The following is a 57671-nucleotide window of genomic DNA, read 5'->3' as shown; positions in this document are numbered from 1 at the left end:
CGCTGGGTGCCCTCGGAACGGCTGTGGTTGTAGGACGCCTGGCCGTCCGGCGGGATCGCGATCGGGTTGGAGAACTGCGCGACATAGGGAACGGTGTACACATCCAGCCTGTTCGAAGGGAACTGCTGGGACACCGGTCCGGAGATGTTGAGCATCAACGAGATCGGGTTGGCCGTCGGATTGTGCGGGTCGTCGTTGCTATTGGATTCCCAGGTGCCCGGCACCGAGATCATCTGGACGTCCGGGCAGCTGGCCGGCTGCGAGGTCGGTCGCTCCGGCGGCTTCGGTCCCGGTGCCGGCGGTCGCAACCGGCCCGCGAGCAGGTACCACAGCAGCACGACGACAACGATGATCAGCGCGACGATCGCGAGGAGCACCAGGCATCCCGCCGGTCGCGACCGGCGGGATGTCGAGCCTCGGCGCGCGCTCACTGGCAGTACGTCTGCTTAGCGGTATCGATGTAGATCTTCCCGGCCTTCTCGACCGGCATCTTGGCCGGATCGAAGGACGGGTCGGACCCGGCCATCGCGTTGACGAAGGTGGTCAGGTCGGACTCGGACGCGCCGGCCGCGATCCCCTGGCAGACATAGTTGCCGATGTTCAGCGCGATATCCGGGGTGGAGGTGCTGATGCCCTGGGCCTTCAGCGCGTCGAGGAACTTCTTGTCCTTGTCGGTGAGCTTGGAGCTGTCGGCGGGGGGCGCGGCATCGGTGGGAACCGGCTGCGGGCGCTCAGGCGCCACCGTCGATCCGGGCTCCTGCTGGGTCGACTCGGGGGCGGGCGCCTGCTGTCCGGTGTCGCCACCGGCGCTGCTCGATACGGGCGGCTGTGCTGCCGTCGTGGTGTGGGTCAGCGTCGGCGTGCTCGATGCCGTCGAATCATTGCCGCCGCAGGCGGCGAGCAATCCGGTGGCGGCGATCGCCACAGCCACGCCGAGTACCTTTCCACGGGTCCGATGCATGAATTCGTGTCCTCGATCTGTCGCAAAAGGGGGCGGGTCGCCAACCAGGCTAGCCGTGTCGGATTTGCAGCGTTTGCGGCGCTGCTTGTTCGCGGCCCCCTGATGGCTTGCGTCCGAGCGGCCGAGTCTCGCACGAGGTGGTCACCTGTGCGGCGAACCGCAGCGATCAACTGGTGGGCCGATCGGAATCAGAGGCTGTGGACCTCGGGTTTGCCGTCGCGAACCACGATGAATCCGGCCTGGAAATTCTGCTGCACGCCACCCGGCACGGTGAACTCGTCACTGATCGGATACCCGAGCTTGCCGTTCTCGTAACCGGCGTCCTTCCAGGTATCCATGATCGGGCCCGAGCGCACCGCCCACGCCCCCGACAGCGGGCTCCAGTAGATGTTGCCGCCCTCGAACCTGCTGAATCGGCCAAGGTCCTTCAGCGGCAGTTCCTCGGCCGCCGGGAAACCCAGCCAGCTGTTCTCGTAACCCATCTGGGCGTATTTGCCCATGATCAGGCCCTGCAGCCGGTGCACGCCGGTCTTCTGGCTGTAGTAGAACGGGCCGTTATCGAAGGCCTGCACGACGCCGTCCCTGTTCGGAGACTTGACCTCCGGCGCGATCGGATAACCCGCCGGACCGCGCTCGAAGCCCTGCTTGCCCCACTCGTCGAGAATCGCGCCACGCACCACCTGGGCGCCGGTCTGCGGGGTCCAGTAGAGCGTGCCGTTCTGGAAGGTCTGGAAGCGGCCGCGGCCGTCGGGTAGCCCGCGCTCGTCGCCGGTCGGCAGTCCGACCGCACCGAGCGCCGCCTGGTAGCCGCCACCCATCATGCCGCCAACCGGATGCGCGCCGGTCGCCTGCGAATAGAACACCCGGCCGGACCGGAAGTCCTGGGCCACACCGCCGTTCACCTGGTATTCGGCGGTGACGCAGTCACCGAGCCAGCCGTTGGCATTGGCCACCGCGGCGATCGCGGCGCCCGCCTGACAGGACGCCTTACCCGCGTCGACCCCGAGTGCGGCGGCGGCCTGCGTCCAGGACTGGCGCATCTCGAAATCCCAGTACGGCCACGAGTGGGTGCCGGAGGGACGGTAGTTCACCTGGGCCGGAATGGTCAGATTGCCCAGTTTGGTCACAAAGTTCTGCGAGGTCAGCCTGGACAGGAGCTCCAGGCCCATGCCCGGGAAGTTGGTGCTCACCCCGGGAATGCCTGCGGCCTGGTCGAATGGCCCGATCGCGCCGCTACCGCTGGAGACGTAGAGGCTGATCCCCTTCAGCTTGTCCGCCAACGCGTACGGATCGTGCCCCTCCCACTCGGGACTGGTCGGCGGACCCCACATGGCGGCCGAATCGAACCCGCCCGCATCACGCATGGCGAACTGGATGGCCTGCGGCATGCCGAGGGTGGTCGTGGTGAGGAAGCCGGAGTACGACGCGGCATACCTGATGAAGTTCGGGTTGCGCGCGGCCAGGAACATCGCGGCCGTGCCGCCCATCGAAAGCCCTTCCATGCCACGGACATCCGTGGCCCGCCACTGGTTCTCCAGCAGCGGCGGAAGCTCCTTGGTCAGGAAGGTTTCCCACTTGTAGTTGTGGCCGTTGTTCGGCTGTAACCAGTCGGAATAGAAGCTGGACTGGCCGCCGATCGGCAGCACGACGGTGACGTTCTTGTCGGCGTAGAAGTCGGCCGCACCCGCGTCCTTCGTCCAGCCGCTCTCGTCATCGGTGGCACGCAGGCCATCGAGCATGAACAGCAGCGGAAACTTGGCGTCCGGTTGGGCGTTCCAATCCCTGGCGAGCAACAGCTGCACCTGAACAGGCGCCTGCATCGACGGCGAATTGATCCACAGCGCGACTCGACGGTCGGTGAACCACACCACCTTCTGCACGGTCGCCCCGGCCGGCAGGGTGGCGGCGGGCTGTGCCGTGGCGGGCGCGGTCAGCGGCGAGAGTCCGGCGGCCAGTGGCAGCGCTAGGGCGGTGGCGAGCAGCGCCAGTCGCCCGCGAGCGGTGCGAGTGCCCTGCCGCCCGCCTCTCCCCCATCTGCCGCGCATATTCCCTGCCACAAGAGTTTTCTACCCTGAATGGGCGGTGTTCCTGGGAGGACGCGCGGGAGTAAACGACTTGGTCGGCACGGTATTACGACAAATGTCGCCGAACGGACCCGAAAACGCGTCCGGCGCTATCCGCTTCCGAATGGGGAAGCAAACAGCGCCGGGCTGGGTAAAGCTACTGATTCACCAGCCGCCGGTGGCGTCCAGGATCGCGTTGCGGGACTTGAAGAGCTCGCCCTCCCAGTACTTCCAGGAGTGCGTGCCGGTGGCCGGGAAGTCGAACGCGGCCGGGATCTTCAGCGAGGCCAGGCGGGCCTGGAACGCGCGGGTGTTCACCAGCGACAGCGCCTCGAGCGCCATGGCGTTACCGGTGTTGAACACGCCGACCGCCGAGTTCGGCCGGTCGTACTGACCGGGCAGGCCACTGGACGCCGAGATGTACATCGGCAGGCCCTTGAGCTGCGGCGCGAACACGAACGGGTCCATCCGCAGCCACTGCGGGCTCCACGGCGCTGCCATCGAGTCGACGTTGTAGCGGCCGGCGTCGAGCATCGCGATGCGGATGGCCTCACGCATCCCCGGCGCGGAGATGTTCAGGTAGCCGGAGTAGGAGGCGGCGAACTTGAACTGGTTGCGGTGGTAGGCGGCCAGGGCCAGCGCGGCACTACCACCCATCGAAAGACCAACGACCGCGTTGTTGGTGCGGGAGACGCCGTAGCCCGCGAGGAAGTCGGGAAGCTCCTTGGTCAGGAAGGTTTCCCACTTGTAGGTGGTCTTCTGGCCGTTGGTGTTACTCGGCGAATACCAGTCGGTATAGAAGCTCGACTGGCCGCCGACCGGCATCACCAGGGTGATGTTGTCATTGCCGAACTGATCCTGCGCGTTCGTCTCGAACGACCACGCATTGCGGTCGTCGCGAGCCCGCAGACCGTCGAGCAGGTACAGCGCCGCGTCACCGCCGCGCGCCGCCCACTGCACCTGGACCTTGATCGGACCCATCACCGACGGGACCATGAGGTCCTCCCGGCCGCCCGCCGGCGCGCGCAGCATGGGGCTGTGCGCCGGGGTGGCCATGGCGACGGTCGGGGCCGCTACTCCGGCGGCGATCGGTAGCGCTAGAACAGCGGCACCGACAGCCAGAATTCGATTACGCCAACCGCGAGGGGTGACTCGCCGTCCCGTGCTTCTCTTCGGGCCGGCCGCCCTGCCGAAACGCATGAATCCTGCTCTCTTTCTGCTGTTGTGGTGCGGCCCGCAGCCCATGAGGGCCGGGCAGCACCCGTGCTGCAAACGAGACGCACGTCACAATCGAGCCGGATCCCGACATTCCGGCGCAACCGACGGCGCTACAACGATCTGGTCACACTTGCGCTCGCTGGACGATATTCGACGCTCGAAGCCTTTGCAAGGCCGGGGCATTCGAGTGGCCGAAATCCGCCCGTGCACAACCTGTGATCGTGCGGTGACCCTATCGCGTTCGTTCGAAAATGTCGTCTCAGAACGGGAATGTCAGCCGAAATTGGTGACCCGAGCCGATCGCGCATGGCCCAACGCAGGTTCTCGGTCAGGAATGTTTCCCAGGCATAGATGGTCCGCTGACCGTTGGTGTTGCTCGGCGCGATCCAGTCCGAATAGAAGATGGACTGCCCGCCGACCGGCATCACCACATTGATGTTGCACCTGGCAGCACCCGCGAGATCTCGGTGCGACTTCCCAGCCACTGAGAGCCGTGTCGGCGCGCCGCATGTCGCATGGCAACCCGGCCGCTGTTGTATGAGCAAATATCCAAAGACTTTCCCGAAAACGCACTGCGAGACCGGATCGTGATGAGAACCAGAGATTTGCCGACACGATGAGCCACCACTGAGCACGCCTGTCCCGCGGCACCGAAATCTTCCGACAGCGATCAATCAGCAAACAGTCGGACATAAGGCAACAGACCGGGCGGAGACAATCGAACCGCCCAGTGCCGTAGTGGCGCCGGGCGGTTCGTCGCGGAAGGTCAGCCGATGTTGGCGGACATATCCGGGATCATTCGGTACGCCTCGTTCTGCCAGTTGTTCCACGCATGGACGCCGAAGTCCGGGAAGTCGTAGACGGCATTGCCGCCACCCAGCGTGGCCATGCGCACCTGGAACGCTCGCGTATTCGCCAGCGCCAACGCCTCCAGGCCCATGCCGTTGAGCGTGTTGAAGCTCGGGGCATCACCCGAGCCCGGCCTGCCGCTGCCCGCAGCGATCCAGAGCCGGGTGCCGTTGCGAACCAGGTTCGGCGCGAACACGAACGGATCCATCCGCAGCCACTGCGGGCCCCACGGCGGCGCCATCGAGTCCACGTTGTAGCCGCCGGCGTCCATCATGGCCACCCGGATGGCCTCACGCATACCGGGCGCCGAGATGTTCAGGTAGCCGGAGTACGCACCGGCGAAGCTGAACTGATCCGGGTGGTAGGCCGCCAGGGTCAGTGCCGCGCTGGCGCCCATGGACAGGCCGAAGACGCCGTTGCGGTTCGGGTTGAAGCCGAGCCGGTCGCGCAGCGCCCAGCGCAGGTTGTTGGTCAGGAAGGTCTCCCACTGGTACCGGTAGCTCTTACCCGGACCACCGGCGAACGAACTCAACGCGCCCGAGCCCGAGTTCGAACCGGTTCCCGCCGGGATACCCAGGTAAACGCTCGGGGTGTTCCAGTCGGCGTAGAAGCTCGACATGCCGCCAACGGGCATCACTACGTTGATGTTCCAACTCGCCAGGGTCTCGGCGATATTGGTTTCGATCTCCCAGCCGTTCAGGTTCTCCGGCGCCCGCATGCCGTCGAGGGCGTAGACCACGCGGTTGGTGTTGCCGTCCGCGGCACGTAGCACGCGCGTCTTGATCGGACCCATGCCTGAGTCGACCCAGAAGTCGAAGGCGGCCGGGTTGAACGCCGCCGATGCGGTCGCGCCACTGCCCGCGATCGAGATCCCCAGCGGTAACAGCAGAGAAAGAGCCGCGCCGAGCGCCCACTTCCGTCCCCATGAGCCGGAGGTTGCTGAGCTACCGGGCCTACGTTTCCAGCGCGAACTTCGCATTCGACTCGACCTTTCGTTCGGACGACCAGTCAGCAAATATTAAGCAATCTCGACCGGCTTCCTCATCGGACACGGAGGCGGGACGTCCGCCAGGAAGCAGACCTTTCCACCTGTGTGCATGTTCTCCGCGTATCAACCGCCAACGAATGCCTCCATGTTGCTGGAAAGTGATCCAAGCCACAAGAACTGAAGGTTTCGTCGCAGCACATTCGTTGTCGACCACGGTTACGGACGGGGGTGAAAACGAAAGACCGCCCGGTGCACAGGGCACCGGGCGGTTTGTTCGCGACTGGTCGGACTAGCCGATGTTCGCGGAGAGGTCCGGGATCATCCGGTAGACCTCTGACTCCCAGTTGCGCCAGTTGTGGATGCCGACGGGCGGGAAGCTGTACGTGACATTCTTAGCGCCCAGCGTCATCATCCGGACTTGGAAGGCCCGGGTGTTAGCCAGCGCCAACGCCTCCAGCGGCATGCCCTGGATGATGTCGAGCGGTGAGGTCGCGTCCGCCGGTCCGGGCAGGGCGCTACCGGCAGCGACCCAGAGCCTGGTGTTGTTCGCGATCAGTCGCGGCGCGAAGACGAACGGGTCCATCCGCAGCCACTGCGGGCCCCACGGCGGCGCCATCGCGTCGATGTTGTAGCCGCCCGCGCTGATCATGGCCACGCGCAAGGCCTCGCGCATACCCGGCGCCGAGATGTTCAGGTAGCCGGAGAACGAACCGGCGAAGCTGAACTGATCCGGGTGGTAGGCCGACAACGTAAGCGCCGCACTGCCACCCATGGACAGGCCGAAGACGCCGTTGCGGTTCGGGCTGAAGCCGAGTCGATCCCGCAACGCCGAGCGCAGGTTGTCGGTGAGGAAGGTTTCCCACTTGTAGGTGTTGTTCTTACCCAGCGTCTCGTTCCAGCCGGACGAACCCGTCATCGCGGACCCGGACGACGAACCGTTGGCCGAGCCCGACGAGCCCGTGCTCACGCCGAGGAAGTTGCCGGGCGCGTTCCAGTCCGCGTAGAAGCTGGACGGGCCGCCGACCGGCATGACGACGTTGATGTTCCACTTGGTGAGCTCGCGGGCGACTTCGGTCTCGCTCTCCCAGCCGCTGATGTCACTGCGGGCCCGCATGCCGTCCAGCGCGTACACGACGCGTCCGGTGTTGCCGTCCGCGGCGCGGAAGATCCGCGACTTGATCGGCCCCATCGAGGAGTCCACCCAGAAATCGAACCCGTCCGGGTTGAACGCGGCCGACGCGATGGCGGCGGGTCCTGCAACCGACACCCCGAGCGGCAGCAAAATAGCCAGCCACAGCAGCACCGACCGCTTGAACCAGGAGCCGGGTCTCCGGGTTCTCGGACGTCCATTCTGCGGCTTTCGCCTGATCACGCCTCGCATCTATTTCGGCCTTTCCTCATCGGGCCGGCTTTCGGCCATGTCGATCGGTGACCGTCCGTCGCGCCCATGTCCAAATGGACGCCACCGACGGCATGCCTCCGCACCCTATCGCGTCATCGATACAGGGGCGTTATCAAAACGACATAAAGCGGCGTACGCCACTTTGCTCATGCAGTTCAGCGCAACTACTGGCCCACGGTGATTCGTGAGCCCAGTGTGACTGGATCCCGGCCCGCGCCGGGACGTCGTGGCAGCCCTCAACGTGGCGGCTGTGGGAAGGGATCGACCAGATTGCAGCGCTCGATCTCGTACTTCGGCACTCGGTCGATTCGGTACTTGGCGAACGTCAGGGCGTGGCGCAGGTTGTGCTTGAAGCGGTTCCAGGTGAGCGGGTCGCGATAGGAGATCATCAGCGCCTGGGTGTCCGGGCACGACAACGCGGTGCGGGCCTGGGTGACCCACTTCTCGTCCATGTACCACGGCAGCCACGGCTTCCGGTCCACCATGCCGGTGTCGACGACCACCCAGTCCGGGTACAGGTTCTTGTCATGGCCGATGCGGCCGTCGGTGAGCCGATCGGTGTGCGCGGCCAGCGGATAGGCCAGGCCCATCTGGTCGATCACCCGCACGTCCAGCGGGACGTTCATGCTCGTCATACCGAGGTTCAGGAAGTACACGGTGTGCCCGGCGCCGCCCTCGGGAATCGGCTGCGGCGGCGGCGCGATGTACCAGAACATGAACGACGGCGAGTTCATCAGCAGGCCGCCGTTGGGGGTCTCGGCGATGTTGTCGACCATAGCCCGGATGCGCGGGTAGTCCAGGTAGTCCTCGGCCAGGATGGGATGGTCGTGGCCGGTGTTGAGCACGTAGTAGATGCGCTCGTCGACGATGCCCGTCGAACTGATCTTGGTCCCGGTCTTGATGGCCGTTGTGTTCGCGGCGAACAAGGCCCAGCCCGCGGTGCCGACCAGCGCGAACAGGATCACCGCGAAGGACCAGTCCGCGGCCGACATCGACCGAAGACCACGCTCCGGCAATCGGATCGGCACCACCGCGACCGGCAGCAGCAGGCAGAACAGCTGCGGCAGCAGCATTCGGCCGTGCATGAAGTCGCCGCCGACGCGCAGCGTGTAGACAGTGAGGATGAACCCGCTGCCGAGCATGAGCGCGACCACCGCGCCCGGCGAGCGCAGCCATTTACGCACCCGGCGCACGCTCCAGCGGGGCTGCTCCTCGGGCGCGGCATGCCGACCGGCGGGCGCCGGCGCAGCGGGGTTCGCGGCGCGCGCCGCGACGACGCCCGCGGCAAGCAGCACCAGCAGCGGCACCCACAGGTAGTACGGACCGACCAGGTCCCACAGGTACTTGAAGCCCTGGCCCCATTTGGCGCCGCCCGCGTCCTTGGCGACGGCGGTGTTCGGGTAGGGCAGGCCGTAGTAACCCATCCGCCAGATCTGATAGCCGAGCGGGACGATCCCGGCGACCGCGACGATCAACGCGCGCAGCACAATCGGGCGCAATCGGGTCTGTGGCATCGGGGCGCAGAAGATCATCGCCAGTGCCAGCGCCCCGACCAGTGTCATCTCGGGGCGGATCAGCGGCGCGAGACCGGCGAGGAAAACCAACCCGAACTGGGCGGGCAGCCGCACCCGATCGGCCTGACTCCAGCGCATCAGTAGCCACCACAGCAGGCCGAGCCAGCAGATCACCAGACCGTTCTCCAGGCCGGAGGAGGCGTAATCGCGGGCCGGCGGAATCGCGATATAGACCAGCACACCGGCGGGCAGCAGCAGCGCCGACTTGGCGCCGCCCCACAGCCGGGCCGAACCCAGCATGGCGAAAACCACCGCGGCCATCGACACCGTCAGCGCGACCCCGAGGACCACGTACTCGAGCCGGGCCTGGGTGAGCCAGCTGAAGAACCAGACCAGGTAGGTCCAGGCCGTGCTGGTGTTGGTTTCGACGCGCTCGCCCTTGTTGAAGACCGGCCCGTTGCCCGCCAACAGGTTTCGCACCGTTCGCAATACGATGAGGCCGTCATCGGCGATCCAGCGCCGGTTCCAGGCGCCCGTCGCGAAGAGGACGACGGTGAGCGCGATCCCACCGACGAAGGTGGCTCGGGATAGCTTCGCGTGCCGCAACGCCGAGCGAGCCGGCCCTTCGGCCGGCTCGTGGTTGGCGTATTCCGGTCGCTCCACTCCCTTTACCAACGTCTCGTCAGGTGAGATAGACAGCGACACCCACCGCTCCGATCCAGGCGACTGCGAGGAACTGGAGGATGCGGTCCCCCAGCGCGATCTCTTCGGGTTCACCGGCCTCGCCGCCATCGACGTCCACCGCATAGCGCAGGATTGCGATGGTAAACGGAATCATCGAGAGTGCGAACCAGTTGGTGTGCTTCAGGTTGTCCTGTTGGAACGCCCAGAGCCCGTAGAACACCACCACCGCCGTCGCCGCGAGCGTCCAGATGAAACGCAGGTAGGTGGGCGTGTAGTACTCGAGCGACTTGCGGATCTTGGCGCCGGTCCCCAACGCGATCTGCAGTTCGGCGTAGCGCTTGCCCGCCGCCATGAACAGCGAACCGAAGGCCATGATCAGCAGGAACCACTGCGACAGATCAATATTCGCGGCCGCGCCACCGGCGACGGCGCGCAGCAGGAAGCCCGAGGACACGATGCAGATGTCCAGCACCGCCTGATGCTTGAGTCCGAGGCAGTAGGCCAGCTGGATGCCGATGTACACCGCCATCACGACGGCAAGATGCCAGGACGCGAGGAACGATCCGGCGATCGACGCGACCAGCAGCACCGCGGCCAGCATGTAGGCCAGGTTCACCTGGACGACGCCCGCGGCGATCGGCCGGAACCGCTTGGTCGGGTGCGCCCGGTCGGCTTCCACGTCGAGCGCGTCGTTGACGAGGTAGATGCCAGAGGCCGCCGTGCAGAACACCACGAAGGCGATCCCGACATGAGCGAGCACGTCCATCTCGGTGGCCGAACCCGCCGCCAGCGGCGCGGCAAGCACCAGGACGTTCTTGACCCACTGTCGCGGCCGAACGGCCTTGATCAACCCACCGGCCAACGTCTTGGGCGGCCCCTTGACGACGGCGTCGGCTAGGTCGGCGCCGGTCGGCTCTTCACTCATGTCAACCAAGGCTCTTTCTTGTGCGGTCACTATCGAGTCTCTTTTCGGCGGCAAGCACTATAGCGGCGGACGCGGCACCGAGCGCGGATCCGGCGAGCACGTCGGAGGGATAGTGCACCCCGAGCACGACTCGGGACAGCAACATCGGTGGAACGAGCACCGCAGGCAAGGGTAGCCCGGTCAGTTTCCCGAGCAACACCGCCGCCGCCGTGGTGGAGGTGGCGTGTGAGGACGGAAAGCTCAATTTGCTCGGTGTCGAGACATTGACCTGCACCGATGGATCGTTCGGGCGGGGACGCCGGACGATCCGCTTGATCACGATGGAGGCGGCGTGCGCACCGACGGCGCCGACCGCGACACCGGCCCACTGTCTGCGACGCGGCTTGTCGGCAACCCAGCCGACGGCGGCGATGCCGACCCAGCCGAGCGCGTGCTCACCGAAGTGCGACATGGCGCGGGCGGCCTTGACCACCTCGGGCTTGGCGCCGAGGGTGGCCTGCACCGCATTGATGATCGCGACCTCGGGCGGCGCGGGCCGGCTCGGCGTCGCCGAAACCGGGCCGCCGTGTCCGTTCGCGCTCTGCAATGGCGGGTTCACAGCGGTGCTGTCATCCGCCGCGGCGCCGGTTCCGAGACTCACTGCTGCTCACCTTTCGCGTCATTGCCGATGCCGAAGACCTTCTCCCAGGCCGCGGTGCTGGTCAGCTGCGGGTGGGCGGCGCGGTAGCGCTGCTGCATCTCCGGGAAGCGGGCGGCCAGCTCTTTGCGCAGGCGCATGGCCTCCTTGAACAGGCCGAGGGCTTGGCGTGGATCGCGCTTGCGGTAGACGACGCCGCGACCGTCGGCGGTGGTGACAGTGACGCCGTCGATTTGCGAGAGCAGGAACCAACGGGCGTCCAGCGTCGGCACATTCAACTGCGGACGCTCGTGGTGCTCGCTGTGTGCCGGGCGGAAGTTGTGCACGACGCCCTTGGCGAGGCGGACCACCTTGGCGATCGGGTTGGCCGGTTCGCCGACCGCGCCGACGCCGATGTGGCTGGCCAGCGGCAGCTCGGTGGACGAGGGCAGGATCACCGCGTCCGGGTACTGCTTGCGCAGTTCGTGCACCGCGCCGAGCGCGCTCGGCAGCAGCTGGAACAGTCGCTCCGGACCCGCGAGGAAGTCGCGGATGGCCAGATTCTGGATGGCGACCGTCGAATACTCCAGGCAGAGCAGGTGTTTCAGGGTCGCCTTGACCGTGTTCACCACCATGCCGCGGCCGTTGCCCGGCATGTGCAGCGAGGCGACGACCAAGCGGTTGCGCAGATGGAAGTACGCCTGCCAGTCGATGGCGTCGTCCTTGTCGCTCCACGCCATGTGCCACACCGCCGCGCCAGGCAGCGTCACCGTCGAGTATCCGTGATCGCGAGCGCGCAGACCGTATTCGACGTCGTCCCACTTTAGGAACAGCGGCAGCGGCTGGCCGATCTCCTCGGCGACCTGGCGCGGGATCACACAGGTCCACCAGCCGTTGAAGTCGACGTCTATGCGCCGGTGCAGCAGCTTGGAGTTGTCCCGATCCTTGAGCGGGTACTTCGAGAAGTCGTGGTCGTATTCGACATTCGGCGCGGAGGTCCACATGAAGATGCCGCGGTCGACGACCTCACCCATGCTGTGCAGGTGCGAGCGCTCCTGCAGGTTGAGCATCTGCCCGCCGACCAGCATGGGCGACTTGGCGAACCGGGCAAAGGCCAACGCGCGCAAAATCGAGTCGGGCTCGATCTCGATGTCATCGTCCATATAGACGATGTACTGGGCGTCGGTGGTATCGAGCGCCTCGTACATCACCCGGCTGTAGCCGCCGGAGCCGCCCAGGTTGGGCTGGTTGTGGATGGCGAGCCGGTCACCGAGCACGGCGGCGGCCTCGGCGAAGCCCGGTTCGTCGATCACCTTGCGGTTGCCCTGGTCCGGGATGATGACGGCCTTGATCTTCTCCAGCACCAGCGGGTCGGAGCCAAGGGCGCCAAGGGTTTTCACCGCATCGGTGGGCCGGTTGAAGGTGGGCATGCCGATCGCGAGGCTGCCGTCGCCGGGCGCCTCGATCGGGGCGTACCAACCGCCGGCCAGCAGCGTGACCGCCGTGTCGGTGGTGATGTCGAACCAGATCCAGCCGCCGTCCTCGAACGGGCCGAGATCGGTCTCGAACTCGACGTGCTCGGATTCGGCGCCAGGCGCGACTGCGAACTCCTTGCCCTGCACGTGGATTCGCGAACCGTCCGCCTTCGAGCGGTACACGTCGACGCGGCCGTGGCCGGCCAACTCCAGCCGCAGCACCACCGAGGGCAGGATGCTCCAGCGGCGCCAGTAGCTCGCGGGCAGCGCGTTGAAGTAGGTGCAGAACGACACCTCCGACTCCGCGCCCACCGCCAGCGAGGTGCGGGTGGTGGCGTGCGCGCGCCGGGCGTTGGTCGGCGACTCCTCGACGTAGAGGGTGCGCACGTCCAGCGGCTCACCCGGCCGGGGCAGGATGATGCGCTGCAGCAGCGACTTCGCGCGGGTTTCGGTGGTCATGTCTTCCAGGATCGATTGGGAGGTCATTCGTTGCTTTCATCCGAGAGCGGCTCGCCCGACTCCAAGTGCGGCCGCAGCACATTGTCGAACATGCTGAGCGCGCTTCCGATTGCCATGTGCATGTCAAGGTACTGGTACGTGCCGAGGCGACCGCCGAAAAGGACCTTCTCCGTTGCGGTTTCCTTCTTGGCCAGCGCGCGGTAGGCGGCGAGCTTGGCGCGGTCCTCCGGCGTATTGATCGGGTAGTACGGCTCGTCGCCGGTCTGCGCGAAGCGGGAGTACTCGCGCATGATCACGGTCTTGTCGTTCGGGTAGCCGTCGCGCTCCGGGTGGAAGTGGCGCGGCTCGATGATGCGGGTGTAGGGCACGTCCGCGTCGTTGTAGTTCATCACCGAGGTGCCCTGGTAGTCGCCGGTCGGCAGCACTTCGGTCTCGAAATCGATGGTGCGCCAGCCGAGTTCGCCCTCGCTGTAGTCGAAGTAGCGGTCCACCGGGCCGGTGTAGACGACCGGCGCGTCCGGGTTCTCGGCGCGGATCTGCTCGCACACGTCGAACCAGTCGGTGTTCAGCCGGACCTCGATGAGGTCGGAGCTGGCCATGTTCTCCAGCCACTTCGTGTAGCCCTGGGCGGGCAACCCCTCGTAGGTGTCGTTGAAGTAGCGGTTATCGAAGGTGTAGCGCACCGGCAGGCGGGTGATGTTGCCCGCGGGCAGTTCCTTGGGGTCGGTCTGCCACTGCTTGGCGGTGTAGTCGCGCACGAACGCCTCGTAGAGCGGGCGGCCGATCAGCGAGATCGCCTTCTCCTCGAGGTTCTGCGCGTCCTTGGTCTCGACCTCGGCGGCCTGCTCGGCGATCAGCGTGCGCGCCTCCTCCGGCGTGAAGTAGCGGCCGAAGAACTGGGAGATCAAACCGAGCCCCATCGGGAACTGGTATGCCTGCCCCTTGTGCATCGCGAAGACCCGGTGCTGGTAGCCGGTGAACTCGGTGAACTGGGTGACGTAATCCCACACCCGCTTGTTCGAGGTGTGAAACAGGTGCGCCCCGTACTTGTGCACCTCGATTCCGGTTTCCGGCTCCGGCTCTGAATAGGCGTTGCCGCCGAGGTGGTAGCGGCGATCGATCACCAGTACCCGTTTGCCAAGCAATTTGGCGGCGCGTTCGGCGACGGTCAGCCCGAAGAATCCGGAGCCGACGACGATCAGATCGAACTGTGAGGCGGAATTGGCGGAGTTACCCGGGGACGATGCGACGGTCACGGGAGCCCAGAGTATCGGAAGTCGTCGCGGTGTCCGGGTGGAGTGCGGTGCCAAGCCGTCGGAGGGCCGAGACGTCCTGTTCAGGCAGGTGATTTCGCGCCGGGGCCATCCGAATTTCGCCGCAAGTTTGCCGAAACGGCAACGCAGTCGCGATTACATGAGCACTTGAGCTGAGCGTCCGTCCGGTTTGTTGTCATCGTTTGATCCGCCAGCTGTGGCTCGTCGGCCGCGCGGTTTAATGGGTGGGAGCGTCCAGCAGGATGGTTCGGCGGCGAGGGCGGGTGGTTGCCCAGCGGGCGGCGTGGCGCGATGCGGCGGAGGCGAAGGTGGCCAGCGGGAGCACGGTGGCTATCAGGCTGTCGATCCAGTCTTGGTGGACGAGGGCGGTGAGGGTGCCGACCAGGCCGAAGGTCGACTTGGTGGCGTCGGCGGTGCGCGCGCCCTCGGTGAACCAGTGGATGCCGTAGCTGGATTCGTAGCCGGTGAGCGCACAGACCAGGGCCATGAGACCGAGGACGACCATCGAACCCGCGGCGACGATCACGGTGTAGCGACCCGTTTCGTCGCGGCGGAACAGCTGGATCGCGCCGTAGATCAACGCGAAGGCCAGCACCAGCGCGCCAAGGGTCGCGAAGATGGTGAGCGATCTGTCGTATTGGGCCGAGTTGCCGCGGAATGCGTTCAGCAGCACGCCAGCGCCGATCAGGTTGCTCGCTCCCGCGAGGAGGGCCAGTAGCCCGGCCGTCGTCGCCATCGCCGCGCTCGGTTCCGACGACGGGGCCACTCCCGGATTCACGTAGGCATCCACAGTGTTCGACCGTAGCCGGTGATCGGGTTCGGGACGAAGGCGCCCGCGTGTCACGTGACACGCGGGCGCCGAGCCTGTTTTCGACCGAGCCTGTTCCGGTTACTGGAGCCGGGTCTCGGCGTAGACCTTCATCGCGTCGCGCACGAATTCGGCCGTGCCCTTGCCGTGTACGTCGTAGTTCTTCGCAAAACGCGGGTCGGCGACGTACATTTCGCCGAGGCCTATCAGAGCTTCGGCCGTGACGGGGCGGCCCTGCCACCCCAGACCGATCCACTCCCGGTGGCGCTGGACGATGGCCTGGACCTCGTCGTCGTCCGGGGCAAGCCCGGCGGCATGTGCTCGACCGTAATCGGCCGCGACGTCGAGGTGCGTCTGGAAGTGCGCCTTCTTGTCGGCGTCGCTCATCGAACGCCACCAGCGGTCACCGCTTTCGTAGGCGTCCTTGCCCCAGCGTTCGATCACCTCATCCTTGTACTGAGTGTGGTCGAACCCGTCGAAAACTTCTGCTGCCATGAGTTGTTCACCTCGTTCCGTCTTGTGCAGCGTGGTGGTCACCGATTCGATCTGGCGCCGGATCCGATCCTGTTCCTGCCGAAGCAGTTCCAGGTGGGTGCGCAGCGCGGCGGCGGGGTCCTGTTCTCCGGCAAGAACTTCGGCGATGACCGGGAGGCCGAGGCCGAGTTCTCGCAGCAACAGGATGCGTTGCAGCCGCACCAGGGAGTTCTGGTCGTAATAGCGGTACCCGTTGGCGCCCATCCGGCTGGGCGGCAGCAGTCCTAGCTGCCCGTAGTAGCGCAGTGTTCGGCTGGTAGTGCCTGCCGCCTTGGCCAGATCCTGGATGGACCATTCGCCGTTGCGGGTTGTCGCTGTCATGATCTGTTCTCCCTTCTTTCTCGTCGGTGTTACCAGTTTGCAAGTTGACGCAACGTCAAGGTCAACACTTTTCTACGACAGTTTCTAGCAGAGGTAGCCACCGATGGCGCGGCCGTCGAACGCGGGCGGAGCACCCTCGATCAGGAAGGCCAACAGCGCGATGAACAGGCCGCCCGCGGTGAGCTGCCATCCGGTGATGGCGAGCGGACCGACACCTTCGGGGCGGCCCCAACGCTGAGTGAGCACGGTGCCCGCGGCCATGGTCCCGGCGCCGAGAAGTCCGGCGATGACGCCGACGGTATCGAGCTGCGCATTGGCGCGCAGTACCACCAGCGCCACCCCGAAGACGCCGACGAGGCCCGCGATCACCTTGCGCCCGTTCGGCTTCTCGGCGAGCACCACGGTAGCGAAGGCCAGCGCGAACATCGGCGCGACCGCGCCGAGTACACCGGCAACGCCGCCGGGCAGGCGGTAGGCGGCCAGGAACAGCAGCGGGAAGAACGCGCCGATATGGGGATCTGACACCGCACGACACGCTGCAGCGGCGTCGACATTCGGGCCCGCTAGCAGCAACCCTCAGGCAACGCCTCCCGATCGATCAGAGACGACCCCGGGTTGAGCCCGCCGGACGCGATTGCCGCGCCGGGGGTCGGTCGCGGGGTGGGAGTCGATGTCGTATTCGGTGCGACGGTGCCCGTGGTCGAGACGGCGCCAGCCGGCGGCGGGGTGCTGCCGGGCGTGGACTCATGGCTGGTCGTCTCCGGCACCAGCTCCATCAGCCTGCTGAAGTCGACGACCTGGGCTCCGAGGGTGGGCGTCGAGATGATGACACCGTTGGTGAACAGGCGATAGGTCCCAGCGTGTTGCGGCAGCGCCATCTCCGGCCCCATCGGCTGGCCGACCGAGCTGTTCGCGCCGCCGAGCCGCCGATATTCGACGTCGATCGGTGATTCGCCGACCATGGTCCTGGTGCGATCGGGTGCACCAGTCGACGGCGGCCCGGCACCCGGCGCCGGATCGCCGACGCCGAGTTCGCTTGGTGCGGAACCCAATTCGTTAGGTACCGGCCCCAAATCGCTCGGCGCCGGACCGACCGCGAAGGTGTAGATATCGGCGGGCTCGTCGCCATCGGGCGCGGCGGAATACTCCGAACGCAGGATCCGGCCATCACGAAGCAGCACAGTGCCCGCAGTGGCCATGACAGCGGCGGCGGCGCGTGGATCTTCCTTGGCGGTACCGGGATACACCTGGCAGTCGGCGGTGTCGCAGGTCTGCGTGTATGGATAACGGTGCTCGGCGAGCGCATACGAGCGCGCCGCGATCGCTTGGGCGCGAAGGGCTTCCGTCGCACCCTTGTCCGCCCAGTTGGCCTGCACCTCGGCCGGGACGACGCCGAGCAGATAATCCTCCACGTCGACGCGGTTGACGGTGCGGGCCGCCCCGTTCTCGGTCGCCACACCGAGCGCGCCCCGGTACGCCGAACCACCGCACAGGGTCAAGTGTTCGGCGGCGGGCCGGCCGGGTCCGGGGTCGACAGGGTAGACCCACGGGTCGTCGGTCGCCGACTGCCACAGCACCTCGCCGTCACAGCCGACGGTGACGACCACGTTCGCGCCACCGTCGGGCAGCGGGGTGAGGTGGGCGACCTGACCAGGCGAAAGCATTCGACCCGCGACCTGCCCCCCGGCGTCGGCGTAGGTGTCGAGGGTGGAGTCGTCCTGCGCGGTGAGCCGCACCGTCACGGTGGCCGGCGGAATCCGGCCCAGCGTCGCACCCGGGTAATAGTGGTCGAGAATGCGCTCGGCCACCCACCCGTCGCGCGCACTGTCGAACGCGCCGACCTGGCTCATCCCGCGACCGTGTCCCGGCCCGGCCGTCGGCCGATACACCGTCTCCCCCGGCCGGCCCCCGAAAGCGAGGACGCCGCCCGCGAGCAGCAGCGCGCCCCCGGTGACCAGCACCGGGCGGACCGAAATCGCGGAGCGCCCCATCCGACCGCGATACCCGCTGCGCAGGCGGGGTTTGCGCGGTCGGCTTTTCGCCTGCAATTGTCGTTCCCCCTGCGCTATTTCATTCCGGTGCCGCCTGCGTCGCATTGTTCACTCCCACGGTTTTCCAGGACCGGATCGGGTCGATACCTGTCGGCATGTCGTTACATCCGCACACAATCCGAGAGCTACATTCGAGCAATCACTCTATTCCTCTACCAGAGGTTTAGAATATGTGACAGTTGTGAACTAGTGTGGTCGTTGATGCATCAGGAAGCAAGCCTGACTCTTTGCACATGATCACCAGTTCGACTGAATGGAGATGCACGTGCCGTACCGCAAACCGAAACGTTCCTACGTACTCCCGGTTGTCACGACGCTCGCGGTAGCGGCCCCGCTCGCCACGTTCACGCTGAGCGACTCGATCGATTTCCGCTCGACCACTGATAGCGAGCTGGCTGCCGTACCCGCACAACTCGCGGAAATGGCCCTGGCCTCCGCACCCGACATCACGCTCCCACTGAAGGAGCTCACCGGCCTCAACCTGCCGGATCTGCACCTGTCCGATCTGCGCATGCTGCCGTCGCCGTCGTCGCTACCGATTCCCGATGGCATGCCGCTGCCGGGTAAGACCGGTCCCGGGCAGTCGCTGCCCAGCCGGGCGCCGACCGCGAGCTTCATCGCCGATCCCAGCCAGCTGGAACCCGGAACCACCCCGCAGACACCGGCATTGGCGCCCGGCGCCGTGCCGCCCGCGCTGACCAACCAGGTCGGGGCCCAGGTCAAGGAACTCAGCCGCGACACATCGTTCAGCGTCGTAGCGCTCACCGCGAGCGATCTGGTGGATACCAAGGCGATGGTCCGGGCCCGTCAACCCGACGGCACGTGGGGACCCTGGTACGACACCGAAGCGGTCGACACCCGCCGCGACGACCGCGCCGCGAACCCGCGGACCACCGGCACCGAACCGATCTATGTCGGCAACACGAAGTCGGTGCAGATCCTTGTCACCCGCAAGCCCACTGCGGCGACCGCGCCGGATCACGCGGGCAGTGCCCCCGTGCAACCCATCCCGGCCGCCGCCCGCTCCGACGATCCGGCCCAGATGAACGCGTCGGCGTTGACCGCCGTGCTCATCGATCCTGGCCGCAGCGCCATCGACGGCGCACTGTCCGATGTCGCCGCCGCACTGCCCGGCGACGGTCCGAACGTGATCAGCCGCGCCCAGTGGGGCGCCGACGAATCCATCCGGTGCGAGGAACCCACCTACGACGACGGACTCGGCGGCGTCACCGTGCATCACACCGCGGGACGCAACGATTACAGCAAGTCCGAGTCCGCAGGCATAGTCCGTGCGATCTACACCTATCACGCAAAGACGTTGGGCTGGTGCGACATCGGCTACAACGCATTGGTCGACAAGTACGGCCAGATCTTCGAGGGTCGCTTCGGCGGCCTGGACCGCCCGGTACAGGGCGCGCACGCGGGCGGGTTCAACGAGAACACCTCCGGCGTAGCGCTGATGGGTAATCACGAATCCCAGCCGCCGACCGACGAGGCGCTGGCCGCCGTCGGCAAGTTCGTCGGCTGGCGGACCAAGGTCGCGGGTCTGGACCCGAAGGGGTACACCACGATGTACTCCGAGGGCACCTCGTACACCCCCTACGCGAAGGGTGCGAGCGTCCGACTGCCGGTGGTGTTCGCGCACCGCGATGTCGGCAACACCGCCTGCCCCGGCGACGCCGCGTACGCACTGATGGATCGCATTCGCGATATCGCCGCGAGTAGCGGCGGACGGTTGGGCACCGCGCCGCAAGCCGGTGACCAACAGCAGTCCGGTCCGCGTGTGCAGACCGACCTGGCGGCCTTGGCAGCGCTGACGACCAAGCTGCTCGGGCTGGTGAACCAGAGCGGCATCGCCAAGTACTGGTCCGATACGGGTAGTTCGAATGGACCACTCGGCGTCGCGCAATCCGACCTACTGCCCGCCGCGCAGGGCCAGCAGTACGCCAAGTTCGCCAACGGCTACGTGTACTCCGCGCCGGATGGTCAGGTGTACGAGGTGCTCGGGCCGATCCTCGACCGCTTCCTGCAACTCGGCGCCGACGCGGGCGTCCTCGGCCTGCCGCTGAGCAACGCCTACCCGGTGCCCGACGGAGTGCGCTCGGACTTCCAGCACGGCTCGCTGGTCCTCAACCAGTTGACCGGCATCGTCACCACCGTCTGGAAGACCTACAACGAGACCTACCAGCAGCGAATGGGGCACAGCCCCAACGGTCAGGTCGCCGCCCCGGGCCCGGCTCCAGCCCACGGCGCTGCCCCCGCACCCGGAGCCGCAGCGGTTCCCGGCGGGGCCCCGGCACCCGGCGCCGCGGTAGCGCCGAGCGATGCACCTGCGCCCGGTGCTGCTCAGGCACCCGCCCCGGCACCAGAGCCTGCTCCAGCACCCGAACCCGCCGCACCCGAAGCTGTTCCAGCACCGGAGCAAGACCCCGCCGCACCCGAAGCTGTTCCAGCACCGGAGGAGCACGACCCCGCCGCTGCACCCGCAGCCTGAGATTGCCCTCGGCGGAAAACGAAGTGCGCCCCTGCCCTGTAGTCGGCAGGGGCGCAATCGTTGTGGATTTCGATCGGAGTGGCACCGCCGAGTCGACCTCGGCTACAACCGAATCCGACTCACAACCGGCAGAGGATCGGTCGACATCACGGGTTTGGCACCCCGAAGCGGTTTCGGGAGCAACCGAATCCGACTCACACCCACCAGCGTTCCAATACCTGCGCAACACCATCTTCGGAGTTCGCCGCGGTGACCTCGTTCGCGGCGGCGATCGCTTCCGCGTGTGCGTTCGCCATCGCGACTCCGTGACCGACCATGGCCAGCATCGGAACGTCGTTGGGCATATCGCCGAAGGCGATGATCGTCGAGTTCTCGACGCCGAGCCGCTGCGCCACCGAGGCCAGACCTGACGCCTTGGTGACGCCCGGGGCGGACAGCTCGATCAGGCCGTGGTCGGTCGAATAGGTGATGTCGGCGCGGTCGCCGATCAGCGGCGCCAGCACCGCGCGCATGTCCCCGCTTGCGGTGCCGCGTAGTCGGACCAGCATTTTGATCGCGGGCGCGTCGATCACCTCGCTGCGGGCGACGGCGGTGTCGTCCGGATTCAGCCAGGCGTGCTCGTATTCGGGGGAACTCACGAACTGCGGCGTCACCGCGTCGTGCGCACGCTCGCCGACCCGTTCGGCGGCGAGACCGCAGCCGGGCAGTGCGCGTTCGGCCAGATCGGCGATCCAGCCGAGGGTGTCCACGTCCAATGTCCTGCTGGCCAGCACCCGGTCGGTCGCGCTGTCGTAGATCACCGCCCCGTTGCCGCACACGCACAGCGGCGCATAGCCGAGGCCGTCGACCACCGGATCGATCCAGCGCGGTGGCCGTCCAGTGGCCAGCACGAACGGCACGCCGTCGGCGACCAAGGCATCGACGGCGGCCTTGGTCCGCGCGGTGACCCGCTCGTCGTGATCGATGAGGGTGCCATCGACATCGGTGGCAACCATCTTCGGTTTGGGCAGGCGCAGGCAAGTCACCTACGCCATCCTGCCCGAAAACGGTCTCGGGACGATCGCGATGCGTTTCACCGACTACCGTAAGGACTCCGGCGATGATCGCGGTGGCGCCATTGGGCGGCGGCGGGGCGGGATAGGGATCGTAACCACCTGGATACTGCGGGTAATTCACGTGTCCTACTAGCGTCGAGCAGCCCGGACGCACCTGTACCGACAGAATAGAGGACATGCCGTGCCCGCCGCGTGGTACGCACGTCCGCACACACGTCCTTATGATCAGGGCTAATACTCGACGCTGGCCCTGTCCAGCCGTAAGACCAGAGGACTGATGACCGGCTTCCTGCTACGACGCGCGCTGAATTATGTCGTGCTGTTGCTGCTGGCCTCGTTCCTGACGTTCAGCCTGGCATCGCTGACGTTTCGGCCGTTGGACAGTCTCGAACAGCGCAATCCCCGACCACCGCAGGCGGTGATCGATGCCAAAGCCGAGCAGCTGCATCTCAACGATCCGATCCCGCAGCGGTATGTGACCTGGTTGAAGGGCATCTCGCACGGCGACTTCGGCACCACGCTGGCGGGGCAGCCGGTCAGCGAGGAACTGCCTCGCCGGGTGGCGGTGAGTTTGCGACTGCTGATCGTCGGTTCACTGGTCGGCACCGTGCTCGGCGTGCTGATCGGTGCGGCCGGGGCGATCCGACAATACAAATTCAGTGATTACTTCACCACCGTCATCTCGCTGCTGGTCCTCAGCACGCCGGTGTTCCTGCTCGCCACCCTATTGAAATATGGCGCGCTGGAAGTCAATTCGCTGACCGGTTCGCAGATATTCCTCTATACCGGGGAAACCTCGGCCAACACGGTCAACGGCTTCTGGCCACAACTGCTCGACCGCCTCCAACATCTGGTGCTGCCGACGGCGGGCCTCGCGCTCGGCGGCATGGCCGGATACAGCCGCTATCAGCGCAACGCCATGCTCGACGTGCTGCAGAGCGACTTCATCCGCACCGCCCGCGCCAAGGGCCTCAGCCGCAGCAAGGCGCTGTACAAGCACGGCCTACGCACCGCACTGATCCCGATGGCCACGCTGTTCGCCTACAGTCTCGGCGGCCTCATCACGGGCGCGACGTTCACCGAGAAGATCTTCGGCTGGCACGGCGTCGGTGAGTGGCTGGTCGACTCGATCAACGCCCAGGACCTATATGTCGTGGTGACGGTGACGGCCTTCGCCGGACTGGTGGTGCTGGTGTCGGGCCTGCTCTCCGACATCGTGTACGCGATTCTCGACCCCAGGGTGCGTGTGGGATGACCGAAGCCGAGATCATCGTCCAGGGTGCGCCGGAGATCACCGGCTCGGGCCGGCGCAAACTCGTCTGGCGGCGCTTCCTGCGCAATAAGCCCGCGATCGGCGGCGCGGTGGTGCTGATCGTGTTGTTCGTCGCCAGTTTCGCGTTGCCGCCGCTGCTCACCTACGACTATCAGCAGCTGGATTACACCGCGCTGCTGAAACCGCCGAGCCCCAAGCACCCGTTCGGCACCACCCAGATCGGCCAGGACGTGCTCGCGCAAACGCTGCGCGGCCTGCAGAAATCGCTCGTCATCGGCGTCTGCGTCGCGCTGTTCTCCACCGCCATCGCCGCCACCGCGGGCTCGGTGGCCGGACTACTCGGCGGCTGGACCGACCGGGCGATCATGTGGTTCGTCGACCTGCTGCTTGTGGTGCCGAGCTTCATCATCATCGCGCTGTTCGCGCCGCGCACGAAGGGCAGCGGATCCATCGTGCTGCTGATCGTGCTGCTCGCCGCGTTCGGCTGGATGATCAGCGCGCGCATCGTGCGCGGGCTGACGCTGAGCCTGCGCGATCGCGAATTCGTCAAGGCCGCACGGTATATGGGAGCACCGACGCGCACCGTGATCCTCAGCCACATCATTCCGAATATCGCCTCGATCCTGATCATCGACACCACGCTGAGCGTCGGCGCCGCGATCATGGCCGAAACCGGTCTGAGCTTCCTCGGTTTCGGTGTGCAGCCGCCCGATGTGTCGCTCGGCTCGCTGATCGCGGCAGGCACCAAGTCGGCGCTGACCTACCCCTGGCTGTTCCTGTTCGCCGGTGGCCTGTTGATCATCACGGTGCTGAGCGCGAACCTGGTCGGTGACGGATGGCGCGACGCCTTCGATCCGGGCGCCAAGCGGGCCCGTTCGCGGAAGAAAGCAAAGGCATGACGGGAGCAAATTCGACCGCGCCACTGCTCGAGGTCACCGATCTGCGGGTGTCCTTCCCCAGCGAGGAGGGTCGCATCGACGCGGTGCGCGGGGTGAACTACACCGTGTCCGACGGTGAGGTGCTCGCCATCGTCGGCGAATCCGGTTCGGGCAAGTCGGTGTCGGCGCTGGCGGTCATCGGGCTGCTGCCGGAGCAAGCCCGCATCAACGGATCCATCCGGTTGCGCGGGCGCGAGCTGCTCGGCCTCGGTGATCGCCAAATGTCCAAGCTGCGTGGCAGTTCCATCAGCATGGTGTTCCAGGACCCGCTCTCGGCGCTGACCCCGGTGTATCGGGTCGGCGAGCAGGTCGCCGAGGCGCTGCTCGCGCACGGCAACGTGGGCAAGAAGGAAGCCGCCGACAAGGCGGTGGAGCTGCTGGATCTGGTGGGCATCGCGGATCCAGCGGTGCGCGCCAAGATGTTTCCGCACGAGTTCTCCGGCGGTATGCGCCAGCGCGTGGTCATCGCGATGGCCATCGCCAACGATCCGGCGCTGATCATCTGCGACGAGCCGACCACCGCGCTCGATGTGACGGTGCAGAAACAGATCCTGAACCTGTTGCGCAAGGCGCGCGACATCACCGGTGCGGGCGTCATCATGATCACCCACGACATGGGTATCGCCGCCACCCTCGCCGACCGGGTCGCGGTGATGTACGCGGGCAAGATCGTCGAAACCGCCACCACCACCGAGCTTTTCAACGCGCCGCGGATACCTTACACGGTGGGTCTGCTCGGCTCCATCCCGCGCATCGACGCCCCCGCCAGGACCCCGCTCATCCCGATCGTCGGCGCACCGCCCGCCATGCACTCGCTGCCGCCGGGCTGCTCGTTCGCGCCGCGCTGCCCGATCGCGATCGACGACTGCCGGGCGGCCGAACCGCCGTTGGAGAAGACCAATCCCGGCCACTCCGCCGCCTGCATCCGCACCGCGGAACTAGGTCCGACCGAACTGTTCGAGGCCTACCGGCACGAGATTTCGGAACCGGAAGCCGAGGCTGCCACCGAAGACCGGGTGGTGCTGAAGGTTTCGGAGCTGGTGAAGACCTTCCCGATCACCTCGGGTGTGGTGTTCCGCCGCCGCAAGGGCGAGGTGCGCGCGGTCGACGGCATCAGCTTCGAGGTCCGCGCGGGGCGCACGCTGGCGCTGGTCGGCGAGTCCGGTTCCGGGAAATCGACCACGCTCACCCAGATTCTCGACCTGGTCACGCCCGAATCCGGCAGCATCGAAATCCTGGGCAGTGAGGTCGCCACCCTGACCAAGGTGCGCAAGCGCGAGATCCGCAGGAAGATGCAGATCGTCTTCCAGGATCCCACCGCGTCGCTGGACCCGCGGCTGCCGATCTTCGACGCGCTGGCCGAGCCGCTACGCATCGACGGCCGCCCGCGCGCCGAAATCGACCGCCGGGTACCGGCACTGCTCGAACAGGTCGGCCTGCGCCCGGAACACTCCGATCGCTACCCCGCCGATTTCTCCGGCGGGCAGAAGCAACGCATCAGCATCGCCCGCGCCCTGGCGCTGGACCCGGAACTGCTCGTACTCGACGAACCGGTGTCCTCGCTGGACGTGTCGATCCAGGCCGGTGTGCTCAACCTGCTGCGCGACCTGCAGATCGAGCGCGGCCTGTCCTATCTGTTCGTCTCGCACGACCTGTCGGTGGTGCGCAACCTGGCCCACGACATAGCGGTGATGTATCGCGGCAAGATCGTCGAATCCGGTCCTGCCGAACAGATTTTCGCCGATCCGCGCAATGAGTACACCAGGGCGCTGATCGACGCGGTGCCGGTTCCGGTCGTCAGCCGGTAGCAGTCGTCAGCCGGGGAGCAAGGGAGAGCGCAATGCGGGTCCGATCGAGCCGAGCCCGGCTGGGCTCACCCCGAATGACCGCAATGCGGTGGGCCGCTCCGGTAGTCGCGATCGGGCTGATCGCGACCGGCTGCGGCTCCAACGACACCGAGTCGGCAACGGGATTGTCGGACGCGCTCGGCACGACCAGCGATATCAACCCGAAGAGCGCCGACCGGCTGCGCGAGGGCGGCAACCTGCGCCTGGCGACGACCACATTCCCGGCGAACTGGAACACCCTGTCCAACGACGGCAACGACGCCGAGATCGCCGACATCGAACGACCGATGATGCCGCGTTCCTTCGATACCGATGCGTCGGGCCAGCTTTCGCGCAACAAGGACTATTTCACCGATATCGCGCTGACCAATACCAATCCGCAGCAGGTCACCTACACCATCAACCCGAAGGCCGTCTGGTCCGACGGCAACCCCATCACCTGGGAGGATCTCCGATCCGAGGCCAACGCGCTCAGCGGCGCCGACAAGCGCTTCCTGATCGCGATCACCAATGGCTTCGAATTCGTGGACAAGGTGGAGCGCGGCGTCGACGACCGGCAGGCAATCCTCACCTTCAAGCATCCCTATGCGGAGTGGCGTGGCCAGTTCGCGGGCAACTCGGCGCTGTATCCGAAATCCGTGACCGCCGATCCGGATTCGTTCAACCACAGCCTGGTCGACGCCATGGGTCCGAGCGCGGGGCCGTTCATCGTCGCGTCCACCGACCGTTCGCAGGGCCGAATCGTGCTGGGCCGCAATCCGAAATGGTGGGGCGACACCCCGAAGCTCGACACCATCATCTACAGCGTGCTCGACCATCCGGCCTGGGTTGGGGCATTGCAAAACAACGAACTCGACCTGGTCCGGCTCAACACGATCGACGAGGTCAAGACGGTGCGCAACACCCAGGGACTGGCCTTGCGGCGCGCACCGGGTAACCTTTGGCGGCACATCACTTTCAACGGCGCACCGGGTTCCATCCTGGCCGATCCACACCTGCGCGTCGCTATTTCGAAGGCCATCGACCGGCAAGGCATTGCAACCGCGACCCAGAACGGCCTGGTCGAGAATCCGAAGCCGTTGAACAGTCACGTTTTCCTGCAGGGTCAGGAAGGCTACCGCGACAACAGCCTCGGTTACGACCCCACCGCGGCGGCGCGCGAACTCGACGCACTCGGCTGGAAACGCAACGGCGACGTGCGGGAGAAGGACGGACGCAAGCTGGTCATCCGCGACGTTATGTACAACGACCCGCTGTGGGTGCAGATCGCCCAGATCATCCAGCAGAATCTCGCCCAGATCGGCGTCGAGCTGACCATCGATACCAAGCCGGGCGCGGGGTATTTCACCGATGTCATCCAGCCCGGTGACTTCGACGCCGCGCAATTCATCTTCCAGGGTGACGCGTTCCCGCTCGGCAGCATTCGACAGATCTACCGCTACGACCCGAACGATCTGCAGGGCAACTACGGCCGCATCGGCTCACCGGAACTCAACGACCTGATCGATCGCACGCTCTCGGAACTGGATCCGAAGAAGGCGATCGAGCTGGCCAACGAGGTGGATCGCAAGGTGTTCGAGGAGGGCCATTCTCTGCCGCTCACCCAATCCGACGGTAGCTTCGGTGTGCGCGCGAATCTCGCCAATATCGGCTCACCGGGACTTGCGTCCTATGACTACACCAAAATCGGCTTCCTGAAGTAACTGCGCAGCATCCCTGCGGAAAGGAGCGGACCATGCGGATTCGTTCACTGACAACTCGACTGGCCATTCCATTGGTCGTGGTCGGATTGATTGTGGCAGGATGCGGCTCGAACGAGGACGCTGCGCCACACGGCGCCACCGCCGCGCTCGGTACGACCAACGACATCAATCCGATGGATGTCAGTCAACTGCGTGACGGCGGCAATCTGCGCCTCGCAATCAGTTCGCTTCCGCAGAACTGGAACTCTCTGCACAACGACGGAAACGACGGCGACACCGGCGGTATCGAACGGCCGATCATGCCGCGAGCGTTCACCACCAATGCGGCAGGCGAACTCTCGGTCAATACCGATTACTTCACCGATGTCGCGCTGACCGCCGCCGAACCGCAGCAGGTCACCTACACGATCAACCCGAAGGCCGTCTGGTCCGACGGCAGCCCGATCACCTGGGAGGACATCAAGTCCCAGGCCAATGCGCTCAGCGGGGCCGACAAAGCCTTCCTGATCGCCAACAACAGTGGCTTCGACCGGGTGGAGAAAGTCGAACGCGGCGTCAACGACCGGCAGGCCGTCATTACGTTCAAGAAGCACTACGCCGACTGGCGTGGACAATTCGCGGGCAACAGCTTCCTGGTCCCCAAGTCGGTGACCGCGACACCCGAAACCTTCAACAAGAGCGAACTCGACGGCATCACACTCACCGCGGGACCATTCGTGGTCCAGTCCGTGGACCGGGCCCAGGGCCGGGTGGTGCTCGGCCAGAATCCCAAGTGGTGGGGCGCCAAGCCGAAACTCGACACCATCACCTTCAGCGTGCTGGACAATTCCGCGATGCTGCCCGCCTTGCAGAACAACGAGATCGACGCGGTGGGCCTGGCCAGCAGGGATGAATTGAAGACGGCGACGAACACACCCGGTATCGCGATCCGGCGCGCACCGGGTAATAGTTGGTCGCACTTCACCTTCAACGGTGCGCCCGGCTCGATTCTCGCCGACCCGGGTCTGCGTGTGGCGATCTCGAAGGCGATCGACCGGCAGGGTATCGCGACCGCCATCCAGAACGGTCTCGTCGAGAATCCGAAGCCGCTCAACAACCACGTCTACCTGCAGGGTCAGGACGGATACCGGGACAACAGCCTCGGTTTCGATCCCGCCGCGGCCGCCAGGGAACTGGATGCACTCGGCTGGAAGCTCAATGGTGACGTCCGCGAAAAGGACGGCCGCAAGCTGGAAATCCGCGACGTGATGTACAACCAGGACGTCTGGGTGCAGATGGCGCAGATCATCCAGCAGAACCTCGCCCAGATCGGCGTCAAGATGACCATCGAGACCAAGCCGGGCACCGGCTTTTTCACCGATGTGATCATGCCGGGCAATTTCGACGTCGCGCAGTGGACGTGGCTGGGCGATCCGTTCCCGCTGAGCGGCCTGGTCCAGATCTACGGCTACAACCCGAACGATCTGCAGGGCAACTACGGCCGCGTCGGTTCGCCGGAACTCAACGACCTGATCGAGCAGACGATCTCGGAGCTCGACCCGAAGAAGGCAATCGAGCTGGCCAACCAGGTCGATCGCAAGGTGTTCGAAGAGGGACACTCGCTGCCGCTGATGCAGTCGCCTGGCAATGTCGCCGTCCGCGCCAGCCTCGCGAACTACGGCGCCACCGGGCTGGCATCCTACGACTACACCAAGATCGGCTTCCTGAAGTGATGTTCGGGTTGTCATCCGCGAACAGGAAGGACCATCCATGAGGCTTCACTCGATCCCGACAAGGCGATCACCCTGGCCAACCAGTGCGACCAGATGATCTTCGCCGAGGGCTATTCGATCCCGCTCCAGCAGGCGTCGGGCACCTACGCGGTCCGCGACAACCTCGCCAACTACGGCGCCTTCGGCCTCGCCTCGCCCGACTACACCAAAGTCGGCTTCCTGAAGTGAGTTTTGGACCGGGCCACCCGCTGGCGTATCCGGTCACCGTGACGATCGGCGCCCTCGCGATATGCCTCGCCTGGGCGCCGTTCGCCGATCCGGACCAAATCGCCGCGCTGGCAACGGTGGCGCTGGGGATCATCGGGTACACGGCCTACCGATTGAGCATGGCGCTGGGCCGACTGTCGAACGGATTGACCGGCAGCGCAAGAACTGTCGGGATCAAGCGCGTGCGCCAGGAGCACCGCCTGCTCAGCCGAACCTGGCTGGAAATCAGCGGTACCGGCCGCCCCCGTTGGCTCCCCGTCTATTTCGACCCGGCCCTGCTCACCCTCACCGAAGCCGAAGGCGAGATGACAGATCGCGCCGTGCACGCCGACGGCCTCCACCTATACCCCTCCGGTCGCATCCGCGATTCCGAGCCCCCCGGCCGCCTCATCGACAACCCCTCCCGCCCCGACCCCGACGCCCCCGCCATCGCCACCAACTCAACCCGCCCAACTCGCCGCCTCCTGCTCGACGCCCAATCCACCGTCGCCGCCCCCTTCATCGCCCTGATGTGGGTCTATGTCGCCGACGGCGGCTTCCCCGCCTTCATCGCCGCCACCTGCATAGCCGCCGCCGCCACCACCTGGCTCTCCGCCATCCGCGGCTCCGACCCCAGCTGACGCATCGACACCTACACGTGGTGGCGCTCAGAGGAATTCGCTGGTGTCCAAATCGAAATCGAACGGCTCAGGCAGACGCAGGCAGACGCCGAACTTCGCCGAAGCAGTGTGCAGATAGCGACCTTCGGCCGGTGCCCAGAAAACGGTCACCTCGGATCGGTGGCGGTCGACAAGCAGGTACGACGGAAGGCCGGCCTGGGCGTAGGCGTCGCGCTTCTCGATCCGGTCGACGTGTGCATCGGATTCCCGCCCGGAGGTTATTTCGACAACCATCAACACGCCGGATGGATCAGACCAGGACGGTTGGCCGCGAAAGTAGCCGCGGGGCGCGACGGCGCCGTCGACACGAGCTCTGCCCGCGCGGTATGCCGGAATCTCGAGGCCACGCTCATGCATCAGCCGAAGATCCGGGCACTGGGACCGGATCTGGTCTCCGATTGATGCCGCGTACTCGTCGTGGTCGCCATCAGGAGCCGGTACCACGTAGATCCTTCCGTTGATCAGTTCGACGCTGACTTCCTCGGATGACGCACGCTCCAGCACCTCGAACTCCGCGAGGCTCACGTCGGTGTCCATGATGCTCATAAGCCAAGAATAACGGCCGATGTCCGTTCCGCATTCACGCTGCGATTGATCAAAGCGAGGACCTGGCATCCGATTGGGGCGGCCGTAGCCTCGTTTGCCCCTGGCGTTGGTGTCCTGCAGACCTTCGGTGCCGCCGCATGGGCATTGTGGAGTCCTTGCCGCGCTCGGGTCGGTCCATCGAACAATGTGAGCAAGGTGCTCATTGGACCCACTACCTGATCCACACCGACTACAAGCCGAAACGCTCGCTCTACCGCGCGGTGTGGCGCAACCACCGCCGCCATCACTACAAGAACGAGCACTACTGGTTCACCGTCACCACCTCCGGCACCGCCGACCGCCTCTTCGGCACCCACCCGGACCCGGCGAACGTCACCGCCTCCCCGACAGCCCGCCGCCTACATTCCGTCTGACGGCATCGAAGACTCGTCTCGAGACGGGTGCCGAATCGCAGGCGCGACGAAACACTGAACCCCTGGCCGCTGATCGCCGGATCGCGGCGAGAGCCCGGTCCCGACGATCACCGATCGCCAGGCCCGGGCTTTCGCCGTTTCCGGACATGCCGCCGGCCAGACGCCCGCGCTGCTCGGTGATCCGAATCCGCGGTGGTGATCGCCCCACGGGTGATGCAACGCTTCGGCGCCAAGCCGATGATCGTGACGGGTCTGCTGGTGCTCGGTATCGGACTGGGGATCATGTCGCGGGCGACCGGGAACTTCTGGATCGATGTACTGCCCGCCTCACTGGTGACCGCGGGCGGCATGTCGCCTGCGTTTCTCGAAACTGTTTGACAATGTACCCTAGGGGGGTATGGTAAGAACTGAATCGGCGCACCGCCGTCATCGCCAGGAGGAGAGACCAGATGAGCACCGCAGCCACCACCGCCACTGTCACCGTCGCCGGAATGACCTGTGGCTGCTGCGTCAACTCGGTCAGCACGGAGGTCGGCCGGATCGACCGCGTCACCACTGCCGACGTCGATCTCGCCAGCGGCACGGTGACCGTCGGCAGCTCGGCCCCGGTCGAGTTGAGCGCGATCGCCGCGGCCGTCGACCAGGCCGGTTACAAGATCGCCGACTGACCGCAGCCCTTACGACAAAACGGAGCATCCCGATGAACGCATCAAGCAAGTTCGCCGGCTTCGCCCTCGGTCTCGCAGCGGTCTTCGGGATCGCTCTGGCCGTCGGCGCCACGCTCGGCCCGGAACCCACCCAGCCGACCGCGCACGATGCGATGGCACACGAGGAAGAGCCCGCCGCCAAGGGCGGCCCACGCCCGGGCGAAGTAACCGAGCAACCAACCACCGGCGAGCAGCAGGTCGTCCATGCCGCCGAACCCGCGCAGAGATAGTCGAACCCCACCCATGCCGCAGAGAAAGGAACTCACGATGACCACCGCGACACAATCATCCGCCACCGGTCAGGTCGAATTGGTGATCGGCGGCATGACCTGCGCGTCCTGCGCCAATCGCATCGAGAAGAAGCTGAACAAGCTCGACGGCGTCACCGCGACCGTGAACTACGCGACCGAGAAGGCGCGGGTCGACTTCGGTGGTGACATCTCGCCGCAGGAGCTGATCGCGACCGTCGAACAGGCCGGTTACACCGCAGCGCTACCTGCGCCGAAGACTGAGACACCCACGGAAACCACTGCGGGCGAGCCGGATCCGACAGCCTTGCTACGGACGCGGCTGCTGGTCTCGCTGGTGCTGACCGTGCCGGTGATCGCCATGGCGATGGTGCCCGCGTTGCAGTTCACCAACTGGCAGTGGCTGTCGCTGACGCTAGCCGCGCCGGTGGTGGTGTGGGGCGCGCTCCCCTTCCACAGGGCGGCGTGGACCAACCTGCGGCACGGTACCGCCACCATGGACACCCTGGTGTCGATGGGAACCCTTGCGGCACTGGGTTGGTCGCTGTACGCGCTGTTCTGGGGAACCGCCGGGACGCCGGGCATGAAGCACCCGTTCGAGTTCACCATCTCGCGGATGGACGGCACCGGCAGCATCTACCTCGAGGCCGCCGCCGGCGTCACCACCTTCATCCTGGCCGGACGCTTCTTCGAGGCTCGCTCCAAGCGGCGGGCCGGTGCGGCGCTACGGGCGCTGCTGGAACTCGGCGCCAAGGAGGTTTCGGTGCTGCGCCGTGAGAGCGACGGGCCCGGAGGAGGCAGCGTGCGTAACCACGCAGGGCCCCGGGAGCACGGCAATAGATACAGCGGGACCGAGCAGCGAATTCCGGTCGAGCAGTTGGCTGTTGGCGACCAGTTCGTGGTGCGACCCGGTGAGAAGATCGCCACCGACGGCGTGGTGGTCGAGGGTTCCTCGGCGGTCGACGCCTCGATGCTGACCGGGGAATCGGTGCCGGTCGAGGTCGGTCCCGAGGACACGGTGGTCGGCGCGACGGTCAATGTCGGCGGGCGGATCGTGGTGCGCGCCACCCGGATCGGGTCCGACACACAGCTGGCGCAGATGGCGCAGCTGGTCGAGGACGCCCAGACCGGTAAAGCGCAGGCCCAGCGGCTGGCCGACAAGATCTCCGGGATCTTCGTGCCGATCGTGATCGCGCTGTCGGTCGCGACGCTCGGATTCTGGCTCGGCACCGGCGGGTCCATCGCAGCGGCCTTTACCGCCGCGGTTGCGGTGCTGATCATCGCCTGCCCCTGCGCCCTCGGACTGGCCACCCCGACCGCACTGATGGTGGGCACCGGTCGCGGTGCGCAGCTCGGCATCCTGATCAAAGGTCCCGAGGTGCTGGAATCGACCCGGCGGGTGGACACCGTGGTGCTGGACAAGACCGGCACCGTCACCACCGGCAAGATGACCCTGCTGGATGTCGTCCCGGCCGACGGCGAGGACACCGGTGAGATCCTGGCACTGGCCGGGGCACTGGAGGATTCGTCGGAACACCCGATCGCGCAGGCCATCGCCAAGGGTGCCCGCGACAAGGTCGGCGACCTGCGGCCGGTCGAGGGCTTCGCGAATATCGAAGGCCTCGGCGTGCAGGGCGTGGTGGACGGCCACGCGGTGATCGTCGGACGCGCCCGGCTGCTCGCCGATTGGTCCCAGCACCTCGACGCCGACCTGGAGCAGGCGATGCACGCGGCCGAAGCCGAAGGCAAGACCGCGGTCGCGGTGGGCTGGGACGGCACGGCGCGCGGCGTGCTCGTTGTCGCTGATGCGGTGAAAGCCACCTCCGCCGAAGCGATCTCGCAGCTGCGCACCCTGGGCCTGACCCCGATCATGCTGACCGGCGACAACGCCGTCGCGGCCCGCACCATTGCCGACGAGGTCGGCATCGATGAGGTGATCGCGGAGGTGTTGCCGCAGGGCAAGGTGGATGTGGTCAAGCGACTGCAGGCCGAAGGCAAGGTGGTCGCCATGGTCGGCGACGGCGTCAACGACGCTGCTGCACTGGCCCAGGCCGATCTCGGACTGGCCATGGGCACCGGCACCGACGTCGCCATCGAGGCCAGCGACCTGACCCTGGTGCGTGGCGACCTGCGCGCCGCCGCCGACGCGATCCGCCTGTCTCGCAAGACCTTGGGCACCATCAAGGGCAACCTGTTCTGGGCCTTCGCCTACAACGTGGCGGCCATCCCGCTCGCGATGGCCGGTCTGCTGAACCCGATGCTCGCCGGCGCGGCGATGGCGTTCTCCTCGGTCTTCGTGGTCAGCAACAGCCTGCGCCTGCGCAGCTTCCGCGCAGGCGCGAGGTAAATCGTCATGGCGGCGCCGGATTCGTTATCGCGATCGTGCAGTGGAAATCGGTATTGCTCCGCCGCCACCCCTGCCAGTCCCCCCGCCACTAGCCGCACGCCGCGGCCGCCACCAGGCGAGCGGGACATCAGCGAGAGCGCTACTCGACGTTCGCCGCGGCCATGTGCCACTCACCGCGCGGGTTGTGGTGTATGGGCTACTGGCGCTTGGTGTTCGAAGGCCGTGACGCCTGTTGTTCTTGTTCGAGGGCTTTGGCTCGGCGGCGGGCGAATTCTTCCTGTTCCAGGACGGCGGCCTCGGCGAGGGTGGGGGCGGTGCCGCCGAGTCGGGCGGGGACCCATGGGGCGCTGGCCGGCATCGGGTAGCCCTGTTGGGCTTCGGTTAGGAGGTCGCTCATTCGGCGGCGGAGTTCGGCGGTCAGTTCGTCCGTAGGGTCGACAGGCGAGATCGGGGCTCCGATGCGGATATTGATCGGAAAGTTGTGGCGGCCAAGCTGTCTCGGGAAACCCTTGGTCCAGACGCGGTGCGCGCCCCAGATCACCACCGGGATGATCGGCACCTGCGCGTCTAGCGACATGCGGGCCGCACCGGACTTGAAATTCTTCAATTCGAAGCTGCGACTGATCGTCGCTTCCGGGTACACCACCACCAGTTCGTCTTCGCGCAACGCCTCGACCGCGCGGGCGTAGGACTCGGCGCCCGCGGTGCGGTTCACGCCGATTGCCTTGCAGTGCTTCATGAGAAAGCCGACGATGCCGTGCTCGAGCTCGGCCTTCATCATGTATCGGACATTGCGGCCCGACCCGCGGCCCACCAGTCCGATCTCCATGAAGTCCAGGTAGGCGGTGTGATTCACGGCCAGCACCGCACCACCGGATCGCGGAATCCGATCCTGCCCGGCGATATCGATCCGCAGGCCCTGCACCGCGAACACGGTGCGAACCAAGCCGGTGAGAATGTCATAGACCGGTTCCCGCGACATACAAACCCCTACGAAGAATCCTTCGCCGCCCGGTGCGCCGCCTTCTCTTCGGCTTCGGCGGCATCCATGGCATCGGCTTCTTCGAGGGTAGGCGCGCTGCCGCCGAGGCGGGCGGGAACCCAGTAGGCGCCCTGCTCGTGCGGGTAGTCGCGCTGCAGTTCGAGCAGCATTTCCTGCATGGTGGAGCGGAGCTGGGCGGTGAGTTCCGACGCGGGCTCGTAGGGCTGGATCGGGGCGCCTACGGCGATGAAGATCGGAGTGTTGGTGCGGCCGAGGCGTTTCGGGAAGCCCTTGGTCCACACCCGCTGAGCGCCCCATATGACGATAGGGATGAGCGGCACGCCCGACTCGATCGCCATGCGCGCGGCACCGGACTTGAAGTCCTTGATCTCGAAGCTGCGGCTGATGGTCGCCTCGGGGTACATACCGACGAGTTCGCCCTTGCGGAGGTACTCTACCGCGGCCTTGTAGGAGTCGGCGCCAGCGGATCGATCCACGGGAATGTGCTTGAGCGCTCGCATGATCGGTCCGGAGATGTTGTTGTCGAACACTTCTTTCTTCGCCATGAAGCGGACGTAACGCTTGGGGGTGCGCACCGGCAGCCCGGCGTAGGTGAAGTCCATGTAGCCGGTGTGGTTGACCGCGATCACGGCGCCACCCCGCGCAGGGATGTTCTCCTCACCTTTGACGGTGAATTTGAGACCTTCGACGAAGAAGACGGTACGGGCCAGGCCGATGATCGTCCGGTAGACGGGTTCCACAGTTCCGCTAGCGTAGTCGCTGACTGTCCCATCCTGCAGCCGCCGCCCTGCGCGCCGTGCACGCGAGCACCGAACCGGAGCTGGGACCGCATTACCGGCCCCGCCCGCATGCCTACGAAAGAGGACCCTCGAAGTGGAACGCGCCCGACCGATGCCGCGTGCACGCGACCGGAAAGTTTCGCGCGAATGCGACCGGAAAGCGCAGCGTGCGAACCCACGGCGGGTCCGCATGAGCGTGGCGGGCGGGCTGGCCGCCACCAGTGTCTTCCTGCTCGCGGGCTGCGACTCCGTGGCAGGCATCGCCGGTACCGACTACGAGACCGAGCAGCCCAGCGCGCAGGCGACGACCCCACCCTCCGCGGTCCCGACCGCGCCGAGCACCTCGACGCCTCCGCCACTTCCGTCAGACGCCCCACCGGTCGGCGCGGTCCCCGGCCTGCCCGCCGCCGCGCCCGCCGTGCAGCGCTTCGCGGTGGACCTGCAGTCCGACACCATCGCCCAGCTGCAGGCCAGGTGCTGGACCATGGCCCCCGGCAACGTCTCCGACATGTCCGAGAACAAGCAGGCCGTCCTAGCCGCGCTCGCCCAGCCGGGCACGGCGACTCGAGACGCCGTCAGCTGGAAGAGCCGGACCACCACCGTCACCGTCGACCGCGCCGCCATCGACACCGGCTACGCCTGCCCCCGGGTCGCTCCGGCAGGCGCCGACTCCGGCCTGAACGAGGCCGACGCTCGCCATGCCGTGCGCCGCTACCTCGTCCGATCCGTCGGCAGCCCGCTCGACCCGGCCGACAAGGAGAGCACCTACCCGCTGGTCTGCAACGCGAACCTGCCGACGTGGGACCCAACCGGCAGCGGTCAGCCGCTCCCCGCACCGCTGGCGAACAATCCGCACAAGCTGACCGGCGTCACCGAGTTCGCCGACCAGGAGATCCGCTCGGAGCGACTCGGCGCGAACTATATCGCGGTCCAGGTCCCGGTCACCAGCTCCGTCGGCGGCACCCAGACCCGGACCTTTACCCTGATCGAGAGCCCTGAGGGCTACTGCATCGGTGACGTTTCGCCATAACCACTACCCTGGACAGCTGGTAACGGCTAGGAGGCAGCTCGTGCAGATCACCAGCGTCGGACACGCCGGATTCCACATCCGTACCGCGGCCGGGTCGATCCTTTGCGATCCCTGGGTCAATCCCGCGTACTTCGGTTCGTGGTTTCCGTTCCCCGACAACACCCGACTGGGCTGGGACGAGCTGGGCAACTGCGACTTCCTGTACGTCTCGCACCTGCACCGCGACCACTTCGACGCGGCGAACCTGGCCGAGCACGTCAACAAGGACGCGACCGTGCTGTTGCCGGATTATCCGGTGCCGGATCTGAAGCGCGAGCTGGAGAAGCTGGGCTTCACCAAGTTCTTCGAGACCGAGGACTCGGTCAAGCACACGGTGACCGGCCCGGGCGGCGACATGGACATCATGATCATCGCGTTGCGCACGCCCGCCGACGGACCGATCGGCGATTCCGGGCTGGTCGTCTCCGACGGTGCGACCACCTGTTTCAACATGAACGACGCCCGCCCGGTCGATATGGACGTGCTGCACGACGCCTTCGGCCACATCGACATTCACCTGCTGCAGTACTCGGGCGCCATCTGGTACCCGATGGTCTACGACATTCCCAGCCGCACCAAGTCGAACTTCGGCAAGCAGAAGCGCCAGCGCGGGATGGACCGCTGCCGCAGCTACATCGAACAGGTCGGCGCCACCTGGGTGGTGCCGTCGGCGGGTCCGCCGGTGTTCCTCGACGACGAACTGCGCTACCTCAACGACGATCGCGGCGAGGAGGGCAATATCTTCCCGGACCAGATGGTGTTCCTGGAGCAGATGCGCATCCACGGCAATGAGGGCGGAATCCTGATGATTCCGGGCTCGGTCGCCGACGTGCATGGCGCCGAACTCACCCTCACCCACCCGAGCGATCCGGCCGAGATCTACGACAACAAGGCCGAATACATCGAGCAGATGGCACAACGCCTCGCCACGGTGTTGGACAAAGAAAAGGAATCGTGGGCTTGGCCTTCCGGTGGTGACGGGCCGCTGTTGGAGCCGTTGAAGGCGCTTTTCGAGCCGATCATGGCGCGCAGCGACCTGATCTGTGACGGCATCGGCTACCCCGTCGGTCTGGTCATCGGCGATGAGACCGTGGTGCTCGACTTCCCCAAGCGCGTGGTGCGCGAGGTTATCGACGGAGGAGGCAAGTACCGCTACGGTTTCCGCATCGCGCCGGAGCTGGTGCGCACCGTGCTGCGCGACAACGAGCCGGACTGGGTGAACACCATCTTCCTGTCCACCCGCTTCCAGGCGTGGCGTATCGGCGGTTACAACGAATTCCTCTACACCTTCTTCAAATGCCTCACCGACGAACGCATCGCCTATGCCGACGGCTGGTTCGCCGAGGCACACGACGATTCCGCCTCGACCGAACTCGACGGCTGGGAAGTCCAGCGTCGCTGCCCGCACCTCAAGGCCGATCTGTCGAAATTCGGTGTGGTCGAGGGCAATACCCTCACCTGCAATTTGCACGGCTGGCAGTGGGATCTGGAATCGGGTCGCTGCAAGACCTCCAAGGGTCACGAACTGCGCTCTCGTAAGCTGAGCTGAATCGGTCGCGACGACTATCGGCTGTTCGGACACAAGCGGGCGCGTCAGGTTCGAGAGCGCGCCGCGATTACTACAGCCGCGAAGGTGAGTGCGCAGCCGACGGCCGCGGTGACGGAGAGCCCGGCACCCGTAGGAACGGCCACGTCCAGCGCAAGCGAGGCAAAGAGTTGGCCTGCTACCGAGGTGAGGCCGAGCAGCAGGACGCCGATCCAGCGGACAGTCAGGGCGGCGAGCGCGATGAAGGCGACGCCGATGAGGCCGCCCAGGTAAAGCCATGGCTCGCTGGGGAATTGGGTGGGCCAGCCGATGCGGGTCAGGATGAGCGCTTCGATGGCGAGTAGGGCGGCAGTGCCGATGCCGAAGTTCACGAGGGTGGCGGAGAAGGGGCCGCCGACGGTGCCGACTCGACCGTTGACCGCCTGCTGCCAGGCCAGGCCGATGCCCGCCGAGGCGGGCAGGATGATCAGCAACGCGGTCGGACCGTCGCGCAGCCAATCGGGTACCGCGGCGGAACCGGCCGGTGTGGCGGAGCGGCCGGCGGCGGCCAGGAATACCGCGACCATCGCGAGTGCGGCGCCGCCGAGACGCAGCGGGGTGACGGGGGTGCGACCGTTCAGGGCCAGGCCGAGGCGATCCACCACCAGGCTGCTCACCAGTTGACCCGCGACCGCCGCCACGGTGAAGGCGGTGACGCCGATCGCGGCCACCGTGAGGCCCTGGCAGGCGACGAAGAACGCGCCGCACAGTCCGCCGAGCAGCTGCCACGGCCGCAGTTCCCGGGAGACAAGCGCCGCACGAACCTGCGCGAGCCCGTCGCGCAGTCGGCGGCTGAGTGCGAACGCGACGACCAGCACCAGCAGTCCGAGACCGAAACTGATGCAGGCGGCGGCAATTCCGTCATGCAATCGGGCCCCCAGCGCACCGTTGATCCGACCCTGCGCCGCCACCCCGGCCCCGATACAGAACCCGAAGACCAGCCCAACCCGCGTCCGTCCGGTCATCCCCGCACCGTACCGCTAGACCTGCGCTGCGCCCGATCACCGGACCGCCGGACACCTCTCGAATCCAGCTGCAATTTACCGCGTACAGGTTCACTCTGGTCACGCCATGACACACGCGGTATCGGCCCGCCGCTTAGAGGTCGATGCCGGAGGTGGTGATGATCACGGTCGCCCGATTGCCGAGGGGCACCTGGCTGCGGAAACGTCGAGCGGCGCTCTCCGTTCGCCCGTACGAGATCGACCGCGTGGCGCCAGGCAGGCGCGTATAGCGCATAGAGCGGGATCAGGTCGCCGGTGCCCTTGAACTGCACCGCGCGCACCGTGAGCGAACGAAGGTTGTCGGCGCGACCCGTCAATCGGGCGCGTAGCGACTTATCGACTCAACAGCCGTAGAAGAGCAACCGCATGTTGCTCGGCTCGAGCGCCCCACCGGCCCCCGTCAAGCGGTTTTATAGCGGCGAGTGTTCCAGCCGCCAAGAGGCTTGGCTCTACCGAACGCCCAGCTCTGCCAGTCGACTCAACCCGACGGAACGACTCCGGCATTCCACCGACCCGCCGGGCGCAATCGAGCAGCGCAAGGCAAACGCCATCGCCCGCTCCAGGCGCGGCAATTATCCGAGCGGCAGCCAGCTGGCGGTGTGCAGATCGTCGCCGCCGAGTTCCCGGTCCGACAGGCCGGGGCCGACGCGGCCCTGGTGTTCGTTGAGGTCGCTGATCAGGTCGGCGACCGGATGCGAATCGCTATAGTGGTAGCCCTGCGCGAGCGCGAAGCCGAGTTCGGTGAGGACCGCCGCCTGGTATTCGGTTTCCACGCCTTCGGCGATCACCTGCAGGTCGAGCGCACTACTCAGGGCCGCGATCACGCCGAGCAGCGGCGGCGCCGGAGAGTCCGAGCGGATCGCGGCGACGAACGACTGGTCCACCTTGAGGATATCGCTGGGCAGTGTGGCCAGCCTACTCAGCGAGGAGTAGCCGGTGCCGAAGTCATCGATGGCGATGCGCACGCCCCGCTCGCGCAAGATGTGCAAATTCGAGATGGCCGTTTGGGATTCGGCGGCCAGCTCGCTCTCGGTCACCTCGAGCACGAGTTGGTGGGCAGGCCAGCCGGTGTTGGCGAGGATGTTCGCCACCCGGTCCGCGTAACCCGCCTCGGCCAACTCCAGGCCGCTCACATTGACGTTCAGCGTCAGATCCAGCTGGGCGAAGGTCTCCTGCAACTGGGCCGCGTCGGCACAGGCTCGACGCAATACCAGCTCGTCCAGATCGGAGATGAGGTCGTATTCCTCGGCAACCCGGATCAGCCCCTCGGTGGTGACATCCGGCTGCGCACTCGACGACCAGCGCAGCAGCGCCTCCACGCCGACCGCCTTGCCGCCGCCCTCGGTCAGGCTGACGATCGGCTGGTAGTGCACGTCCAGCGCACCGCGGTCGATCGCCTCGCGCAACTCGACGGCCAGCGGCAGCTGCCGCGAGGACTCCAGCACCGTCCGGTTGCGGCCGGCCTGCTTGGCCCGATAGAGACCGACATCGGCGCGACTGACCAGCAGCGAACCGGACTCTCCCGGCTGCCACGACGTGACGCCCGCGGAACACCCGGTGGTCACCGCCGCCCGCAACTGTTCGGTCAGCAGAATCGCCGCCTGCTCAGTGGTATTCGGCAGCAGCAGCGCGAAAGCGTCACCGCCGTAACGGGCCAGCTGCTGATCAGGCGCGAGTAGCTTCGACCAGGTGTCGGCGACCCGTTGCAGCACCGCGTCGCCGGCGCGATGGCCGAGGTGATCGTTGATCTTCTGGAAGCGGTCGAGGTCGACAAGCACCAGCGCCAGCCCCTGCCCACTGCGGGTGGCATGCTCGATCGCGGTGTTCAACGCGCGGTCGAAGCCGCGCCGGTTGAGCAGGCCGGTGAGCACGTCGATATCGGCTTCCGACGCCATCCTGGTGAGGATGCCGACGACAACGCCGACCCCGAAGGTGACGCCTGCCGGGATCAACCCGGACCACCAGGGCAGCGCGGGATGCACAGGTCGCGCGGGCAGCACCCACAGGCACATCGCCATGGCGAACGCGATGTGCGCGAGCGCCTGCGACCATGCGAAGAACAGTGCCGCGTCGCACGCCACGAACACATAGAACGAGGCGAGGCTGATCGCGCCGACGGTGTTCGGGAACGAATGCACCGCGACGGTCACCAGCACCGTCGCGATCGAGACGTACCCGTGATGGATGGAATGCGGCAGGCGCGGTCCCCACGCGATCAGCGTGAGTCCGAGCACCAGCGCAATTGCCGCAGCCGCGCCAACCAGCAGTCGATTACCCTCATCCCCCGGTGCGATGGCAGTAATAACCAGGCCCAGCACACCACCCATGACGTAGAACGCCCCGGTGGTCCGGGCCATGACCATAGCTGTCGCCAGCGCCGATGCCGCCCGCACCCGGGTTCGGGTATCGCCGCACGCCCCGATTCCTCGCACGGGCAATAGCCTAGAGGCAACGATTGTCAGTAGTTGCCACATCCCGTGAATCCGGCACGGCGATCCGATAGCTATTTACCTGCCGGCAATGTACGCCTGTCTATTTCGGGCGCAACACATCGGTGCCGACGAACGGAACAAGTGCCGAGGGAATGCGCACCGAACCGTCGGCCTGCTGGTGGTTCTCGAGGATCGCCACGATCCAGCGTGTAGTCGCGAGCGTGCCGTTCAAGGTGGCTGCGATCTGCGGCTTTCCGTTCTCGTCGCGGTATCGCACCGACAGCCTGCGCGCCTGGAAGGTGGTGCAGTTCGAGGTCGAGGTGAGCTCACGGTAGGTCTGCTGGGTCGGTACCCAAGCCTCGCAATCGAACTTGCGCGCCGCCGAACTGCCGAGATCGCCCGCCGCGACATCGATGATCCGATAAGGCATTTCGACAGCGGCGAGCATCTCCTGCTCCCATGCGAGCAGCCGGCGGTGCTCGGCGTCGGCCTGGTCGGGCGTGGTGTAGACGAACATCTCGACCTTGTCGAACTGATGCACCCGGATGATGCCCCGGGTGTCCTTGCCGTAGCTGCCCGCCTCCCGACGGAAGCACGACGACCAGCCCGCGTAGCGCTTCGGGCCCTCGCTCAGATCGATGATCTCGCCCGAGTGGTAGCCCGCAAGCGGCACCTCCGATGTGCCGACCAGATAGAGGTCGTCGTCGGCGAGGTGGTAGACCTCGGCCGCATGCTGGCCGAGGAATCCGGTGCCCGCCATGATCTCCGGGCGCACGAGCACCGGCGGAATCATCATGGTGAAACCGTTGGCCACCGCCCGTTGCGCGGCCAGCTGCAGCAGACCGAGCTGCAGCAGCGCGCCGTATCCGGTGAGGAAGTAGAAGCGCGCGCCCGAGACCTTCGCGCCGCGCTCCATGTCGATCAGGCCGAGCGATTCGCCGAGTTCCAGGTGGTCCTTCGGCTCGAAGTCGAATTCCCTTGGCGTGCCGATGTTTTCCAGGACGATGTAGTCGTCCTCGCCGCCCGCCGGCGCGCCCTCCTGCACGACGTTCGACAGGGCGCGCTGCGCGGCATCCAGGTCGGCGTCGGCGGCGTGCTGCGCCACCTCGGCCTCTTTGACCTTCACCGACATCTCCTGCGCCTGCGCGAGCAGCGCGGAACGTTCCTCCGGGCTCGCCTTACCGACCAACTTGCCCATCGCCTTGTGCTCGGCACGCAGGTTGTCGGCGGTCGCCACCGCCGCCCGGCGCGCCGCGTCCGCCTCGAGCAGGGCGTCGACGAGGGCGGGGTCTTCGCCGCGGGCACGCTGCGAGGCACGGACCGCGTCGGGGTTGTCCCGCAGGAATCGGAGGTCGATCATGGGTAGCCAGCCTAGTGGTCGTGATATTGCCGTTTCACGCCGATATCCCACGATGCGGACCATCGGACAACCAGCGCGCGCATAGTTGGCCTGTGGGCACAACTTTCGACGAATCAGTCATCGATGACGCACTCTCCGATCTAACCGCGGGCGAGAAGACGTGGGCTCAGACCCCGCTGCACCGCCGCCGCGAACTCCTCGACGGTATCCACGCCCGAACCGGACGCTTGGCTGCCGACTGGGTGCGGGCGGCGCGCACCTGGAAGGGCCTCGACGAGGACTCGCCGCTGGTCGGCGAGGAATGGATGTCCGGACCGCTGGCCCTGCTGCAGGCCACCGCCGCGCTGTCGGCGACGCTGGCGGCGCTGGAGGCCGGCCACAGCCCGCTCGACGGGGTCGCGTTGGGCGCGGCTCCCGGCTCGCGGGTCGCCGTGCCGATTCTGCCGATGGGATTCTACGACTGGATGCTGCTCAACGGTTTTCGCGGCGAAGTGTGGCTGCGACCCGGCATCGACGCCGATACCGCGCGCAGGCGGGCCGGGCTTGCCCAGCTCGACCCGACCGCGACCGCGGGCATCGGCGCGATCCTGGGCGCCGGCAACATCACCTCGATTCCAGCGCTGGACGCGCTGTACGAGCTCTACGCCAACAACCGGGTGGTGGCGCTCAAGCTGAACCCGATCACCGACCCGCTGTACACGGTGCTCGAGATGGTCTTCGCGCCGCTCATCGAGCTGGGGGTGCTGCGGATCCTGACCGGCGGCGCCGACGCGGGCGGATATCTGGTGCGCCATCCCGATGTCGCGCATGTGCACATGACCGGCAGCGCCAATACCCATGACGCGATCGTCTGGGGACTCGGGCCGGAGGCACTAGAACGCAAGGCAGCGCACCGGCCGCTGCTGGACAAGCCGATCACCAGCGAACTCGGCGGCGTCTCGCCCACGATCATCGTGCCGGGCGAATGGACCGACGCCGACCTGCGTTTCCAGGCCGAGCACGTCGCGACCCAACGGCTGCACAACGGCGGCTACAACTGCATCGCCGCCCAGGCGGTGGTGCTCAGTGCAAGCTGGCCGCAGAAGGACAGGTTCCTCGCCGAACTGCGCGATGCGATGGACCGGGCGCCGCAGCGCCCGGCGTACTACCCCGGCAGCAATGATCGGGTCGCCGACGCGGTGTCCGCGTACCCGGAGGCGGCGCGGCTCGGGCCGGGCAAGGGTCGTGTCCTTGTCGAGAATCTGCCGCAGACCGAGACCCCGCTGCTGCGCACCGAGTACTTCTCCCCGGTGCTCGGCGTGGTCGAACTGCCGCACGAAGGCGGCGAATTCCTGCAGCGCGCGGTCGATTTCGCGAACACCGAACTCACCGGCACGCTCGGCGCCAATGTGATCGCGGATCCGAGCACTATCAAGCAGCTCGGCATCGTCTTCGACCGCGCGATCGAGCGACTGCGCTACGGCGCCATCGCCGTCAACGCCTGGACCGGGTTGGCCTTCCTGGTGCCACGGGCCGCGTGGGGCGCCTTCCCCGGTCACACCCTCGACGACGTGCAGAGCGGAATCGGCGTGGTGCACAACGCTTTCCTGCTCGACGATGTGGAGCGCACGGTACTGACCGGGCCGTTCCGGCCGTCGCCGCGGTCGCTGGCGCACGGCGAGCTGGTGCTGTCACCGAAGCCGCCGTGGTTCGCGACCAATGCCACCGCGGCCGAGACCGGACGCAAGCTCACCGAGTTCTATGCGAGCGGCAACCCGGCGCGGCTGCCGGGCGTTTTCCTGTCGGCGTTCCGCGGCTGAGGCTGCCGACGCCGCGGACCAGGTCGTGGCACCGGAGATCAGACGCTGCCATGATGGACCGCGATGTCCTCCGAAAATGTGCCCCAGCCCCAGCAGGCGCCCGAGCCTCCCTCGGACGGCGGATCGTCGCGCGCCGGCTCGTTTCCTCGGTCGCTCGATTCCGCCCGCGCGGCGCTGTCGAGCGGCAACCTGCATCTGTCGGCGCCGACCCTGCGCTGGGGACTGCTCGCCGTCGCGGCGGGCGCCGTGATCGCGGCCATGGTCACCCTGTTCGTGACCGGCTTCGACAACAAAAAGGGACTGGAGGCACACACTCCCGGCACGCCCGGCGGCACCGTGATCGACAAGGAGTTCGGCACCGCAGCGGCGGGCGACTGCCTCAGCTGGACCAAGCCGGACCGAGGCGACCTGGTGAAGGTGAACTGCTCGAACAAGCATCTGTTCGAGGTGGCCGCCGACGTCGACATGAGCAAATACCCCGGCAAGGAGTTCGGCACGGGCTCCCGGTTCCCGGACTCGCTGCGGCTCACCGAGCTCAAGGAAGAGCACTGCGTCCCCGCGGTGCAGCAGTACCTGAGCGGACGTTTCGATCCGCGCGGACGCTACGTGGTCGGCCTGATGTACCCCAGCCCCGACGGCTGGAAGCACGGCGACCGGACGCTGCGCTGCGGGCTGCAGTTCTCCAGCAGCGCCGGCACACCGCTGCCGTCCACCGGCAGCGTCGTCGAACACGACCAGTCGAAGGTATTCGAGCCAGGGATATGTCTCGGCATCAACCAGAACCTGCCCACCGATCCGGTGGATTGCTCGCAGCCGCACGCCGTCGAAATCGTGTCCACCGTCGACCTCGGCGCACGGTTCCCCGGCGGACCGCCCGCCAAGGACGAGCAGGACAAGTTCGTCGAGGACGAATGCGCAACGTCCGCCTCCGACTATCTCGGGTCGCCGGATGCGGTGCGCAACAAGACCTTGACGCTGTTCTTCGACTACCTGGATGCGCGCAGCTGGCTGGCAGGCAGCCGCAAGCTGGACTGCATGATCGGCAAGGGCACCGACCGGGAGGGCTTCGCACCGATCACCGGCTCGGCGAAGGGCGACATCCTGATCGACGGCCAAGCGCCGGTTCCGCCGCCGAACTCCGGGCGCTCGACTCCGACGCCGCTGCCCGGCGCCGCACCGCTGCCGCCCCAGCCGCGGTAGGCCGCCGGCTCATGTCGGTCACCATGTCCGCCGACCGGTTCGAGGAACTGGTCGGCGATGCGCTCGATCTCATCCCCGCGCAACTTGCCCGAGCCATCGATAACGTGGTCGTGCTTATCGAGCCACGCAATATGGAAGACCCGCATCTGCTCGGCCTCTATCACGGGATCGCGCTCACCGAACGCGACAGCCATTACGGCGGGGCGCTGCCCGACACCGTGACCATCTACCGCGACGCGATCCTTGAAATATGCAGCGACGAGGGCGATGTCGTGAGGGAGGTCGCGATCACCGTGATCCATGAGATTGCACACTATTTCGGGATTGACGAAGACCGTCTCCATCAGCTGGGATGGGGCTAGTCTTCTAGCCAGCTGTGTGGGACCGGAGCGCAGATGGTATGACCGTAAAGAAAATTGGGGATCCGATGGAACCGATTGCGTGGCTGTCGCGTCCTATCACTCGCAGGGGGAATTCTCGTGGTTCCGCCCAATAGCCGCCACTAGAAGGAGTCGAGTCATGGTTGGCCACGTACTGATCGCACCCGAAGCCGTCCTCGCCGCAGCAGCAGAGCTGGATCTGCTCGCCGAGCGGCTGGCCGCCGCGTCCGCACTGAGCGCCGCGGCGACACACGTCATCCCCTCCGGTGTCGACGAGGTGTCGCTGGTGGCGGCGAATCACTTCAACCGGGCAGCGATGACCCACGATCACGCGGTCGCGCAGGCCATCTTGGAGCTGCACCACGCCGCCGCCACGCTGCGCATGCAGCTCGCCACGCACCTCGGCGAGGATGTCGTGCGCGCCGGTGTCATCAACGCAGTTCAGGTGTAGTCCGCGGACACCGCACTGATTCACAGGTAAAGGGGAGAAACAAGCATGACCGTAGGTATCACCGGGGTGTTCTGGCTGCCCCGTATGGCAGAAGCAAATTCCATCGCGCTCAACGCGGGCGCGCACGCCATCCCTATCTCGGCTGCCGCCACCGCGTGGGGCGCGCTGACCGGCGCCTGGATCGACGCCACCGCGACCGTCGCCCGGGTGATGGCGGAGCTTGGCGTCGGCATGCAGGGTGTCAACGGCATCGCGGCGCTCGGCCGGCTCGGTGGCTTCACCGGCTGGGCGGAGCAGCAGGGTGTCATGGCGGCGACCATGGGCTCGAAGGCCGCAGCGAACGCGATCGCCTACACCGTCGCGTCGCTGGCCATGCCGAGCATTCCGGAGATCGCGGCCGTCGACACCGCGCGGGTCGCGGCCGCCTCCACCGGCGGCGTCCTGAACGGCAGCTCCGAGGCGGCAGAGGCGGCCAAGGCCGCACTTGACCTACGCGCCGCGCTGACCATGGAGACCTACGAGGCGGCGACCAGCGCGACGGTGGTGACCCCGGGCGAGTTCATGGTGCCGCCGGCGATCGCCAACGGCGCGGGCACCGCGGACCCGGCCCAGTCGGCGGACACCGCATTCCAGGGTGATCCGGTGCAGGGCGCGATCGCCGCCGCAGCCGGATTCGTGAACAACCCCGCCGTGGCGAGCGCCGCGACGCAGGTGGCGAACGTGGTCGGCTCGGTGGCCACCTCGGGTGTCAGCACGGTCGGCAGCCTCGGCGCCAACGTGATCTCGGCCGCTGCATCGCCCGCGATGGGCGGTATGTCGGCGCCGATGGCAATGATGGGTGGTGTCGGAGGCGTGGCGGGCGCCGCGGGCGCGGCGACCCGGTCGGCGGCCGCACCCGGTGCCTCGGTCAACCTCAACGGCACGCTCGAGCTCCCAGAGGGCTGGGGCGCGGGCGCATCCATCGGTGGCACGCCGGCCGCCGCGCCGGTCAGCGAGCCCGTCAACGTCGCGCGGTTCGACGCGGCGCCGGTGCGCCCCGCGTCCTCGGGCAGCCCGCTGATGGGTCACCAGCCGCACGGCAGCGAGGACGACGAGTCCGAGCACACCACCGCCGACTACCTGCGGTCGACCGAGCACTTCAACGACGGCCGCTACGCCGCCGATGGAGTCATCGGTGCCGACGCCGCCGGACCGGCTAAGTGACGGTGCTGGGAGCGGGCCGCGGCCCGTCGATGCTCGCGGCGGTTGTGCTGTCGCTCGACGAGATGCAGTACATCCTGGAGAAACTCGAGATCGACGAACTCCCCATCGTGCTGAACGCGATGGGGCGCTACGACAACGCGACCGACCACGATGCCGCGATGGCCGTGGCCGCCCAGTCGCTCACCGATCGGGAACTCCTGATCGGCGATGCGATCCATCAGGAACTCGAAGACCGGCTGCGGGCGCTGTACCGACCCCACTGGGTGGTCGCACTGCGCCTGTTCGTCGAGGGACATGCGAGTCGGATGTGTCTCGCGAAGGGCGACGATATTGTCACCGTCGCCCTTCGCGGGCCGCAGTCCTACGTCATCGACCAGGCCGAAGAGGATCTGCCCGGTCCACTGATCTCCGCACTCGGGGCCGCCGAGCCGCTCGAGCTGACCGGGATGCGGGCCCCCACCGAGCAACTCGTCCCGGTCTTCGACGACACCGGCGACGCCAAGACGACCGCGGCCCGCCTCGCCAAGGTGGGTCATCCCACCCGGGATGCGCAGGCGATTGCCTCGGCAATGGTGCAGGTACATTCGCACGCCGAGATCGTCGGCGTGATCTACGGCGACGGCACCAAGGACTATGCCGAGAACCACATCGCCGTATTCAACACCCGTGGTGGACGATTCATCGCCACCGCCAGAGTTTCCGACGACGGCACCAAGTGGACCTCGCTGAGCAGCGGGACCACGGCCCGGCTGCGAACCGCGTTGCAGGACTTGATCAATTCGCTGCCGGAACGCACCGATTTTCCGCGCAACAGAGCACTGTCCTGACGCCGACTCTCCCCACCGGACTACCCCATCGGATCATCGGCGGTCGGCGCGGCCTCGTCGTAGCCGAACGGGGGCGTGAAACGACCCCAACGCAGGCACTCCCAGCCGCCGACCGCGCGCGGCACCAATTCGATGGTCTCGGTGTTGTCGAGATGGTTGTTCGTGGTGAACGGCGGCGCCACGCCGCTGAGGGTGCGCGACACCAGTCGCATGGCGGCGCCGTGATCGACCAGCAGGACGTCGCCGTCGTTCGCGTCGGACGACACGTAGGTTGCCCGCAGGGTCTCGATCACCGGCAGGAAGCGGGCGAGCACGTCGTACCCGGATTCGCCGCCCGGCACCCGTGCCGACAGGTCGCCCTCGTGCCAGGCACGGTAGATCTGCTGGAAGATCTCATGCGCCTCGTCGGTGCCGAGACCTTCCAGGTCACCGACCTGCACCTCGTGCACCCCCTCGAGCACCTCGGCGGCGACACCGGTGGCCGCCTCGATGTAGCTCGCGGTCTGCCTGGCGCGCAGGGCGGCCGAGCAGAACAACGCCCGCGGCGGTCGAAGCAAACTCGATCCGAAGGTCTTCGCTTGCGCCGCACCACGTTCGGTTAGCGGCATCCCCGGCACCCTGGTGTCGAGGATTTTGGCGACGTTGCCCTCGGTCTCGCCGTGCCGGACGAGAATCAGCTTCCCGGTCATAGATCCGCCACCCCCTTTCGTAGCTGCGTCAGCCATTCCGCGGCCGCCTCGTCCGACGGCGGCGGCGTCCCGGTCGCCGAAGTCGCGGCCCAGGACCCGAGGAATCGGATCCGCGCCGTGCGGTGCAGCGCCTTCAGAGCCTCGGCGACCGCTGTGTCATCGATGTGGCCGACGCAGTCGAGATAGAAGCGGTAGGTACCCAAACCCGTTCGGGTCGGCCGGGATTCGATTCTGGTCAGATCGATGCCGCGGGTGGCGAATTCCGCGAACGCCCGCATCAGCGAGCCGGGCTCGTTCGGCAGCTCCAGCACGATCGACGTGCGATCCGCGCCGGTCGCGGGGGGCGCCACCCGCGGCCGAGTGACCAGCACGAAGCGCGTAATCGCCTGCTCGTGGTCGGCCACACCGGAGGCCAGCGCCGTCAGACCGAGGCGCTCACCGGCCAGCGCCGTGGAGACCGCCGCGTCGGCATGACCTGCCGCGACATCCTCGGCGGCAGCGGCATTCGACGCGGACGTGTACATCTGCACGTTCGCCAGCTGGCGCGCTACCCACAGCCGCACCTGCGCCGCGGCCACCGGGTAGGCGGCGAGGGTCCGCACGTCGGCGAGCGCGGTGCCGGACCTGGCGAGGATCGTGAAACTCACCTCCAGCTCGGTCTCCGCGACGATCTGCAGTCGCGGGCCGATCGCCAACGAATCCAGCGTCGCCGAGATCGATCCCTCGACCGAACTCTCGATCGGCACCACCGCACCCTCGACATCACCGGACCGAATCAGATCCAGCGCGGCCCCCTGGCTGGGCGCGGCGATCCGCTCGACCGGCCCGTCGAAGGCCATTGACGATTCGAGCTTGGCAAGGGCCATCTCGGTGAAGGTTCCGGACGGCCCGAAGTACGCGATGCGCGGCACGATTACGACAGTACTTGCGGTTGCCCTCGTGCTGGAATAATTCAGCAGTGGGAAGTCAGGAGAGTGCGTCGAGTGAGCGGGCGACCGCGTCCGGAGTGTCCGTTTCGATGGCGAGCAGGACGGTGCGGACCGCTTCGACCGCCGGCGGTTTCAGTGCGGTCAGGCAGGCGATGTCGGGGCTGGCGAGGGCGGCGCGGATGTCCTCGCCGCACAGGGCGGCAACGGTTCCCGCGACCACGGCGAGTGCTCGCGTGCCATTCGAGGTGCGGGCCACGAACCCGGTGTCCGCGTGCGCGATCTCGGCGAGGGAGTCGGCGATTTCGGCGTCGGATGCATCCGCATCGACGGTTCGCGCCGCCGAGTCCCGCTTTCCCGATCCGGTGGCGCACACCAGACCGTCGACCAAGCTGCGCCGTGCGGGCGCCGACAACGAAACCAGCACAGGTTCTGCATCCGCCATGCCTTCACCGTAGCGATGGCCGGTCGCGTGGAACTCGTGGGGAACTCTCAGGATCTGGCTGGTGCGAATGCTTGCGGATTGTCGTTTTGCCACTTAGCTTAGGTTTACCTAATTTCAATGCCGAACGAACGCTAGGCGCGTCCAGCACTGGAGGTCTGCATGCCGAACCCGACCGTCGCACTGTCCACCGCTGAGCGGGTTCGCAGTGCCTGCGCCCATGCGGAGGAGGCGGTGCTCGCGATGCCCGGCATCGATCCGACCTCGGTTTCGGCGCATTACCTGCGGCAATGCGGTGACGCGGTGATCGCGGTGCCGACCGCATCGATAGCGGCGGCGCTGGCCGGGAACTCGGGCGAGGCCGGTGCACCCGCGGTGCTGGAACTCACCGATCACTCGCCGCTGACGTTGCGGGAACCTGTACGGGCGCTGGTCTGGCTGCGCGGTTGGGTCCGCACCGTGCCGCCCCAGGCGCAGCACGCGCTGGCCTCCGAGGTGGCCAAGGACCATCCGCATCCCGGCCTGCTCGATGTCGGTTACACCGCGACCCTGCTGCGGGTGGTGATCAATTCCGCGGTGGTTGCCGATTCCAGCGGCGCCGAATCTGTCTGCGTTGCCGAGCTCCGCGTTGCCGAGCCCGACCCGTTCTGCGGGCTCGAGTCCGCCTGGCTACGGCACATGGACGCCGAGCACGCCGATGTCGTCGCCCAACTCGCGCGCCATCTGCCGACCGCCCTGCAACGCGGCGTCGTGCATCCGCTGTCCATCGACCGCTACGGCCTCACCCTGCGCATCGAGGGCATCGACGGCGACCACGACTTCCGGCTGTCCTTCAACTCCCCCGCCGAGGACATCGAGTCGCTCGGCCGAGCCGTCCGCAACCTCGCAGGCTGCCCCTTCCTGAACGGCCTGCGCCGCATCTGATCAACGGATTTCAGTCCAACCTGGCGGCGTAGTCAGCACTATCCGACGCAGCGCCAGCACTATCCAACCCGGCGCTCAGCCGCATCCGGGCCACCGCAGGCAAGCGCCGCGGCGGACCATATCCAGCCTGCGTCAGCAACATCGAACACCAACACCCCGGCATCCCAACCCGGCTGGCGGCGGCGCAGTTGCATGCGACGCCGGCTGCGCAGCGCACAGTGCCGGCGCGCTGGCAATAGATTCGACCCCATGAGTGCTGCTGAATCGGTTCCCACGTGGGACGAACCCGGGCCGACGGATCGGGATCGATTCGCGATTCGGCTCGAGATCGCGGTGGTCCTGGTTGTCACCTTCGGTCTGAGCGGGCTCAACGCGGCGCTGTCGCTGCTCGAGAGCGCGCTGTCGCCCGGCGGCGTCGGCGGGCAGAGCGTCGCGCTGAACCCGTCACGGGCCGCCCAGTCCACGATCGATCTGCTGTTTCAGCTGCTCAGCGTGTCGCGGCTGATCGGGTGGGCGGCGCTTGGCCTATACCTGTTGTGGCGCAGCGGGATCGGGCCACGGCTGATCGGGCTCGCACGGATCCGGTGGCGGCCGGATGTGCTGCACGGACTGGTCCTGGCGGCGATCATCGGACTGCCCGGCCTCGGCCTGTACCTGACCGCGCACGCCATGGGGTTCAGCGTGACGATCGTGCCGAGTTCGCTCGGCGATCATTGGTGGCGGCTGCCCGCCCTCATCCTGTCCGCGTGCGCGAACGCCGCGGCCGAGGAGATCCTGGTGGTCGCGTACCTGATCACCCGGCTGCGCAAGCTCGGCTGGTCGGAGAACTCGTCGCTGCTGGCCTCGGCGCTGCTGCGCAGCAGCTACCACCTGTATCAGGGCCTGGGCGGCGGGCTCGGAAACCTGGTGATGGGCCTGATCTTCGGCCGCTACTGGCAGCGCATCAACCGGCTGTGGCCGCTGATTCTGGCGCACGCCACGATCGATGCGGTCGCCTACATCGGCTACACCATCCTGCGCGGTCACGTTTCCTGGTTGCCGTAACCAGGTCCGTACGCGAAACCAATAGGGAGCGCCGAATAGCCGACCGCTCGCGATCGACGCTGGGGCGGCGAGGCGAAAGCACCCCGAACAGACGCACTCGGTCCGTCCACACGAGCACTCGGAAAGACCGACTCCGCCGACCCCAAACCCACATCCGGCCGTCGCGTAACCAACCCGCGCGGCCCCCGATCAGTAGAGTCCTAGTGATGAACGGCGACGACCCCCAGTACAACGCACGGACGCGCCGGGTCCCGCCGCCATCGGGCCGGCCCGGCGAACCGCCGGCCCCGCGACCGCACCGGCCCGAGCCGTACACGTCTGCCCCTGGGCCGGACCGTTCGTACATCGAACCCACGAAAAAGCTGCATCGCGACGGACAGCCGAGCTACGCGCCGCCGCTGGCCTATTCGCAGACCCCACCGGACCCGTCCACCATGCGTACGCCGCCACCGCACCTCCGGAAGCCCGCGCCGACGCATCAGCCCACGCAGCAACCGATGCCCTATCGCGAGCCCGCACAACGATCCCATGCCCCGACCCAGCGGCCGCGGCCGTACCGAGCGGAAGCACCACCGCCGGTCCCGCCCGCCGCGCCGCCGCCGCGCCGGGGCCGCGAACCCAAACCGCCACGTCCACGCCGCAAACGGCACTGGTTCCGGTGGTTGCTCGTGCTGCTGCTGGTACTCGTGCTCGCCGTGGTCGGCGCCGTTATCCAGCTGGATCGCTCGCTGAACCGGGTGGACGCACTTGCCGGGTACGCCAATCGGGTGGGTGACACTCCGGGCACCAACTGGCTGCTTGTCGGTTCGGACGGCCGGGCCGGGCTGACGCCCGAACAGGAACAGCTGCTGGCCACCGGCGGTGAGGTCGGGCCGGAACGCACCGACACCATCATGCTGGTACACATCCCGGCGTCGGGCGCCACCACCCTTGTCAGTCTGCCGCGCGATTCCTACGTCGGCATCCCGGGCTACGGCAAGGACAAACTCAACGCCGCCTTCGCCTTCGGCGGCCCGCAGCTGCTGGTGCAGACCGTGGAGATCGCCACCGGCGTGCGAATCGACCATTACGCACAGATCGGCTTCGGCGGCTTTGCCAGTGTTGTCGACACCCTCGGCGGCATCGATGTCTGCGTGCCCAAGCCCATCGACGACCCGCTCGCTGGAATCAACCTGCAGGCGGGCTGCCAGCGCCTGAGCGGTTCGGAGGCGCTCGGCTTCGTCCGTAGCCGCGCCACCCCCCTCGCCGACCTCGATCGGATGAACAACCAGCGCCTGTTCATGGCCGCCCTGCTGAAGAAGGCGACCAGCACCGCCACCTTGGCGAACCCGTTCAAGCTGTGGCCGCTGGCCCGCGACACCGCCAAATCCCTGAAGGTCGACAACGGCGATCACATCTGGAATCTGGGCCAACTCGGCTGGGCATTGCGCGGCAGTACGGTCGCGACCACGGTCCCGGTCGGTGGCTTCGCCGATACCGACAGCGGAAATGTGCTGCTGTGGGACAAGGACCGGGCCAGCCGGTTCTTCGATGCGCTGGCCAAGGACCAACCCGTCCCGGACGATCTTCTGACGAGGTAGCGTCGGGAACATGCGCGACACCGACGAGGTCCAGTCGTTCCCCACACTGCTGCGCGAACAGATCCGTCATTGCTTCACCGCCGCCCAGCAGTATCTGGCCGCGGCGGTGTATCTCGATTCGAATCGCTTGCCGCAATTGGCCAAGTATTGCTACGGCAAGTCCAGCGAGAACCGCGAGCATGCATTGCGAATGGTGCAGTATCTGCTCGACCGCGACCTGGACGTCCGGGTCGGTGGATTGCACGAGGTACAGTCCACCTTCGAATCCCCCCGTGCGGCAATCGCCTTCCTGCTGGAGACCGAACACGTCCGCAGTAAGCAGGTCACCACGCTGGCGGACGCCGCCCGTTCCTCCGGCGACTATCTCGGCGAACGCTTCATCCAATGGTTCCTCAAGGAGCAGGTGGAAGACGTCACCGGGATGACCACGGTGCTGACAGTGACCGACCGCGCCGCAGGCGATCTGTTCGACGTCGAAGAGTTCATCTCGCGCGAACTGCGCACCACGCCACGCCCCGACATCACCGCCCCGAAAATGGCGGGGGCAGCACGAAACTGACCCCGATGATAGCCAGGAATCAATTAGGCAACACTAGCCTCAATAAGGCTGTACTTGGATGACACGTGGGCTGACCAGCGATATTGTCGCTGCCATGTCCAGCCATCCGGAGTCCCCACGCAGCAAATTCCACGGCCTGCTTCACGACCAGATCCGGCATGAATTCACCGCCGAGCATCAATACATCGCTATCGCGGTGTGGTTCGACAATGCGGATCTGCCGCAGCTGGCCAAGCGTTTCTATGCGCAGGCGGTCGAAGAACGTAACCACGCGATGATGATCGTAAAGTACTTCCTCGACCGGGATATCAGCGTCGAGCTTTCCGGTATCGACAGCGCGAAATCTCATTTCGAGAATGTCCGCGAACCGATCGCGTTGGCACTCGCGCAGGAGAAGGGCGTTACCGACCAGATCATCCAATTGGCGAGCACGGCCCGCGAAGAGGGAGACTACCTGGGCGAACAGTTCATGCAGTGGTTCCTCAAGGAGCAGGTCGAGGAGGTCTCCAATATGACGACCTTGCTCACCATTGCCGATCGTGCCGGGTCGAATCTGTTCGATCTGGAGGATTTCATCGCCCGTGAAATGAGCGGTGCGAGCGATACTTCCGGCGCTCCGTCCGCTGCGGGCGGAATCATCTAGTCGAAGATATTCTCGATGTGATCAGGCCCAGCTCGTCACGACGAGCTGGGCCTGATCGCTGCTATATCGAGGATGGAATCGATACCCCGCCATCATTTGTGCTTCGAGAAGTCTACTTCGCGCTCGAGGTGCTGAGCAGGATCTTGAGCAATGCGAGGATCGCGTCCATGGTGTCCCTATCTTTCCCTCATCTGACTGGTGAGACTGTCCCCATCACCACCATCTTTCGGTGATGATGAGAACCTGAGCCGAGCGATGAATAGAAAGGAGGATATTTCACAAAAATCCCCGGGATTATTTTTGATTCACCGCAAGGTGACCTGACGCGACCGCAGCCCGTCCCTGGAACGTCGCTCATCGGCCGACAGCGGCGCGTCTTTCGCCAGCGCATCGGCCAGCCGCGCACCGAACTCGATGGCCGGCTTGGTCCACTCGCTGGCATGCATCTCCGGATCCAGATCGAACACCGGAACCAGCAGTCCGTGCGTACGGAACGAGCCCGCGAAACGCGAACCCGCACCGAGATGCAGCCCGCCCGCGGCATGCAAGCGGGCCAGCGCCAGCATCAACTCGTCCTCGTTCTCCGGCCGAACCCAGCGCACATGCGCCTTCTCGCCAGCATCGACCCACCAGGCAGCACCGATCGAATCCGCGTTGAGGTCGAGCCGTGCCGACGGCATGATCGCCTGCTTGGCCTGTTCGATGGTCGCGGCGACCTGCGGATCGGGCTGCACACCCTCCGGGACCCACCAATCGAAGTCCTGGTGCACCGTGAGTTCCAGATCGGCGCCCGGATCGATCACGTCGGCCATGCGGGGACCGCCTGCCACGCTGTCGGCGGCCGACAGCGATTCGCCCGGCTCCGCGGATTGCGTCCACAGGATTGCCGCTGCGAGATCGGCTGCCGGGTCGGCGCCCTGGAACTGGACCTGCGCGCCGACGTAACCGGTCGGCTGATCGCCCGCCCGTACCAGCGCGGCGACCGCGCCGGGCAGCACCGTGGCCAGCACGACCGAACGCTCCGCCGCGACATCGGGCGACAGCTTCAGGGTCCCGGTCGCCGACGGCACGAACTCCCGTAGCGCGACGAGATCGCACTCCGCGGCCAGCCCCTCGAACGGGCGCGCGACGGCTTGCGCCGACTGCTCCAACGCCGCTTGCCGCTCGGCGAGACGCTGCGCCCGGTTCCCTCCGGGCTTCGGACTATTGCGCTTGCTCTTACCCACAGGAGCACAACCTACAGGGTGAGCTCTGTTTGATTGCAGCGCCTGCGGCGCTGCGTGTTCGCGCGTAAGACTCGCGCGTGGTTGGTTGGTAGTGCGGTGGGTTGTTGCTGGTTCAGGCGGCAGCGAGTAGGGCCTTGGTTCGGCCGGGGTGGTTGGTAGCGACCCAGCTGACGCCCAGGTCGGCGCACAGGCGTA

The 57671-nt window shown here is 66.6% G+C and carries 52 protein-coding genes and 1 pseudogene (2 of these 53 cut by a window edge); 26 read left to right on the top strand and 27 right to left on the bottom strand.

Annotated features, from left to right (window positions below):
* From ACV7NQ_RS17160 to ACV7NQ_RS17090, 15 genes are all read right to left on the bottom strand, one after another.
* On the bottom strand, positions 1 to 437 hold the 5' end (the start) of the coding sequence (locus ACV7NQ_RS17160; protein ID WP_463365704.1) for a cutinase family protein. Its footprint begins 556 nt before the window's first position; 437 of the gene's 993 nt are visible here — the first part of the coding sequence; the start codon lies at positions 435 to 437; the stop codon falls past the left edge of the window.
* Positions 428 to 931 (bottom strand): DUF732 domain-containing protein, encoded by a 504-nt coding sequence (locus ACV7NQ_RS17155; protein ID WP_463360592.1) that lies wholly within the window; start codon positions 929 to 931, stop codon positions 428 to 430. The genes ACV7NQ_RS17160 and ACV7NQ_RS17155 overlap by 10 nt, the downstream gene beginning before the upstream one ends.
* 218 nt (positions 932 to 1149) lie before the next feature.
* The gene (locus ACV7NQ_RS17150; protein WP_463360591.1) at positions 1150 to 3006 is read right to left on the bottom strand and encodes an alpha/beta hydrolase-fold protein; all 1857 of its coding nucleotides are present in this window, start codon (positions 3004 to 3006) and stop codon (positions 1150 to 1152) included.
* 183 nt (positions 3007 to 3189) lie between these two features.
* Positions 3190 to 4224, bottom strand: a complete 1035-nt coding sequence (locus ACV7NQ_RS17145) for an alpha/beta hydrolase (protein ID WP_463360590.1) — start codon at positions 4222 to 4224, stop codon at positions 3190 to 3192.
* A gap of 784 nt (positions 4225 to 5008) precedes the next feature.
* Positions 5009 to 6070 carry an alpha/beta hydrolase gene (locus tag ACV7NQ_RS17140; protein WP_463360589.1) on the bottom strand — a complete coding sequence of 354 codons (1062 nt, stop codon included), beginning with the start codon at positions 6068 to 6070 and terminating at the stop codon, positions 5009 to 5011.
* Between the two features lie 298 nt (positions 6071 to 6368).
* Positions 6369 to 7460: an alpha/beta hydrolase gene (locus ACV7NQ_RS17135; protein ID WP_463360588.1), complete on the bottom strand. Its 1092-nt coding sequence runs from the start codon at positions 7458 to 7460 to the stop codon at positions 6369 to 6371.
* 257 nt (positions 7461 to 7717) lie between these two features.
* The gene (gene zomB, locus ACV7NQ_RS17130; protein WP_463365703.1) at positions 7718 to 9658 is read right to left on the bottom strand and encodes a flagellar motor control protein ZomB; all 1941 of its coding nucleotides are present in this window, start codon (positions 9656 to 9658) and stop codon (positions 7718 to 7720) included.
* Between the two features lie 19 nt (positions 9659 to 9677).
* On the bottom strand, positions 9678 to 10604 hold the full coding sequence (locus ACV7NQ_RS17125; protein WP_463360587.1) for a decaprenyl-phosphate phosphoribosyltransferase: 927 nt from the start codon (positions 10602 to 10604) through the stop codon (positions 9678 to 9680).
* A 1-nt stretch (position 10605) separates the two neighbouring features.
* The gene (locus tag ACV7NQ_RS17120) at positions 10606 to 11118 is read right to left on the bottom strand and encodes a phosphatase PAP2 family protein (protein ID WP_463365702.1); all 513 of its coding nucleotides are present in this window, start codon (positions 11116 to 11118) and stop codon (positions 10606 to 10608) included.
* A 122-nt stretch (positions 11119 to 11240) separates the two neighbouring features.
* Positions 11241 to 13181, bottom strand: a complete 1941-nt coding sequence (locus ACV7NQ_RS17115; protein ID WP_463360586.1) for a glycosyltransferase — start codon at positions 13179 to 13181, stop codon at positions 11241 to 11243.
* On the bottom strand, positions 13178 to 14410 hold the full coding sequence (gene glf, locus ACV7NQ_RS17110; protein ID WP_463360585.1) for a UDP-galactopyranose mutase: 1233 nt from the start codon (positions 14408 to 14410) through the stop codon (positions 13178 to 13180). The genes ACV7NQ_RS17115 and glf overlap by 4 nt, the downstream gene beginning before the upstream one ends.
* 235 nt (positions 14411 to 14645) lie before the next feature.
* Positions 14646 to 15218 carry a hypothetical protein gene (locus tag ACV7NQ_RS17105; protein WP_463360584.1) on the bottom strand — a complete coding sequence of 191 codons (573 nt, stop codon included), beginning with the start codon at positions 15216 to 15218 and terminating at the stop codon, positions 14646 to 14648.
* 99 nt (positions 15219 to 15317) lie between these two features.
* Positions 15318 to 16091 (bottom strand): MerR family transcriptional regulator, encoded by a 774-nt coding sequence (locus tag ACV7NQ_RS17100; RefSeq protein WP_463360583.1) that lies wholly within the window; start codon positions 16089 to 16091, stop codon positions 15318 to 15320.
* Between the two features lie 84 nt (positions 16092 to 16175).
* On the bottom strand, positions 16176 to 16616 hold the full coding sequence (locus ACV7NQ_RS17095) for an EamA family transporter (RefSeq protein ID WP_463360582.1): 441 nt from the start codon (positions 16614 to 16616) through the stop codon (positions 16176 to 16178).
* A gap of 38 nt (positions 16617 to 16654) precedes the next feature.
* A complete protein-coding gene (locus tag ACV7NQ_RS17090) occupies positions 16655 to 18082 on the bottom strand; it encodes a SpoIID/LytB domain-containing protein (protein WP_463360581.1) in 1428 nt (475 codons plus the stop codon).
* Between the two features lie 319 nt (positions 18083 to 18401).
* On the opposite strand from ACV7NQ_RS17090, the gene ACV7NQ_RS17085 reads away from it, so the two are divergent.
* Positions 18402 to 20636 carry an N-acetylmuramoyl-L-alanine amidase gene (locus ACV7NQ_RS17085; protein WP_463360580.1) on the top strand — a complete coding sequence of 745 codons (2235 nt, stop codon included), beginning with the start codon at positions 18402 to 18404 and terminating at the stop codon, positions 20634 to 20636.
* A 194-nt stretch (positions 20637 to 20830) separates the two neighbouring features.
* Here the strand turns inward: ACV7NQ_RS17085 and ACV7NQ_RS17080 are convergent, their stop codons facing one another.
* A complete protein-coding gene (locus ACV7NQ_RS17080) occupies positions 20831 to 21631 on the bottom strand; it encodes an HAD family hydrolase (RefSeq protein WP_463365701.1) in 801 nt (266 codons plus the stop codon).
* Between the two features lie 337 nt (positions 21632 to 21968).
* Between ACV7NQ_RS17080 and ACV7NQ_RS17075 the strand changes: the two genes are divergently transcribed.
* The 7 genes from ACV7NQ_RS17075 to ACV7NQ_RS17045 all read left to right on the top strand — a co-directional run bounded on the left by ACV7NQ_RS17075 (position 21969) and on the right by ACV7NQ_RS17045 (position 30051).
* Complete coding sequence (locus ACV7NQ_RS17075) at positions 21969 to 22946, top strand: ABC transporter permease (protein ID WP_463360579.1); 978 nt, start codon at positions 21969 to 21971, stop codon at positions 22944 to 22946.
* Positions 22943 to 23863: an ABC transporter permease gene (locus tag ACV7NQ_RS17070; RefSeq protein ID WP_463360578.1), complete on the top strand. Its 921-nt coding sequence runs from the start codon at positions 22943 to 22945 to the stop codon at positions 23861 to 23863. Before ACV7NQ_RS17075 ends, ACV7NQ_RS17070 begins: the two co-directional genes overlap by 4 nt.
* On the top strand, positions 23860 to 25710 hold the full coding sequence (locus ACV7NQ_RS17065; protein ID WP_463360577.1) for a dipeptide ABC transporter ATP-binding protein: 1851 nt from the start codon (positions 23860 to 23862) through the stop codon (positions 25708 to 25710). Before ACV7NQ_RS17070 ends, ACV7NQ_RS17065 begins: the two co-directional genes overlap by 4 nt.
* Before the next feature lie 32 nt (positions 25711 to 25742).
* A complete protein-coding gene (locus tag ACV7NQ_RS17060; RefSeq protein ID WP_463360576.1) occupies positions 25743 to 27452 on the top strand; it encodes an ABC transporter family substrate-binding protein in 1710 nt (569 codons plus the stop codon).
* Positions 27453 to 27484: 32 nt separating this feature from the next.
* Positions 27485 to 29164 (top strand): ABC transporter family substrate-binding protein, encoded by a 1680-nt coding sequence (locus tag ACV7NQ_RS17055; RefSeq protein ID WP_463360575.1) that lies wholly within the window; start codon positions 27485 to 27487, stop codon positions 29162 to 29164.
* Between the two features lie 93 nt (positions 29165 to 29257).
* On the top strand, positions 29258 to 29392 hold the full coding sequence (locus ACV7NQ_RS17050) for a hypothetical protein (protein WP_463360574.1): 135 nt from the start codon (positions 29258 to 29260) through the stop codon (positions 29390 to 29392).
* Positions 29389 to 30051 carry a hypothetical protein gene (locus ACV7NQ_RS17045; RefSeq protein WP_463360573.1) on the top strand — a complete coding sequence of 221 codons (663 nt, stop codon included), beginning with the start codon at positions 29389 to 29391 and terminating at the stop codon, positions 30049 to 30051. Before ACV7NQ_RS17050 ends, ACV7NQ_RS17045 begins: the two co-directional genes overlap by 4 nt.
* 27 nt (positions 30052 to 30078) lie before the next feature.
* On the opposite strand, the gene ACV7NQ_RS17040 is transcribed toward ACV7NQ_RS17045, so the two are convergent.
* Positions 30079 to 30636 carry a Uma2 family endonuclease gene (locus tag ACV7NQ_RS17040; RefSeq protein WP_463360572.1) on the bottom strand — a complete coding sequence of 186 codons (558 nt, stop codon included), beginning with the start codon at positions 30634 to 30636 and terminating at the stop codon, positions 30079 to 30081.
* Between the two features lie 203 nt (positions 30637 to 30839).
* Between ACV7NQ_RS17040 and ACV7NQ_RS17035 the strand changes: the two are divergent.
* The 5 genes and pseudogenes from ACV7NQ_RS17035 to ACV7NQ_RS17015 all read left to right on the top strand — a co-directional run.
* Positions 30840 to 31049 (top strand): annotated as a pseudogene (locus ACV7NQ_RS17035) (sterol desaturase family protein); the annotation flags it as partial.
* Between the two features lie 192 nt (positions 31050 to 31241).
* A complete protein-coding gene (locus ACV7NQ_RS17030; RefSeq protein ID WP_463360571.1) occupies positions 31242 to 31427 on the top strand; it encodes a hypothetical protein in 186 nt (61 codons plus the stop codon).
* Positions 31428 to 31498: 71 nt separating this feature from the next.
* Positions 31499 to 31717: a heavy-metal-associated domain-containing protein gene (locus ACV7NQ_RS17025; RefSeq protein WP_463360570.1), complete on the top strand. Its 219-nt coding sequence runs from the start codon at positions 31499 to 31501 to the stop codon at positions 31715 to 31717.
* Between the two features lie 32 nt (positions 31718 to 31749).
* Positions 31750 to 31986 (top strand): DUF2613 family protein, encoded by a 237-nt coding sequence (locus ACV7NQ_RS17020; RefSeq protein WP_463360569.1) that lies wholly within the window; start codon positions 31750 to 31752, stop codon positions 31984 to 31986.
* Positions 31987 to 32023: 37 nt separating this feature from the next.
* Positions 32024 to 34351 (top strand): heavy metal translocating P-type ATPase, encoded by a 2328-nt coding sequence (locus ACV7NQ_RS17015; RefSeq protein ID WP_463360568.1) that lies wholly within the window; start codon positions 32024 to 32026, stop codon positions 34349 to 34351.
* A 196-nt stretch (positions 34352 to 34547) separates the two neighbouring features.
* Here ACV7NQ_RS17015 and ACV7NQ_RS17010 read toward each other — a convergent pair whose 3' ends face one another.
* Both ACV7NQ_RS17010 and ACV7NQ_RS17005 read right to left on the bottom strand, forming a co-directional pair.
* On the bottom strand, positions 34548 to 35333 hold the full coding sequence (locus tag ACV7NQ_RS17010) for a lysophospholipid acyltransferase family protein (RefSeq protein ID WP_463360567.1): 786 nt from the start codon (positions 35331 to 35333) through the stop codon (positions 34548 to 34550).
* A gap of 8 nt (positions 35334 to 35341) precedes the next feature.
* The gene (locus tag ACV7NQ_RS17005) at positions 35342 to 36094 is read right to left on the bottom strand and encodes a lysophospholipid acyltransferase family protein (RefSeq protein ID WP_463360566.1); all 753 of its coding nucleotides are present in this window, start codon (positions 36092 to 36094) and stop codon (positions 35342 to 35344) included.
* A gap of 229 nt (positions 36095 to 36323) precedes the next feature.
* On the opposite strand from ACV7NQ_RS17005, the gene ACV7NQ_RS17000 reads away from it, so the two are divergent.
* Complete coding sequence (locus ACV7NQ_RS17000; protein ID WP_463360565.1) at positions 36324 to 37163, top strand: hypothetical protein; 840 nt, start codon at positions 36324 to 36326, stop codon at positions 37161 to 37163.
* Positions 37164 to 37203: 40 nt separating this feature from the next.
* Positions 37204 to 38751: a Rieske 2Fe-2S domain-containing protein gene (locus tag ACV7NQ_RS16995; RefSeq protein WP_463360564.1), complete on the top strand. Its 1548-nt coding sequence runs from the start codon at positions 37204 to 37206 to the stop codon at positions 38749 to 38751.
* 44 nt (positions 38752 to 38795) lie between these two features.
* On the opposite strand, the gene ACV7NQ_RS16990 is transcribed toward ACV7NQ_RS16995, so the two are convergent.
* From ACV7NQ_RS16990 to serS, 3 genes are all read right to left on the bottom strand, one after another.
* Positions 38796 to 39752, bottom strand: a complete 957-nt coding sequence (locus ACV7NQ_RS16990) for a DMT family transporter (RefSeq protein WP_463360563.1) — start codon at positions 39750 to 39752, stop codon at positions 38796 to 38798.
* 611 nt (positions 39753 to 40363) lie between these two features.
* Positions 40364 to 42223 carry a putative bifunctional diguanylate cyclase/phosphodiesterase gene (locus ACV7NQ_RS16985; RefSeq protein ID WP_463360562.1) on the bottom strand — a complete coding sequence of 620 codons (1860 nt, stop codon included), beginning with the start codon at positions 42221 to 42223 and terminating at the stop codon, positions 40364 to 40366.
* 100 nt (positions 42224 to 42323) lie between these two features.
* Positions 42324 to 43583: a serine--tRNA ligase gene (serS, locus tag ACV7NQ_RS16980; RefSeq protein WP_463360561.1), complete on the bottom strand. Its 1260-nt coding sequence runs from the start codon at positions 43581 to 43583 to the stop codon at positions 42324 to 42326.
* 92 nt (positions 43584 to 43675) lie between these two features.
* Between serS and ACV7NQ_RS16975 the strand changes: the two genes are divergently transcribed.
* From ACV7NQ_RS16975 to ACV7NQ_RS16950, 6 genes are all read left to right on the top strand, one after another.
* Positions 43676 to 45382 (top strand): aldehyde dehydrogenase family protein, encoded by a 1707-nt coding sequence (locus tag ACV7NQ_RS16975; RefSeq protein ID WP_463360560.1) that lies wholly within the window; start codon positions 43676 to 43678, stop codon positions 45380 to 45382.
* Between the two features lie 63 nt (positions 45383 to 45445).
* A complete protein-coding gene (locus ACV7NQ_RS16970; protein ID WP_463360559.1) occupies positions 45446 to 46582 on the top strand; it encodes a septum formation family protein in 1137 nt (378 codons plus the stop codon).
* Positions 46583 to 46593: 11 nt separating this feature from the next.
* Positions 46594 to 46944 (top strand): metallopeptidase family protein, encoded by a 351-nt coding sequence (locus tag ACV7NQ_RS16965; protein WP_463360558.1) that lies wholly within the window; start codon positions 46594 to 46596, stop codon positions 46942 to 46944.
* 157 nt (positions 46945 to 47101) lie between these two features.
* The gene (locus ACV7NQ_RS16960) at positions 47102 to 47413 is read left to right on the top strand and encodes a PE domain-containing protein (RefSeq protein ID WP_463360557.1); all 312 of its coding nucleotides are present in this window, start codon (positions 47102 to 47104) and stop codon (positions 47411 to 47413) included.
* Positions 47414 to 47458: 45 nt separating this feature from the next.
* Entirely contained in the window at positions 47459 to 48616 is a 1158-nt protein-coding gene (locus ACV7NQ_RS16955) for a PPE domain-containing protein (protein WP_463360556.1), read from the top strand.
* Positions 48613 to 49443 carry an ESX secretion-associated protein EspG gene (locus ACV7NQ_RS16950; protein WP_463360555.1) on the top strand — a complete coding sequence of 277 codons (831 nt, stop codon included), beginning with the start codon at positions 48613 to 48615 and terminating at the stop codon, positions 49441 to 49443. The genes ACV7NQ_RS16955 and ACV7NQ_RS16950 overlap by 4 nt, the downstream gene beginning before the upstream one ends.
* A gap of 20 nt (positions 49444 to 49463) precedes the next feature.
* Here ACV7NQ_RS16950 and ACV7NQ_RS16945 read toward each other — a convergent pair whose 3' ends face one another.
* The 3 genes from ACV7NQ_RS16945 to ACV7NQ_RS16935 are packed head-to-tail and all read right to left on the bottom strand — an operon-like array spanning position 49464 to position 51503.
* Positions 49464 to 50132: a histidine phosphatase family protein gene (locus tag ACV7NQ_RS16945; protein WP_463360554.1), complete on the bottom strand. Its 669-nt coding sequence runs from the start codon at positions 50130 to 50132 to the stop codon at positions 49464 to 49466.
* Entirely contained in the window at positions 50129 to 51043 is a 915-nt protein-coding gene (gene pheA, locus ACV7NQ_RS16940) for a prephenate dehydratase (RefSeq protein WP_463360553.1), read from the bottom strand. The genes ACV7NQ_RS16945 and pheA overlap by 4 nt, the downstream gene beginning before the upstream one ends.
* A 55-nt stretch (positions 51044 to 51098) precedes the next feature.
* Positions 51099 to 51503: a hypothetical protein gene (locus tag ACV7NQ_RS16935; protein WP_463360552.1), complete on the bottom strand. Its 405-nt coding sequence runs from the start codon at positions 51501 to 51503 to the stop codon at positions 51099 to 51101.
* A 159-nt stretch (positions 51504 to 51662) separates the two neighbouring features.
* On the opposite strand from ACV7NQ_RS16935, the gene ACV7NQ_RS16930 reads away from it, so the two are divergent.
* The 5 genes from ACV7NQ_RS16930 (at position 51663) to ACV7NQ_RS16910 (ending at position 56250) form a co-directional block, all read left to right on the top strand.
* Complete coding sequence (locus ACV7NQ_RS16930; protein ID WP_463360551.1) at positions 51663 to 52424, top strand: DUF2470 domain-containing protein; 762 nt, start codon at positions 51663 to 51665, stop codon at positions 52422 to 52424.
* A gap of 249 nt (positions 52425 to 52673) precedes the next feature.
* Positions 52674 to 53468 carry a CPBP family intramembrane glutamic endopeptidase gene (locus tag ACV7NQ_RS16925; RefSeq protein ID WP_463360550.1) on the top strand — a complete coding sequence of 265 codons (795 nt, stop codon included), beginning with the start codon at positions 52674 to 52676 and terminating at the stop codon, positions 53466 to 53468.
* 206 nt (positions 53469 to 53674) lie between these two features.
* Positions 53675 to 55048, top strand: a complete 1374-nt coding sequence (locus tag ACV7NQ_RS16920) for an LCP family protein (RefSeq protein ID WP_463360549.1) — start codon at positions 53675 to 53677, stop codon at positions 55046 to 55048.
* 10 nt (positions 55049 to 55058) lie between these two features.
* A complete protein-coding gene (locus ACV7NQ_RS16915) occupies positions 55059 to 55607 on the top strand; it encodes a ferritin (protein WP_463360548.1) in 549 nt (182 codons plus the stop codon).
* A gap of 94 nt (positions 55608 to 55701) precedes the next feature.
* The gene (locus ACV7NQ_RS16910) at positions 55702 to 56250 is read left to right on the top strand and encodes a ferritin (protein WP_463360547.1); all 549 of its coding nucleotides are present in this window, start codon (positions 55702 to 55704) and stop codon (positions 56248 to 56250) included.
* A gap of 305 nt (positions 56251 to 56555) precedes the next feature.
* Here the strand turns inward: ACV7NQ_RS16910 and ACV7NQ_RS16905 are convergent, their stop codons facing one another.
* Positions 56556 to 57476, bottom strand: coding sequence for a DUF5926 family protein (locus tag ACV7NQ_RS16905; RefSeq protein ID WP_463360546.1), 921 nt, complete (start codon positions 57474 to 57476; stop codon positions 56556 to 56558).
* 112 nt (positions 57477 to 57588) lie between these two features.
* On the bottom strand, positions 57589 to 57671 hold the final stretch of the coding sequence (locus tag ACV7NQ_RS16900) for a glycerophosphodiester phosphodiesterase (RefSeq protein WP_463360545.1). The gene runs 685 nt beyond the window's last position; the window shows 83 of its 768 coding nt (coding positions 686-768); its start codon lies off the right edge, out of view; the stop codon is at positions 57589 to 57591.

The organism is Nocardia sp. Tas62D01 (assembly GCF_055232035.1).
Note: the sequence above shows the minus strand (reverse complement) of the source record. Positions and strands in the feature narration are given on the sequence as shown.

Excerpts from the sequence above, each read along its gene's own strand:
- ACV7NQ_RS17150 (WP_463360591.1), bottom strand. The coding sequence starts at position 3,006 with ATGCGCGGCAGATGGGGGAGAGGCGGGCGGCAGGGCACTCGCACCGCT.
- ACV7NQ_RS17145 (WP_463360590.1), bottom strand. The coding sequence starts at position 4,224 with ATGCGTTTCGGCAGGGCGGCCGGCCCGAAGAGAAGCACGGGACGGCGA.
- ACV7NQ_RS17140 (WP_463360589.1), bottom strand. The coding sequence starts at position 6,070 with ATGCGAAGTTCGCGCTGGAAACGTAGGCCCGGTAGCTCAGCAACCTCC.
- ACV7NQ_RS17135 (WP_463360588.1), bottom strand. The coding sequence starts at position 7,460 with ATGCGAGGCGTGATCAGGCGAAAGCCGCAGAATGGACGTCCGAGAACC.
- ACV7NQ_RS17125 (WP_463360587.1), bottom strand. The coding sequence starts at position 10,604 with ATGAGTGAAGAGCCGACCGGCGCCGACCTAGCCGACGCCGTCGTCAAG.
- ACV7NQ_RS17115 (WP_463360586.1), bottom strand. The coding sequence starts at position 13,181 with ATGACCTCCCAATCGATCCTGGAAGACATGACCACCGAAACCCGCGCG.
- ACV7NQ_RS17100 (WP_463360583.1), bottom strand. The coding sequence starts at position 16,091 with ATGACAGCGACAACCCGCAACGGCGAATGGTCCATCCAGGATCTGGCC.
- ACV7NQ_RS17090 (WP_463360581.1), bottom strand. The coding sequence starts at position 18,082 with ATGGGGCGCTCCGCGATTTCGGTCCGCCCGGTGCTGGTCACCGGGGGC.
- ACV7NQ_RS17085 (WP_463360580.1), top strand. The coding sequence starts at position 18,402 with ATGCACGTGCCGTACCGCAAACCGAAACGTTCCTACGTACTCCCGGTT.
- ACV7NQ_RS17080 (WP_463365701.1), bottom strand. The coding sequence starts at position 21,631 with ATGGTTGCCACCGATGTCGATGGCACCCTCATCGATCACGACGAGCGG.
- ACV7NQ_RS17075 (WP_463360579.1), top strand. The coding sequence starts at position 21,969 with ATGACCGGCTTCCTGCTACGACGCGCGCTGAATTATGTCGTGCTGTTG.
- ACV7NQ_RS17070 (WP_463360578.1), top strand. The coding sequence starts at position 22,943 with ATGACCGAAGCCGAGATCATCGTCCAGGGTGCGCCGGAGATCACCGGC.
- ACV7NQ_RS17065 (WP_463360577.1), top strand. The coding sequence starts at position 23,860 with ATGACGGGAGCAAATTCGACCGCGCCACTGCTCGAGGTCACCGATCTG.
- ACV7NQ_RS17060 (WP_463360576.1), top strand. The coding sequence starts at position 25,743 with ATGCGGGTCCGATCGAGCCGAGCCCGGCTGGGCTCACCCCGAATGACC.
- ACV7NQ_RS17055 (WP_463360575.1), top strand. The coding sequence starts at position 27,485 with ATGCGGATTCGTTCACTGACAACTCGACTGGCCATTCCATTGGTCGTG.
- ACV7NQ_RS17050 (WP_463360574.1), top strand. The coding sequence starts at position 29,258 with ATGATCTTCGCCGAGGGCTATTCGATCCCGCTCCAGCAGGCGTCGGGC.
- ACV7NQ_RS17040 (WP_463360572.1), bottom strand. The coding sequence starts at position 30,636 with ATGAGCATCATGGACACCGACGTGAGCCTCGCGGAGTTCGAGGTGCTG.
- ACV7NQ_RS17025 (WP_463360570.1), top strand. The coding sequence starts at position 31,499 with ATGAGCACCGCAGCCACCACCGCCACTGTCACCGTCGCCGGAATGACC.
- ACV7NQ_RS17020 (WP_463360569.1), top strand. The coding sequence starts at position 31,750 with ATGAACGCATCAAGCAAGTTCGCCGGCTTCGCCCTCGGTCTCGCAGCG.
- ACV7NQ_RS17015 (WP_463360568.1), top strand. The coding sequence starts at position 32,024 with ATGACCACCGCGACACAATCATCCGCCACCGGTCAGGTCGAATTGGTG.
- ACV7NQ_RS17010 (WP_463360567.1), bottom strand. The coding sequence starts at position 35,333 with ATGTCGCGGGAACCGGTCTATGACATTCTCACCGGCTTGGTTCGCACC.
- ACV7NQ_RS17000 (WP_463360565.1), top strand. The coding sequence starts at position 36,324 with ATGAGCGTGGCGGGCGGGCTGGCCGCCACCAGTGTCTTCCTGCTCGCG.
- ACV7NQ_RS16990 (WP_463360563.1), bottom strand. The coding sequence starts at position 39,752 with ATGACCGGACGGACGCGGGTTGGGCTGGTCTTCGGGTTCTGTATCGGG.
- serS (WP_463360561.1), bottom strand. The coding sequence starts at position 43,583 with ATGATCGACCTCCGATTCCTGCGGGACAACCCCGACGCGGTCCGTGCC.
- ACV7NQ_RS16970 (WP_463360559.1), top strand. The coding sequence starts at position 45,446 with ATGTCCTCCGAAAATGTGCCCCAGCCCCAGCAGGCGCCCGAGCCTCCC.
- ACV7NQ_RS16965 (WP_463360558.1), top strand. The coding sequence starts at position 46,594 with ATGTCGGTCACCATGTCCGCCGACCGGTTCGAGGAACTGGTCGGCGAT.
- ACV7NQ_RS16960 (WP_463360557.1), top strand. The coding sequence starts at position 47,102 with ATGGTTGGCCACGTACTGATCGCACCCGAAGCCGTCCTCGCCGCAGCA.
- ACV7NQ_RS16955 (WP_463360556.1), top strand. The coding sequence starts at position 47,459 with ATGACCGTAGGTATCACCGGGGTGTTCTGGCTGCCCCGTATGGCAGAA.
- ACV7NQ_RS16945 (WP_463360554.1), bottom strand. The coding sequence starts at position 50,132 with ATGACCGGGAAGCTGATTCTCGTCCGGCACGGCGAGACCGAGGGCAAC.
- ACV7NQ_RS16935 (WP_463360552.1), bottom strand. The coding sequence starts at position 51,503 with ATGGCGGATGCAGAACCTGTGCTGGTTTCGTTGTCGGCGCCCGCACGG.
- ACV7NQ_RS16930 (WP_463360551.1), top strand. The coding sequence starts at position 51,663 with ATGCCGAACCCGACCGTCGCACTGTCCACCGCTGAGCGGGTTCGCAGT.
- ACV7NQ_RS16925 (WP_463360550.1), top strand. The coding sequence starts at position 52,674 with ATGAGTGCTGCTGAATCGGTTCCCACGTGGGACGAACCCGGGCCGACG.
- ACV7NQ_RS16920 (WP_463360549.1), top strand. The coding sequence starts at position 53,675 with ATGAACGGCGACGACCCCCAGTACAACGCACGGACGCGCCGGGTCCCG.
- ACV7NQ_RS16915 (WP_463360548.1), top strand. The coding sequence starts at position 55,059 with ATGCGCGACACCGACGAGGTCCAGTCGTTCCCCACACTGCTGCGCGAA.
- ACV7NQ_RS16910 (WP_463360547.1), top strand. The coding sequence starts at position 55,702 with ATGTCCAGCCATCCGGAGTCCCCACGCAGCAAATTCCACGGCCTGCTT.